We start from the raw sequence: 57,671 nt of genomic DNA on the forward strand, positions 1-57,671 counted from the left end.
AAGGCAAGCATGTGGTGACTGCCAACAAGGCACTGATCGCTGTGCATGGTAACGAGATCTTTGACGCCGCCGAAAAAGCCGGCGTTGTGGTTGCCTACGAAGCCGGCGTGGCTGGTGGCATTCCGGTAATCAAGGCCGTTCGGGAGGGCCTGGCGGCCAATCGCATCGACACCATTGCCGGTATCATTAACGGCACCGGCAACTACATTCTGACGGAGATGCGGGCCGGTCGTGAATTCGGTGAAGTCCTGAAAGAGGCTCAGGCCCTGGGGTATGCCGAAGCGGATCCGACCTTTGACGTCGAAGGTATTGACGCGGCCCACAAGCTCACCATTCTGGCGTCTTCTGGCTTCGGTGTTCCGCTGCAGTTTGAAAAGGCCTACACCGAAGGTATCTCTACCCTGACGCCGAGCGACATTGCTCACGCCGAACTGCTCGGATACCGGATCAAGCATCTGGGTATTGCCCGTCGCCGTGACGAAGGTATTGAATTGCGGGTTCACCCGACCCTGGTTCCGAAAAGCCATCTGATTGCTCAGGTAGACGGCGTGCTGAACGCGGTGATGGTGGACGGCGACGCGGTTGGCCAGACCATGTATTACGGTCCGGGTGCCGGTGATGAAGCGACCGGCTCTGCGGTTATTGCCGATATTGTCGATGTGGCGCGCGCCGTCGCCAGCAAAAGCCAGCAGCGGGTTCCGTATCTGGGCTTCCGTCCTGAGGCGATGGAAAATTTGCCGGTACTGTCGATGGAAGACGTTCAGTCAGCGTATTACTTACGCATCCAGGCCTTTGATCATCCGGGTGTTCTGGCCAAAGTTGCGTCGATTCTGAGCGAGCATGGCATCAACATCGAATCGATTATGCAGAAAGAGTCCGAGTTCAAGGATGGTCGCATTCCGGTCATCATCCTGACCCACACGGTTCAGGAGCGCCAGATGAATCTGGCCATCGACGAAATGGAAGCCCTGGCCGATGTTGACGGCAAGGTTGTTCGCATCCGCGCAGAAAATTTTAACTGACAGGTACGCACGTGAGATACATCAGTACACGGGGCGAAGCTCCCGCCTTGGGCTTTGAAGAGGTCCTTCTGACCGGTCTGGCGACCGATGGTGGTCTGTATGTGCCCGAGTCGTTGCCGCATTTCAGTCTGGAAGAAATCCGTAGCTGGCGCGGTCTGCCATACGCCGAGCTGGCTTACAACGTTATGTATCCGTTTGTGGAGGATGCCATCCCGGCCGATGCATTCCGCAAGATGCTGGATGAGACCTACAGCGTGTTCACCCATAAGGCAGTCGCACCGCTGGTACAGATCGACAGCAACGAGTGGGTGATGGAGTTATTTCGTGGTCCGACGCTGGCGTTTAAGGATTTCGCTCTGCAACTGTTGGGTCGCCTGCTCGACTATGTGTTGGAAAAGCGTAACCAGCATGTGGTGATCATGGGGGCGACCTCCGGCGACACCGGCTCGGCCGCCATTGAAGGCTGCCGCCGCTGCAAACACGTGGATATTTTTATACTGCATCCGTATCAGCGGGTGTCGGAAGTCCAGCGTCGCCAGATGACCACGGTACAGGGTGACAACATTCACAACATCGCGGTCAAGGGCAACTTCGACGACTGTCAGCGTATGGTGAAGGAAAGTTTCGGTGATCAGTCGTTCCTGGGCGGTAAGACCCAGTTGGCGGCGGTGAACTCCATCAACTGGGCGCGGATCATGGCCCAGATTGTGTATTACTTTCAGGCGTCACTGTCGCTGGGCGGCCCGGATCGCAGCATGGCTTTTTCGGTGCCCACCGGTAATTTCGGTGATATTTTTGCTGGTTACCTGGCCAAGAAAATGGGCCTGCCCATTTCACAACTGGTGATTGCCACCAACCGTAACGACATCCTTCATCGCTTCATGAGCGGTAACAAATATGAACAGCATCAGCTTGAGCATACTCTGTCGCCAAGCATGGACATCATGGTGTCCAGTAACTTCGAGCGTCTGTTGTTCGACTTGCACGGTCGTGATGGTGCAGCGGTGAAAACGCTACTGGAGAACGCCTCCAAGGGTCCGGTCAGTATCGAGGATTATCGCTGGAAACATGCGCGCAAAGTGTTCGACAGTGATGCGGTTGACGACAAAAGCACCTGCGACACCATTCGCGACATCTTTGAGCAGAACGAGTATCTGCTCGACCCGCACACCGCCATTGGCGTGCAAGCGGCCCGCAACTGTCGTCGGGATTTAGCCGTGCCAATGATCACTCTAGGTACTGCACATCCGGCCAAGTTTCCTGACGCTATCGCCGAATCCGGTCTGTCTTTGAAGCCGCAATTGCCGGCGCACATGGCGGATCTGTTCGAGCGGGAGGAACGGTACACGGTTCTGGATAACAATCTTGGCGAAGTCCACGACTTTATCGCCAAACACTGGAAAAACGCCTGACCCGGCATGACTCCAAAAAAGATCCTGCGTCGCTCCCAGCCGGCTGAAACGCCGGACTGGGGGTACAGTCTCCCAGCCATCCTCCGTCGGCTCTATGCGGCTCGGGGTGTTGAGTCTGAAGATCAGCTCCAGTACACCCTCAAGCACCTGGCCTCTCCAATGCAGTTGCAGGGGATTGAGCGCGCCGTCGAACTGCTGGCCGATGCAGTGGTTCATAAGCAACGGGTGATGGTGCTGGGTGACTTTGATGCCGACGGGGCCACCAGCACCGCGGTAGCGATGCTCGGGCTGTCTATGTTGGGCGTTCCGGCAGTGGATTTTCGGGTGCCCAGCCGTTTCTCAGACGGTTATGGTCTGACTCCGGGCATTATCCATCGACTGCAGGACGACGGTGATTTACCTGATCTACTGGTGACTGTCGACAACGGCATCTCTGCCATCGAAGGCGTACGCGCCGCCCGGGCGCTGGGCATCAAGGTGGTGGTCACTGACCACCACCTTGCCGGTGAGGAATTGCCGGATGCTGATGCCATCGTCAACCCTAACCAGCCTGGCTGTCCGTTCCTGAGCAAGAACGCGGCCGGCGTGGGTGTGATGTTCTATGTGCTGACGGCGCTGCGCAAGCACCTGCGCGACAACAATCTGTTGCCAAACCCAGAGCCCAATCTGGGCAGCTTGCTGGACCTGGTCGCTCTGGGTACGGTGGCCGATGTGGTGCCGCTGGACCACAATAACCGGATTTTTGTTGAGCAGGGTATTCGCCGCATCCGCAAAGGCGAAGCCCGTCCAGGCATACTGGCGTTACTGGAAGTGGCCGGTCGCGATTACACCCAAATCAGTTCCACCGATCTCGGTTTTGTCGTCGGCCCGCGCCTGAACGCCGCTGGCCGCCTGGACGACATGAGCATCGGCATCGCCTGTCTGCTGGCCGACAGTCATGACGAGGCCATGCGTCTGGCCCGGGAGCTCGATAACTTTAATCGTGAACGCCGTACCATTGAAAAAGACATGAAGCACCAGGCCCAGGAACTGCTGGCGTCCATGTCACTAGACATCGAGGGCCTGCCCTGGGGGCTGGCGTTGTTTGATCAGGACTGGCATCAGGGTGTGATTGGCATTCTAGCGGCCCGTATCCGCGAACAGACCCATCGCCCAACCATTGCCTTCGCGCCAGACGACGACGGTGAGCACCTAAAAGGCTCTGCCCGCTCCATACCCGGTCTGCATATTCGCGATGCGTTGGCGGTGGTCGACGCCAAAAACCCGGGCCTGATGAAAAAGTACGGCGGCCACGCCATGGCGGCGGGCATGACCATCGCCCGTGCCGATCTGGAAGCCTTCAGTCAGGCGTTTGACCAGGCTGTGCGGGCTACTTTGACCGCGCAGGATCTTGAAGCGGCGATCGTGACCGACGGCCCGCTGACGCTAAACGAACTCAGCCTGGATACCGCCTACCTACTGAGGCGCGGAGGTCCTTGGGGACAGCATTTTCCAGAGCCGGTTTTTGATGGCGAATTCCGGGTGGTTAGCCAGCGGGTGGTGGGTGAGAACCATCTGAAGCTGGTGCTGCAGCCGATGGAAGGTGGGGGCATTATTGACGGCATTGCTTTTAATACCGGGCCGGAAGTGCCGGACTACACGCAGTCTGGTGCGCGGGTGGTTTATAAGCCAGATGCGAATACCTTTCGGGGACGGACCAATCTGCAGTTGTTGGTGGATTATCTGGAGCCTCTCAGCTGATTTAGCCAGCAAATTCCGGTAGAATTCTGCCTCTGTTTTTATCGCATCCTTTTCCAAAAGCGAGACAAGATTTCATGGAAGTTAATCCCATTGTGGTGAAGATCAAAGAGCTTCGTGAGCGCACTGAAGCGCTGAGGGGGTATCTTTGACTACGATCAGCGTAGTGAGCGCCTGGTCGAAGTAGAACGTGAGCTCGAGATGCCGAAAGTATGGGAAGATCCCGAGCGCGCTCAGGCACTGGGTAAGGAGCGTTCGGATCTTGAGCTGATTGTCCGGACCATCGATAACCTGACCAGTGGTCTGGGCGATGCCGAAAGCCTGCTCGATATGGCCGTCGAAGAAGACGACGAAGGCACCGTCGAGGAAATCGTGGCCGATATTGAAAGCCTCGATAAAGAGCTCGAGAAACTCGAGTTCCGCCGCATGTTCTCGGGTGAGATGGACCCCAATAACGCCTATCTGGATATCCAGGCCGGCTCCGGCGGGACCGAAGCTCAGGACTGGGCCAACATGCTGTTGCGTATGTACCTGCGCTGGGCTGAGCGCCGTGGTTTCAAAGCCGAAATCGTTGAGTTGCAGGAAGGCGAAGTGGCGGGCATTAAAAGCGCCACCATTCACGTCCAGGGCGACTACGCCTACGGCTGGCTGCGCACCGAAACTGGTGTTCATCGTCTGGTACGCAAATCGCCGTACGATTCCGGCAACCGTCGTCACACTTCCTTTTCCTCGGTGTTTATATCTCCGGAGGTGGACGACAGTTTTGAGATTGAAATTAACCCGGCCGATCTCCGGGTTGACGTATACCGCGCCTCCGGTGCCGGTGGTCAGCACGTCAACCGGACCGAATCTGCGGTACGGCTGACGCACAACCCGACCGGGATTGTGGTCGCCTGTCAGGCTGGCCGAAGCCAGCACCAGAACAGGGATTTTGCCATGAAACAGCTGAAGGCCAAGCTGTTTGATCGCGAAATGCAGATGCGTAATGCCGAGAAGCAGAAGCAGGAAGACGCCAAGTCTGACATCGGCTGGGGCAGCCAGATCCGGTCATACGTGCTGGATGACAGCCGAATCAAAGATCTTCGCACCAAAGTGGAGACCAGCAACACCCAGTCGGTGCTCGATGGTGACATCGACAAGTTTATTGAAGCCAGTCTGAAGATGGCGCTGTAATCAGCGCCACTCAACCCGATCCGGACAACCCCCGACTTCTTAGTGAGCCAACATGACTGAACACACCCAGAACGCCGCACAGCCCGAGGATAACAAGCTGATTGTCGAGCGCCGAGCCAAGCTGGCGGCACTGCGCGAGCAGGGCAATCCGTTCCCGAATGACTTCCGTCGCGATGCCACTGCGGCTGAGTTGCAGGAAGAATACGGTGACAACTCCAAGGAAGAGCTGGAGGCGATGGGGATCGAGGTGGCCATTGCCGGCCGCATGATGCTAGACCGCAAGGCGTTCAAGGTGGTTCAGGACATGACTGGTCGCATCCAGATCTACGCCTCCAAGGATGTCCAGAAAGACACCAGGCACTGGGATCTGGGTGACATCGTGGGCGTGCGTGGCATCCTGTGCAAATCCGGCAAGGGCGACCTGTATGTGTCCATGGACGAGTACACACTGCTCACCAAGTCATTGCGTCCGCTGCCCGAGAAACACAAAGGTCTGACCGACACTGAGGCGCGTTATCGTCATCGGTATGTCGATCTGATGGTGAACGAAGATAGCCGTCGGGTGTTCTATGCCCGCTCGAAAATTATTAGTGTCATGCGTCAGTACTTCACCGAGCGTGACTACATGGAGGTGGAAACCCCCATGCTGCAGGTGATCCCCGGTGGCGCCACTGCTCGGCCGTTCGTGACCCATCACAATGCGTTGGGTATCGATATGTACCTGCGAATTGCTCCGGAACTGTTTCTCAAGCGCCTGGTGGTAGGTGGCCTTGAACGGGTTTTCGAGATTAACCGCAACTTCCGCAACGAAGGGCTGTCCACCCGGCATAACCCAGAGTTCACCATGGTCGAGTTCTATCAGGCGTACGCCGATTACAACGACCTCATGGACTTGACCGAAGACATGCTGCGCACTATTGCACAAAAAGTACTGGGCACCACCACGGTCACCAATACCCGGGTGCTGAAAGACGGTACCGAAGAAACCATTGAGTACGATTTTGGTAAGCCGTTCGAGCGCCTGACCGTGGTGGATGCCATTTTGCGCTACAACCCGGACATCAGCCGGGAGTCGTTGGCGGATTATGACAGCGCCCGTGAGCTGGCCAAAGGCTTGGGTATTCATATCAAGAATACCTGGGGCCTGGGCAAGATACAGATCGAGATCTTTGAGGCCACTGCCGAGCATCGCCTGATGCAACCCACGTTCATTACCGAATACCCGAAAGAGATTTCTCCGCTGGCTCGCTGCAAGGACAGCGATCCGTTCGTGACAGAACGTTTCGAATTCTTCGTGGGTGGTCGCGAGATTGCCAACGGCTTCTCCGAGTTGAACGATGCGGAAGATCAGGCCGAGCGCTTTCAGGCCCAAGTAGCCGAGAAAGACGCCGGTGACGACGAAGCCATGTTTTACGATGAAGACTATGTGATGGCTCTGGAATACGGTCTGCCGCCGACCGCTGGTGAAGGCATCGGCATCGACCGTCTGGCCATGTTGCTGACCAATTCGCAATCAATCCGCGACGTTATCCTGTTCCCGGCCCTGCGCCCGGAGCACAAGGCCGAACAGAAGCCTGAGGGCGTATAAAACATGCATCCGGCCCAGTTACTGGCTCAGCAACTGAAGCCCGGGCGTGGCTGGGATGAGTGGCTGGCGGATGAGTTCCGTCAGCCTTATCTGCAGCAACTGGCGGAGTTTCTGGCGGCTGAAGAGCGGGCCGGTAAAACGCTGTTTCCGGAACGGAGGCATTGTTTCAATGCCCTGAACAGTACGCCGCTGGAGCAGGTTAAGGTGGTAATTCTGGGCCAAGACCCCTATCACGGTCCTGGCCAGGCTCACGGCCTGTGTTTTTCAGTTCGGCCTGGCGTTCCGACACCGCCTTCACTGGTTAATATCTTCAAGGAAATTCAGCAGGATCTTGGCATTGCGGCGCCGGACCATGGTTGCCTGCAGCTCTGGGCGGAGCAGGGTGTGTTGCTATTGAACGCGGTGCTGACGGTCGAGCAGAGTAATGCTGGCGCCCATCAGGGCAAGGGTTGGGAAACGTTTACGGACCGGGTGATCGAGACCGTCAATCAGTATCGTCAGGGTGTGGTGTTTCTGCTCTGGGGTAGTTACGCCCGCAAGAAGGGACGCATTATTGATCGCAAGCGCCACCTGGTTCTGGAAGGGCCGCACCCGTCCCCGCTAAGCGCCTATCGTGGCTTTTTTGGTTGTCAACATTTCTCTCAAGCCAATCAAAGGCTTGAACAGCAGGGCCAGTCACCGGTGGACTGGGCCCTGCCGTCGCAGCAAGAGCTTGTCGAGCGTTATCGGAAAGACTGATTACTGCAACAGTGCCATCGCCGCTTCCATCTGGGCGTTGAGGTCTTCTTCCTCGTTCATGTCGATAGTCGGATCAATACCCAGGCGCTCGAACGCGGGGATGCCGGTCCAGTCCATCTCGTTCCACGGGTGGTCGGTGCCGGTAATTAGCTGCAGGTTGGCAATCATGACCAGGTCGGCATAGTCTGCCGCAGGTACTTCGCGCTGGAAGTTGGCGTATTCCAGTGGCACGTTCTGTAGTTCTTTCGGGAAATCCCACTTTTTCAGAATCATGGCGCCAATGCGTGGATGCAAATGCTCAATCACGTTGTCGAGCATGATGCTGCTGATCTGGATATCCTGATCTTCGACATATCGCAAAATCGGCAACACGCCAATCAAGTGCACCAGGCCCGCCAGAGTGGCCTGGTCTGGTTTCAGCTTGGTGTAGTGCTGAGCCAATACGTGGCAGACGCCGGCCACTTCTGTGCTGGTCTGCCAGGTCGCCCGCAGACGTTTGTCCACCATGTCTGAGGTGGCCTGGAACATCTGTTCCATAGCCAGGCCCATGGCCAGATTGCTGGTGTAGGCCATGCCCAGGCGGCTGACCGCCATGTTCAGGTTTTCGATGGCCCGGCTGCCGCGAAACAGGGGGCTGTTGCACACCCGGATAATCCTGGCCGACAACGCGGTGTCGTTACTGATGACTTTGACCAGGTCCATGATCGCCGAGTCTTCCGATTCGGCAATATCTCTTACCTGAAGAGCGACTTCGGGCAGTGTCGGGAGCACCAGTTTGTCGTTTTCAATGGCCTCGGTCAGGTCCGACTTAATGGTTTCAACAATGTTTGCCATGATCAATAACGTTCCGCTTGTCTGGGTGCCCCTGTGAGGGACACTGGGTAAACCGGTATGTGGCTTAATTTATAGCAAATTTTACCTGTTTTGCCTGTCAACTTATGTATCTGCCAGTGTGGTTGGCTCTCGTTCCGGTACCGGGTAGGGCAGGACCTGCAGTTCAAGTGTCACCTTATCGTCGCCCTCAAGTGCAAACGGACCCTGCTGGGCATCGTGGCGGATGACGGCGAGCAGTTCGCCGTGCTGGTTACCAGTAGCGACGGCATTAACGACTTCGCCTACGCTTTTGTTTTCGTTCAGCAGTCTGGTACCGGTTTCCGGCGCCGTGTCGGTGCCGCTGAAGCGAAGGCGAAACAGACTTTTCTTGAGCTGTCCCAGGAAATGCATTCTGGCGACAATTTCCTGTCCCGTGTAGCAGCCCTTCTTGAAGTGAACGCCTTGCAGGTGCTGAAGGTTCAGCATCTGAGGAACATACGCTTCTGTGCTTTGGGGCGTGAGCCAGGGCACCCCTGCACGAATACTGGCCGTGTGCCAATGGTCCATCGACAACTCGGTCAGGTCATCAGGCAGTGAGGGCGTACCGTCCAGTTGCCACCATTCGTATCGGGCGGTATGCAAGACGGTGTCCTCCAGACGAATCAGCACACCGGAGTCGGTTGCCAGGGTCTGCCCAACCTGATTCAGCGACCGGGCCTCTTCGCCGGCGCCGGCAATGGCGGCAGCTTCGCCCAGCAGGCCCACAATACGCGCTGAGGCAACGATAGCCATCGTTGTGCCCCGGAACAGCATCAGATACTTGCGCAGATGATTCAGGGTGGCTTCGGCCTGGCCTGCGTCGAGATCCATAAGCAGATCCTGTTGGTCCCTGACCAGGCGTGTCAGGCAGTAGGTTCGGCCTTTCGGGTTGCAGGCAGCGGCGCGAAGTGACTGATTGGCGGTTACTTCATCCACGTGCTGGCTGAACTGGCCCTGAACGAACTTGTCGGTGCCCGGGCCGCTGATACGAACGATGACCTGGTTGGCAAGCACGACATAACCGGTGCTTTCCGGATGAGTGTTTTGTGCGTGGATGTCTGGTTGGCTATCCTGTCTGTTCATGTTGGTCTCCGTGTGAGATCGATGGAGGTCAGGACGTGCCCGATGGCTGGCCGATACGCAGCCACATGCGGAGGCGACGGAAGTCGGCCTCTGGAACGTTGGCCCTGAACGGCCCGGAATTGCCCGTTATCAGAACGACGATACCGTTGGATCTGGTGTCTTCAGGTTGTAGTCTCAAAACCAGAAAGGCAGCGCCAAGGCTGCTGGAGGTGCTGATACGGCAATGCAGTTCGCTGCCGTCTCGAAACTGGCATGTGACACCTGGGTGATCAAATCTGAGCGCGATGACGGCATTCGGACCCTGTAGCAGGCCGTGCTTCTGAAAACTGCGCCAGCCTAGCAGGCAAATGGGTGGCAGGAATGCCAGTAACAGGAGGGAACTTTCCATGGCCGCACCGGCGGCGAATGCGCCCAGCACAAGCCATGGCATGAGGGCCAGGCATCCGGTGATGCCCGAGGGTAACAGGGTCAGGTTAATCCGGCTGGACACGGTTCAGAATCAACTCAACCATGCGCTGAAGGTCCGGGTCTTCCGGCCGGCTTCTCTGCATAAACCACTCGAACATGTCGGAGTCTTCGCAGCTCAGCAGCTTCTGATAACGAGCCTGGTCCTCGCGGTCCAGGCCCCGATAGGCCTCCTCCAGGAAAGGCAGCAACAGCACGTCCAGCTCCAGCATGCCGCGGCGGCTGTGCCACCAAAGGCGGCGGAATTGGGTTTCGTCGTTTACAGCGTTGGTCTCTGGCATAGCGTGATTCGCCTTGAAAAGGTTAGTACCTCCCGGTCAGGGAGACGGAGTGCGATAGGTTGTAGGTACCAGTATGGTGTCCTGCGCATCGTGCATCAGGCCCGGGTAGTCCAGTGTGTAGTGCAGGCCTCGACTTTCTTTGCGTTGCAATGCCGAGCAGATGATCAGATCGGCTACCGACACCAGGTTGCGCAGCTCGATCAGGTCATTGGTAACCCGATAATTGCTGTAAAACTCGCCAATTTCCCGTGACAGCAGGTCCGCCCGGTGCTTGGCTCGCTGCAGTCGCTTGGTGGTACGTACAATGCCGACATAGTCCCACATGAAGTGGCGCAATTCATCCCAGTTGTGCGAAATGACGACGTCTTCATCAGAATCCCTGACCTGGCTTTCATCCCAGTCCGGCGCGGGTGGCGGTGGCGGAATGTCAGCCTCACGGCGAGCGATGTCCTGAGCAGCCGCGCGGCCATAAACCAGACATTCCAGCAGAGAGTTGCTGGCCATGCGGTTAGCGCCGTGCAGGCCGGTGAAAGCGGCTTCGCCAACGGCGTACAGCTGATTGATGTCGGTTCTGGCTCGCTCATCGCTGACGATGCCGCCACAGGTGTAATGGGCCGCAGGCACAACCGGAATCGGTTCGCGGGTGATGTCGATACCGAACTCCAGGCATTTCTCGTAAATGGTCGGGAAATGATGTTTGATGAAGTCGCTTGGTTTATGACTGATGTCGAGATACAAATGATCAGCCCCCAGGCGCTTCATTTCATGGTCAATGGCGCGGGCCACGATGTCTCGGGGGGCCAGTTCAGCGCGTTCGTCGAAGCGATCCATAAATCGGCTGCCATCGGGCAACTTGAGCAGGCCACCTTCGCCGCGCACCGCTTCGGTAATCAGAAACGACTTGGCGTGGGGGTGGTACAGGCAGGTGGGGTGGAACTGGTTGAACTCCATATTGGCCACCCGGCAGCCGGCTCGCCAGGCCATGGCAATGCCGTCGCCGGAGGCACCGTCCGGGTTGGTGGTGTAGCGATAAGCCTTGGATGCACCGCCGGTAGCAAGCACGGTAAACCGGGCCCGGAACAGCTCAACATGGTTGTCCTCGAGATTGAGGATGTAAGCACCGACACACCGGTTGCCCGGCAGCGCCAGTTTCCGGTTTGTGATGACGTCGACGGCAACCCGTCCTGATTTCAGGTCAATATTCGGACGGGCGATGGCCTGACTGGTCAGGGTCGTTGAGACTGCGTGACCGGTGGCGTCAGCCGCGTGAATGATGCGTCGATGGCTGTGACCGCCTTCGCGGGTCAGATGGTAGTGCTCGTTGTCTTCTTGCCGTGTGAAGGCCACGCCGGAGGCAATCAGCCACTCAATGCTTTCTTTGCTATGTTCCACGGTGAAACGCACCGCGTCCTCATGGCACAGCCCGCCACCGGCGCTTAGGGTATCCTGAATGTGGTTTTCAACGGAGTCGGTGTCGTCCAGCACAGCGGCGATGCCGCCCTGAGCCCAGAGTGTGGCGCCGGAGCTGATTTCCGCTTTGCTGATCACACACACTCGCAGATGTTCAGGCAAGTTCAAAGCAACTGTGAGGCCGGCAGCGCCGCTGCCGATAATCAGGACATCGTATTCGTAGGATTGTGGCATTGAGTCGGTATCGCGGGCCATAATGTGGAAGTGTATTGAACTAAACTTTTCGCCTGCTGTCTATTTGGCCTGACGGACGAGTCACCTGCTGGTTGCTGTCCCGAACGTGGGTTCATGAACGAACGCCGGAAGAGCCGAATGACACAAGCGCATCTCATCAAGGCCGCTCAGCCGGCCAAAAAGACAGGACATTCTGTTACTTCGTCCATGACTCCTGATAATGACTGGAAACCGGGTGAGCAGGCCGACAGCCAGACGGATCTGCAATTGGTGCGCAAAGTTCGCAATGGCGAGCGCGCGGCCTTTGACCTTCTGGTGGTCAAATATCAGTCCCGGGTAGCGTCAATCATCAGCCGATACGTTTACGACAGCCAGGAAGTAATGGACTTGAGTCAGGAAACCTTCATCAAGGCGTTCCGGGCGATCGATCGGTTTCGTGGTGACAGTGCCTTTTACACCTGGCTTTACCGGATTGCCGTTAACACCGCCAAGAACTTTCTTGAGGCCCGTAGTCGCCGACCTCAGGGCTCGGCGGATGTGGCCGATGCCGAAAATTTTGATGATGGCAGTCGGCTTCGCGATGTGGCCTCACCAGAGCGATTGTTGCAGCGAGATCAGCTGCAAAAAGCTTTGTCGGTAGCGATATCCGCACTACCAGAGGAACTTCGCTCCGCATTTTTGCTCAGGGAATACGACGGTTTGAGCTACGAGGATATCGCCCGGATTCTCGAGTGTCCGATCGGGACAGTTAGGTCCCGGATTTTCAGGGCTCGGGATGCGGTGGACCGCCAGTTGGGTCCCTTGCTTAATCATTCAGTGACGTAAATGAGGTTGCATCCGATGGATGAACGTCTCAGAGAAACCCTATCAGCCATGATGGACGACGAAGCCGATGAACTGTCTGTTCGTCGACTGCTGTCCCATGGCGATCAGGATGAAGTCAGAGGGCAGTGGCAACGTTGGCAGCAGGTTCGTGATCTGATGCATGAGAATCACGGCCCGGCCGATTCTGTCGATGTTGCCGTGGCGGTGCGCGAGGCCCTTGATGGACACGCCCGCCCCGAACTGCCCGGCGATAATGTTAAGGCATCGGCTGGTTCCCATTGGCGATGGCCGGTCGCCGCGATGGTGGTGATGGCTTTGGTGGTTGGTTTCGGAGCCGGTGCCGGTTGGGATTCGCAAACGGTTGAGCCATCCGCATCGATTGCGATGACGGAGCCCGTCGATGACCAGGCCTTTGCGCTGTCGGCGTCGGTCGAGGAAGTCGCATTACAGGGGCTGGATGAAGAGCAACTACAGCAAATGCGTCAGTATTTGCTCGAGCACGCTCAGCATAACAGTGTTGGCGCCGGCCGCGGCTCTGTGGGATACGCCCGGCTGGTCAGCGCCAGCGGTGGTTACTGAGCTTGGGGGTTAAGTGATGAGGTTTTCGGTGAGCAGTGCAGTCGTCAGTGTCAGGCAGGCTCTGGCGGGCCTTTTGCTGGGACTGCTGGCGCTGTCGGTTCACGCGCAACCTTCCGCTGAGGACGCTTCCCGGGGCGCCAGTGACAGTGCGACGGCGATGGCCTGGCTGGAACGCCTGGGTCCCGCGTTGAATATGACTTCGTATCGCGGTGTGTTTGTCTACGCCCGTGGCGATCGCGTGCATTCCATGCAAATTGCCCATCGTTTTCGGAATGACCAGGTAGAGGAACGTCTGGTCATGCAGGATGGCGGCAGCGGCGAATTTGTCCGAAAAGGCATGAACGTCGTTTGTGTGTTGCCGGATCGCGGCCGCATACGGCTGGACGAGGTGATACCGTCCGGTCCGTTTGCGGAGACGTTTACCAGTCAGCTGATGCCGTTCGGCGACTGGTATCATCCGCAACTGGTGGGCGAGGATCGGGTAGCCGGCTACGACGTCATAACCATTGCATTGACTGCTCGGGATAAGGACCGCTACAGCCATCGGTTGTGGCTTGAAAAAGACTCCGGTTTGTTGGTCAAGAGCCATGTGCGCGATGCTGACGGCGAAGTACTGGAGCATTTTCAGTTTGTCAGCCTCGAGATTACCGATGACATTGCCGATGAAGAGCTGGAAGTTCAGACCCAAGGACATGAAATTACCCGGATATTGCCGGCAAACAACCCCAAACAATCGACGGTCAACCGGATGAATGGCTGGACGCTCAACTGGCGGCCGGAAGGATTTGCCCCGGCCGCGTCTCCCAGCTCAGGCAAAGGCAAAGCGGTAGCTTTTTCCGATGGTCTGGCTACTTTTTCGGTGTTCGTTGAGCCTGTCGGCAGTTTGAAAATGCCGACAGGTGCCTCTCGCGTAGGCGCGACCACTATTTACCTTCGTGAGATGTCTGTAGCGGAACGGCCGTTCCTGGTGGCTGTTGTTGGTGAAATCCCCCCCCGCACAGCACGCAAGGTAGCGGATGCGGTAGAAATTGATGATGTTCTGGCGCTGGAGTTGTCAGGGCAATGATTACCGAAACCGGTAAAGTGGTGGCTTTGAAGGATGACAATGCGTGGGTGCAAACTATTCGCGCCAGTGCCTGTCAGAGCTGTTCTGCCCGGTCCGGTTGTGGTCAGCGAGCGCTGGCAAAAGTGTCCGGGGGGCGCGCCAACCAGGTGCTGGTCGCCAATACAGCGGGCGCCAAGGTTGGTGATGAAGTGCTAATTGGTATCGACGAGCAGTCTTTGCTGACTGCCTCGCTGGCCGTTTACGGCCTTCCCCTCGTACTTATGGTAGTGGCAAGTATCGCCAGTCATCGCTGGTTTGGCGGTACCGACGCTGTGGCCATCTCAGGGGCACTGGTCGGTCTGGGTCTCGGGTTTTGGTGGGCACGACGTTGGCAATCCGGCAAAGGAGACCGTTACCGGCCGCGGATGTTGAGAGTGAACTCCAGCTATTCCGTTACGTGTCTTTGAGCCCTACCGTTTGGTAAGTTGAAAAACGGTGGTCTGATCCCAAAATCACCGCTTGATGTCAAGCAAAAGCAGGGGAACTCCACATGTCGAGAATAAATGCAGCGGTCATCCGGGTTGCTCCGGCTCAGCAAACCGGGAAGTGCTGGGCTGCTCTGTTGCTGGTGTCTGTCCTGGTGTCCGTGTTCTGGAGCCAGTCCGTTCAGGCGCGCGGATTGCCAGACTTTACCGAGTTGGTCGAAGAAAACTCCAGTGCCGTCGTTAACATCAGCACCACCAGTGAGCCCACCAGCGAGGGCTCGCGCTTCCAGGGCCTGCCGTTTGATGAGCGACAGCTGGAACAATTACCGCCGTTTCTTCAGGATTTTTTCAGTGGTCCCCAGTCTCCGTTTGGTGAATCTCCCCGGCAGCTGCAGCCTCAGCGATCCATGGGTTCTGGCTTTATTGTTTCCACCGACGGCTATGTACTGACCAATAATCACGTTGTCGAAGGCGCTGATGAGGTCATCGTAAGGTTGAACGACCGTCGGGAATTTCAGGCCACCATCGTCGGCACGGACCCCCGTTCAGACATGGCCGTGCTGAAGATCGAAAATGCCGAAGACCTGCCGGTTGTGAAGGTGGGTAGTTCCCGCGATCTGAGGGTGGGGGAATGGGTTTTTGCCATTGGCTCGCCGTTCGGATTTGATTACACCGTCACCGCCGGCATTGTCAGTGCGCTGGGGCGGTCATTGCCTTCCGAGAACTATGTTCCGTTCATCCAGACCGATGTTGCAATCAACCCGGGAAACTCCGGTGGCCCTTTGTTCAACCTTGACGGCGATGTGGTGGGTATCAACTCCCAGATATACACGCGCTCCGGTGGTTTCATGGGGGTTTCCTTCGCGATTCCGATCGATGATGCGATGAATGTCTTCAAGCAGCTTCGCGATAAAGGCAGCGTGGCCAGAGGCTGGTTGGGCGTTCTGATTCAGGAAGTCAATCGGGATCTCGCGGAATCTTTCGGGCTCAAACGCCCAAGAGGCGCCTTGATTGCGGAAGTGATGCAGGGTTCACCAGCGCAACAGGGCGGACTGCAGTCTGGCGATATTGTGCTTGAGTACAACAGTGATCCGGTTAGGTTGTCGTCGGATCTGCCGCCGCTGGTCGGAAGAACGCCAGTGGGCGAGTCGGCTCGTTTAACGGTATTGCGCGGTGGCCGGGAGGTCAGCCTGGATGTAACCATCGGACGTTTGCCGGAAGACGGTGAGGCAGAGTCTGCGCCAGAGGTGGGTGACAGCGGCGCACCGCCCCAGGATTCGCTGGGACTGGCTGTAGAACCCCTGACCTCTGACATGGCCAGTGCCGCCGGAGTCCAGGGTGGGGTTCTGGTTACTCGCACCGGGCCGGGGCCGGCAGCCGAAGCAGGGATTCGGCCACAGGATATAATTACCGAAATCAATCGCGACCAAGTGCGCTCGGTGGAAGATTTCAGGAAGGCGACAGGCAAGCTGCCATCCAACCGTGCAGTATCGGTCAGAATTGTCCGCCAGGGACGTGCCATCTACCTGGTCATGAAGCCCTGAACTCAGTGACAGTGCCGAGTTTGAAGCCCCTGGTACCTGTGACGACATGCCCGGGGGCTTTTGCTATACTCGTTGAAATTTACAATAACCATGGGTCATGGAACGGACCGTAGCGATGACAACCAACAAGGAATTGCCCCTCCGTAAACTGCTTCAATTCCGCTATGCCTGGATTGCCTGGTTGGTGTTTCTGGTGGCCGCGGTGGCGACGGTGCTGCTTTGGCAGGTGTCCATTCGTCTGGTGGAAGACCGCACTGAAGCGCATTTCCGAACCCAGTCCTTGCAGCTCAAAACCGCCATCGAAGAGCGCCTGCTCAACTACGAACAGGTTCTGGCCGGTAGCTCTGGCTTGTTTTCGGTGGCCGGTGCAGTTACTCGGGATGAGTGGCGGGAATATGTTGATAAAATCGATATTGATCGCTATTACCCTGGAATCCAGGGTATAGGATTTGTGCAGCGGATCGGCGTGCGCGATATGGCCGACCATATTGCCTCGGTTCGGGGTGAAGGGGTCTACAACTATCTGGTGAAGCCGCTTGGCGCCGGCCCTTACTATTACCCGATGGTCTATCTGGAGCCGGGCACCCATCGAAACCGGCAAGCGCTGGGCTATGATGCGTTCAGTGATCCAGTCCACCGCAAAGCCATGGAGAAGGCACGTGATGATGCGGTGCCAACCGTCACCGGCAGTGTCGTTTTGGTGCAGGAGGCGCTTGCTGAGGACCAGGCTGGATTTTTGATGTATTACCCGGTCTATCAGGGAGGTGAGGTGCCGGAAATTCGTGCGGAGCGACGCATGATGCTGACCGGTTATGTGTTTAGTGCCTTCCGGATGAATAACCTGATTGATGGCATCGTGGGTTTGATTTCACCCTTTCTGGATGTCCGGATCTACGACAGTGGCGTGATCGGCCGGGATACCCTGATGTATGGCTCAAATCTGGGGTCGCTGGATAACGAATTCAGTTTCGAGATGAGCCAGACCATCTCTCATGGTGGCCGTGACTGGCTATTACAGACACGATCCACGCCTGCATTCGATTTTCTCGCGGCTGACCCGAGGCCGCCTATCGTGCTCGGCTCCGGGCTGTTGATCAGCTTGCTGCTGTGCCTGTTTGTGTTAGCCCTCATCCGCTCCAGGCTGATTGCCCAGATCAGTGCCGGGCGGTACCGGGCGATCACCGAGGGCGCGGCCAGTGTGACGCTGGTGATGGATCGCCACGGAGTCCCTTTGTATGCCAGCCCTTCAAGCCGCGACATACTTGGGTTTGATCCGGACAAGGTGGATACGCTGGAGTTTGAGAGGCTGGTTCATCAGGATGACTGGATTTCTTTAAAGCGCGGTTTTGGCGAAGCCATCCGGGCACCCGGTAAACAGATGCCGGTGGTGCGTGCGCGCATTCGCGATGCCGGGCAGCAGTGGCGGGATATGGAAGGCACGTTTACCGCGATGTTGAAGGTGCCCGGGGTCAATGGTGTGGTGTTGAGCCTCCGGGATCTTACCCAGCTCAAAGCCGCCCAGTCGGAATTGCATCGGCTGGCTTTCTACGATCCGCTGACCGGACTGGCCAATCGCCAGTTGTTCCGGGACAGGCTTAATCATGTCGTGCGCCGATGCCGCCGCAGTGGCGAGCCGGCGGCACTGATGTTTCTCGATCTGGACGGGTTCAAACGCATTAATGACACGTTGGGCCACGATGCTGGCGACGAGTTGCTGCAACAGGTAGCGAGTTGGCTGGAAGGCTGCGTGCGTGAGGAAGACTCGGTGGCCCGGCTTGGGGGGGACGAGTTTGTGGTGCTGCTGTCACAGATCAGCGGTCCCGATGCGGCCACCAAAGTGGCTGAAACTATTCTGCGCCGGCTGTGCCAGCGCATCCGCCTTAATGATCATGAGGTAGGGATTACCGTAAGTATCGGTATCACCATGATTCCTCATGATAGTGAGGATGCCGGTGCCCTGATGAAGTATGCCGATCTGGCGATGTATCGTGCCAAAGAAGTTGGCCGTAACACCTACCAGTTCTTCACGCCGGCAATGAACATCAAGGCAGCGCGTCGATTGTTGCAGCAGGAAGAGCTGGCCACAGCACTGGATGGCGACCGGTTTGTGCTGCATTACCAGCCTAAAATTGATCTGGCCAGTCAGCGGGTGATCGGTGTTGAGGCATTCCTGCGCTGGCATCATCCGGAGAAGGGACTGGTTTCGGCCCAGCAATTTATCCACCTTGCGGAAGAGACCGGTCTGATCATCCGCTTGGGCGAATGGGCGTTACGGCAGGCTTGTATTCAGGTGCAGGCGCTTGAGCGGGCTGGCTTTGAGTCGTTGAAGATGGCCGTGAACCTGTCGGTCCGTCAGCTGACGGACGCCGGTTTTCTCGACATGGTTCGCCAGGTGATTACTGAAACCGGGGTGTCGCCGGAGCGTATCGAGCTGGAAATGCCGGCTGAATTGCTGAATGAAGATCCGCGTCTGTTGCGGGAGCTGTTGGTGTCGCTGAACGATCTCGGGGTGTGCCTGATCCTGGACGATTTTGGCACCGGCTCCTGTTCGTTGGTGGCGTTGCAGCAGCTGCCGCTCGATGTGATTAAAATCGATCACCGATTTATTCGTGACATTCCCTACAACGTCAGCGCGACTGATGTGGCGTCTGCGGTAATCGCTCTGGCTAAAAAACTCCATCTGACCGTGGTGGCTGAAGGTGTCGAAACTTTGCAGCAGCTGAGCTTCCTGAAATCCGCCGGTTGCGCCCAATGTCAGGGTAATTTATTCAGCTACCCGCTGGATGAAGATGCCCTGATCGGGTTCCTGATCCGTCAGTACGAGAAGCCGCTTATTTCCTGATCATGGCAATGGCGGCCGGTAACCGGTAAAATCACGCCGTTCCCGGATTCGGTAGCGGCCATTCCGGGCTCAATCCTACGTCTTTTATGAGTAATCATTGTCTGTGACTGAACTGAGCCGAATCCGTAACTTTTCCATCATCGCCCACATCGACCACGGTAAATCCACTCTGGCGGATCGTTTTATCCAGATCTGCGGTGGCCTGACAGAGCGTGAAATGGCCGAGCAAGTACTCGATTCCATGGATCTGGAGCGGGAACGGGGCATAACCATCAAAGCTCAGAGCGTAACGCTCAACTACACGGCGAAAGATGGTGAAACCTACAAACTGAATTTTATCGACACGCCCGGCCACGTCGATTTTTCCTACGAAGTGTCACGCTCCCTGTATGCCTGCGAAGGTGCGCTGCTGGTGGTGGATGCGGGTCAGGGTGTTGAAGCCCAGTCGGTAGCCAACTGCTACACCGCTCTGGAGCAGGGCCTGGAAGTGGTGCCGGTGCTGAATAAAATGGACCTGCCTCAGGCCGAGCCAGAGCGGGTTGCGGCTGAAATCGAAGACATTATCGGAATCGAGGCCCAGGATGCCGTGCGCTGCAGTGCCAAGAGCGGTCTGGGGGTGGAGGACGTGCTAGAGGATCTCATCAAGAAGATTCCGCCCCCCAAGGGCGATCGCAGCGCGCCGCTGCAGGCGCTGATCATTGACTCCTGGTTTGATAACTACCTGGGTGTGGTGTCTCTGGTGCGGGTTACCGAAGGGGTGCTTCGCAAGGGTGACAAGATCGTCATCAAGTCCACCATGAAAGCCTGGAACGCCGACAAGGTTGGCATCTTCAATCCCAAACCAACCGACACTAATATTCTGGAAGCCGGTGATGTCGGGTTTGTCGTGGCCGGTATCAAAGACATCCACGGCGCGCCGGTGGGTGACACCATTGTGCACCAGAAATACGCCGACGAAACACCGATGCTGCCGGGCTTCAAGAAAGTGCAGCCCCAGGTGTATGCCGGCCTGTTCCCGGTCAGTGCAGACGATTACGACGATTTCCGCGATGCCCTGGAAAAGCTGACCCTGAACGACGCATCTCTGTTCTTCGAGCCGGAAAACTCGGATGCGCTCGGGTTCGGATTCCGCTGTGGTTTCCTGGGCATGCTACACATGGAGATCATTCAGGAGCGGCTGGAGCGGGAATACGACATCGATCTGATTACCACCGCGCCCACGGTCATCTATGAAGTGCTCACGAAACAGCATGAGACGCTGTCGGTGGACAACCCGTCGCGGCTTCCGGATATTGGTTCCATCGAAGAGATGCGTGAGCCCATTGTCGAGGCCAATATCCTGGTGCCGCAGGAGCATCTGGGTAACGTGATCGCTCTGTGTGAGGAAAAGCGAGGCGTTCAGAAGAATATGCACTTTATGTCGTCGCAGGTTCAGCTCACTTACGAGTTGCCGATGGCGGAGGTGGTCATGGATTTCTTCGACAAGATCAAGTCTGCCAGTCGAGGCTTTGCGTCTCTGGATTATCACTTTGTCCGGTTCCAGCCCGCGAATCTGGTGCGGCTGGATGTGTTGATTAACGCAGAGCGGGTCGATGCACTGGCGCTGATCGTGCACAAGGATCTGGCCCATCGTAAGGGTCGTCAGTTAATCGAAAAGATGAAAGAGCTGATCCCCAGGCAAATGTTTGATATCGCCATCCAGGCTGCCATCGGTACCCAGGTGGTATCGCGGGTAACAGTCAAAGCGCTGCGTAAGAACGTCACGGCAAAGTGTTACGGCGGTGACGTCAGCCGGAAGAAGAAACTGCTTCAGAAGCAGAAGGAAGGTAAAAAACGTATGAAGCAGCTAGGCAATGTCGAGGTGCCTCAGGAAGCGTTTCTTGCTGTATTGAAAGTAGATAACTAAAACTAAGGCTCCCGGATGGACATCGATTTTCCGCTGGTACTGGTGGTTCTGACCTTCGCGACCGGAATAATCTGGCTGGCGGACATACTGTTTTTCAGGAAAAAACGGGAACTGAACGCAGGCCCTGAACGTACCGCTGTGGCTGAGGATGACGCGGAGAGCAACGAGCCCTGGCTGGTAGACCTTAGCCGCTCGTTCTTTCCGGTGCTGGCGATCGTGTTGGTGCTGCGCTCATTTTTGATCGAGCCGTTTCAGATCCCGTCTGGCTCAATGTTGCCGACCCTGGAGGTCGGGGACTTTATTCTGGTAAACAAGTACGCCTATGGACTGCGGCTGCCGGTGGCGGGCACCAAGATTCTGAGTGTCGGTGATCCCGAGCGGGGCGATGTTATGGTGTTTCGCTATCCGGAAGATGGCAAGACAAACTACATCAAGCGGGTCATCGGTCTGCCGGGTGACCGGGTTCGCTATCGCAACAAGCAGCTGTTTATCAATGATCAGCCGGTCGCCCGTGAGTTTGTTGCCCGTTTGCCCCCGATGGAGCGTTGGCGTGAGGACGTCGGTGGTGTAGAACATGATGTCTACCTGACGATGGGGCGCGTCGGCGGTTCCGGAGAGGGCGAATGGGTGGTGCCAGACGGGCATTACTTTACGATGGGTGACAATCGTGACAACAGCAACGATAGTCGATTCTGGGGCACGGTGCCTGACGACCTAGTGGTCGGCAAGGCGTTTGCCATTTGGATGCACTGGCAATCGCTGACAAGTCTGCCATCTTTTGATCGAGTGGGCAGTATTGATTAATCCCGCCGTGCCGGAGTAAACGAATGAAGCAAATGAAACATCCCATAGGCTTGCAGCCGCAGAGTGGCAGTGGCCTGACCATGTTGATCGTGGCGTTGTTTTTTGGCAGCCTGCTGGCTTTGGGCCTGAAGATTGGCCCAGCTTATCTGGACGATTTCACAATCCAGGAGGCCCTCGAAGGCCTTGACGGTACCGACGGTTTATCCCGGATGGGGCCGGCTGAAGTGCGTAACCTGATCAATCGACGGTTGAGCGTTAATAATCTCAGCGGGTTTGATGCCAAGCAGATCAGTATTGAGAAAAATGGCGAGTTCGTGGTCATCAAGGTGGACTACGAAGTTCGTAACAATCTATTTGGAAATGTGGACACTATTGTCCACTTCCAGCACGAGTATGAGTTAAAGGGACAGTGAGTTCACAACCAGACCTGGATCAGCTTCAACGCCGTATCGGTTATACCTTCAGGGAGCCCGAGCGTTTGTTGCTGGCTCTTACCCACAGAAGTTACGGTAACCAGAACAACGAGCGCCTGGAATTTCTTGGCGATTCGATTGTCAATATGGTGATTGCGGAACACCTGTACCTGCATTTCGAGAAGGCCCGGGAAGGTCATTTGAGTCGCCTCAGGGCGCGCATGGTCAAGGGTGTTACCCTGGCAGAGATTGGCCGGGAGTTCGAGCTTGGGCAATATCTCCGGCTGGGTTCTGGCGAGTTGAAAAGCGGTGGCTTCCGGCGGGAGTCGATTCTGGCCGATGGGATAGAATCGATTATCGGCGCCATCTATCTGGACAGCGACTTTCATACTTGCCGCGCTCAGGTGCTGCGCTGGTTTGAGCACCGGCTGGCCAGTCTCGACCTCCAGGACACTCAGAAAGACCCGAAAACCCGACTGCAGGAATATCTGCAGTCGCGGCAGTTTCCGCTGCCACATTATGAAGTGATGTCGGTGGATGGCGAGGCTCATAACCAGACTTTCCACGTGTCATGCGCCTTGCCATCACTGGATCGAAAAACCAACGGTACCGGTAGCAGCCGTCGCATTGCTGAACAGCAGGCTGCCCGCAGTGCCCTTAAACAATTGGGCGTGGAGAACGACTGATGAATGATATTACCCGCCCTGACGACCCGAATAGCCGTTGCGGTTTTGTGGCCATTGTCGGCCGGCCGAACGTGGGCAAATCCACGTTGCTGAATCACATCCTGGGTCAGAAGCTGAGCATTACATCCCGTAAACCGCAGACCACCCGACACCAGGTACTCGGGATCAAGACGGAGGGTCCGGTTCAGGCCATCTACGTCGACACTCCGGGGATGCACGAAGATGAACCCCGGGCGATCAATCGTTACATGAACAAGGCAGCCTCATCCGCACTGATTGGTGTCGACGTGGTGGTGTTCGTGGTGGACCAGCTGGCCTGGACTACAGCCGATGATCTGGTGCTTGAAAAACTCAAGCGCCTGGAATGCCCGGTAATTCTGGCGGTCAACAAGGTCGACAAGATCGAGAATCGGGACCGGCTGTTACCGCATCTTGAGGCCTTGGCCCGAAAACGTGATTTTTCCGACATTATTCCGTTGTCCGCATTGAAGGAAACCAATCTGGAGCCCTTGCAAGCAGCCGTTGGCCGATATCTGCCACAGAGCATCCATTTCTATCCGGATGACCAGATTACCGATCGCAGCGAGCGATTCATGGCCTCGGAAATGGTGCGCGAAAAGATCACTCGCCAGTTGGGTGCGGAGCTGCCCTATTCGGTGGCGGTTGAGATCGAAGAATTCAAGCATGAGGGCAAGACTCTGCATATTTCCGCGCTGATTCTGGTGGAGCGGGAAGGTCAGAAGAAGATCATCATTGGAGACAAGGGTGAGCGTATGCGCCGTATTGGCCAGGAAGCCCGGATGGATATGGAGCGTATGTTCGGCACCAAAGTCATGTTGCGGCTGTGGGTGAAGGTCAAGCGTGGCTGGGCTGACAGTGACCGCGCTCTGAAAAGTCTGGGTATGAGCGATTTCTGAGGCAGCCATGAAGGGCGCGGTGCAGCAAGAGCCCGCTTATGTGATCCACCGTCGCCCCTGGCGGGAAACTGCCTTGCTGGTGGACCTGTTCACCCTCAATCATGGCCGCATGAGCCTGGTCGCCCGGGGCGCTAACAGTGCCAAAAGTCCCCTAAAGGCCCAGTTGCAGCCCTTTCAACCCCTGTTGGTGGACTGGGTTGGTAAAAGCGACCTGAAAACCCTGATGCAGCTGGAAGTGCGCTCGGCTCCGTTACTCAGCAAAACCAGAGCGCTATACAGCGGCCTGTACCTTAACGAGTTACTACAGCGGATTCTTCCTACCGCAGACCCTTACCAAACCTTGTTTGCCGACTACATAGAAAGCCTTCAGGCTCTCACGGCGCTGGCTTCAGACGGCGACGTAGAGCCGGTGTTGCGGCGCTTTGAAATCGGTTTTTCAGCGGCGCTGGGCTATGACTTTGCCTGGGACCAGGCGACAGACACCGGATTGTCGGTGCAGGCCGGTGCCCGCTATGGTTACGATCCCGCGCAGGGCATTGTTTCGATACTGGCGCCAGGTATCCGGGTTGGGCAACTTCAGGGTGAGGCTCTGCTGGCCCTGGCAGCCGGTGATCTCACCAGCGAGGCACCCCGCAAAACCGCCAAGCGGGTGATGCGGGTTTTGGTAGATTTTTTACTGCAGGGCAAACCGCTGCACAGTCGCAATCTGTTCAGTCATTCCGTTTCATCATCAGGGAGAACCCCATGAACCCCAGAGTGTTGCTTGGTGTGAATATTGACCACGTTGCCACCTTGCGTCAGGCCCGCGGTACCCGTTACCCGGATCCGGTCCAGGCGGCCCTGGTTGCCGAGGAGGCCGGTGCAGATGGCATTACCATTCATCCCCGGGAGGACCGTCGGCACATTCAGGATCGTGATGTTCTGCTGCTGAAGGAAGTCTTGCAAACCAAGATGAATCTGGAAATGGCGGTGACGGACGCGATGCTGGCGTTTGCCGAACAGGTTCGTCCTGAGTGCGTGTGCCTGGTGCCGGAAAAGCGTGAGGAGCTGACCACCGAAGGCGGTCTTGACGTAGACGGTCAGGAAGAGCGTGTGGCGAAAGCCTGCGAGCGATTGGCGAAGATCGGCGCGGAAGTGTCGTTGTTCATTGATCCCGACCCGGTCCAGATTGATGCTGCAGTGCGTTGTGGTGCGCCCGTGATCGAGCTGCATACCGGCGAATATGCCGAGGCTCGGAATCCGGAATCCGTTGAAGCATCCTTCAAGGTTCTGGCCGATGCGGTAGCCTATGCCCGCAAGAAGGGTCTGATTGTGAACGCGGGGCACGGTTTGCATTATCACAACACTGAGCGGGTGGCAGCCATCCCCGGTATAAACGAGCTCAACATCGGCCACGCCATTATTGCCCGCGCCATGTTCAGTGGTCTGAAAGACGCCGTCTTGGATATGCGCGCGATCCTCGACCGCGCCAGGGGTTGATCGGGTCTCAAGTCGTTTCCGGCTGGCGCTGCTGTGTTCTGAACAGTTGCTGCCAGTCGGTCTGCTCGCACCAAGCCTGCAGCCGGTCCATGGCAGCCAGTAGCTGATCTTTCTGCAGTTCCATGTCCGGTGCCTGGCATTTCAGGGCGGTCTCAAGCCGGTTGGCTGCCGTGCGCAGTTCCGGCACACCGCAGTACCGGGTTGCTCCGTGCAGTTTGTGCACACACTCAAGCAGGGCGTCTGCCTCGTTGTTTTCCCAGAGCGCTTCTACCCGCTCTGAATCCGCATGCAGTTGTTCCAGTAGCATGCTGAACAGCTCCTCGGCCAGATCGGCTTTGCCTGCCGCCAGCTGAATACTTTCCTCGACACTGACACAATCCTGTTGCATGCGACGGTTTGAGGGCCGCAGTGTGCGCCGGGTGTCCCTGACTTCAGAAACCTTAAAGCTGTCCTTGGAGCTCCGACAATTATAGCTGGTGTATTCCCGGATCAGGTCGATCAACTGGGTGCTGCTGATCGGCTTTGCCATATAGCCGTCAAAACCTTGCTGGGCCAGTCGTTCCTGCTCGTCGGCCAGGGCATGGGCGGTCAGGGCGATGATCGGTGTATGGTGAGACCCGGAGTCCAGGCCGCGTATGCGTGAGGTGGTTTCTACGCCATCCATACCCGGCATTTGCAGGTCCATGAACACCAGGTCGAAGGGTTTTTGGCGTACTTTGGTCAGTGCCTCAAAGCCGCTGGAAGCGCCTTCTGCTTCCAACCGGAAATCCTGCAACAGAGTCATGACCAGTTTCAGATTGGCGTCATTGTCGTCTACTGCCAGAATCCGCGGCACGTTGACCGGGCCGCTGTTGCTCAACGGTAGCGTCGCTTCCTGAAAGTCTCCGCTATTGGCGTGGATGCCGTGAATCAGCAGCAGCAGCTCGTCGTAAAGGGCGTCCCGACACACCGGTTTGGTCAGGTGACCGCTCGACAGCCCGGATAGGGTGGTGTCGTGGGTTTCCAGGGTAGGTGTCAGTAGCAGTGTCCGGCAATCCCGTTCCACTTCCAGTGACCGTACCATGTTGCAGTATTGGCTGGAGTTGAGCAGGTGCCGGGTAATGCCGATGAGTGCCGTCGCGTAACCTTCCTGCTTGCGCTGGGCTTCCTCTACCTGCTCCACCAGCGCGGCGGGTGACTCTACGCGTTGCACAACCATGCCCCAGTCCCGAAGCAAATGCTCTACCGCCAGACCGGTGGTTTTTTGCTGCTCCAGATAGATGATGCGCTCACCGCGAAGTGCGTCTTTCTGGGCATTGCTGTCGGCACCGCCAGAGAGCTCCGGGGTCAGGGTGAACCAGAAGGTGGAGCCTTTGCCCAGCTCGCTCTCCAGCCCGATTTTTCCGCCCATCTCTTCAACCAGGCGCTTGGAGATGGCAAGGCCGAGACCGGTACCGCCATATTGCCGGGCGGTGGAGGCATCGGCCTGGCTGAAGGCGTTGAACAGGGATTGCTGCTGGGCCCGGGACAAGCCGACTCCGGAGTCGGTGATGCTCAGGCGCAGGGTTACCCGGTTGCTTTCGGTATCTTCAGCCTCGAGGCTTGCCCTGAGAACCACCTCACCGGTCTGGGTGAACTTGATGGCGTTGTTGACCAGGTTGGTGATCACCTGTTTGACCCGCAACGGGTCTCCCATAATGTTATCTGGCACGTCGTTGTAGACCAGTTGCACCAGGTCCAGATTTTTTGCGTGGGCTGCCGGCGCCAGCATGACCATCACTTCTTCAACAATATCGCGCAGCTGGAAGGGTATCCGGTCGAGGATCAGCTTGCCGGCCTCAATCTTGGAGAAATCCAGAATGTCATTGATGATGGTCAGCAGGATTTCCGATGACTTGCGGATGGTGTTCAGGTGGTCGCGCTGCTGTCGGGGCAGGGGGCTTTTCAACAGCAGTTCGGTGAACCCGATGATGCCGTTCAGTGGCGTCCGGATTTCATGGGACATATTGGCCAGAAACTCGGATTTGATCCGGCTGGCTTCCAGCGCCTCTTTGCGTGCAAAATCGAGTTCAATATTCTGAATCTCGATGGTTTCCAGAGTTTCTCTAAGATCTTCGGTCGCCTGGTCAATGTTCTGCTGCATTTCGGCTTGGGCCTGGCTGAGCTCCGAAGCCATATCATTCAGACCAGATTCCAATTGTTCAAACTCCGGACCGGCGCCGGTGTAAACACGGGTGTCGAGCTTGCCCTCTTTCAGCTTTGCTACCGCCTCGTTGAGCTGGAACACCGGATCGGTAAAGGCGCGGCTCAGGCGCAGGGCGACCGCCATGCTCAGCAGCACTCCGCCGACCACCAGCAGCAGCGAGATCAGCAGGGCTTTGTAGGTTTCTTTTTCTGTTCGAATGTGGGACATCTCGACGGCAGCCCAGCCCAGCGGCTCCTGGCGCCCGGCTGCAGACTGACGGACATCCGGGTCGAGCATGGTTTCAATCATCAGGTCTTGCAGGTGCACCGGCGTTACGAAGCGGGTACTGCTGCCGCGGGTAACCCGGACCGCCTGATCGGCTTTCAGCGACGATTCGGCAATAGCATCGGCACCGCCGGGCCCGGTATGCAACAGCCGCCGGCCATCGGACGAGAAGAACGTAATCGAACGAACGTCCTGCTCCTCCAGCAAGGCGTTGGACAAGGTGCCAAGCAGGCTGCGATTGGCGGTGAACAGGCCATATTCGGAACCCGCAGCCAGTTGGCGGGAGAGTGACTCGCCGCGATCCTGCAGCAGGTTTTCGATATTGGTGACCCAGCTGTAGGTAAAGAACAGTCCGAGTAACAAGGTGGTCACCAAGGTGGGGACCAGAGTTACCACCAAGACTTTTTTGCGAATGCCCCAGCGCCGCATAGTGAGTTCCTGTCAATCTATTGAGCCCGGTCTGCCGAATGTTGCCAGAGCCAGGTACTTCCTTGTGAGCATAGATGATCCGGAGCCCAATAACCGAGGTAAAGGTTCCGGAAACGATGGGTTATAGCTGCGGGTCATGGATATAGCGACAAGCTGTATTGGGACAAAGCGGCTATAACGCGTATGATTCTGAACCGAAAGTGTATCACAGGGTTTCGCTATGACTTTCCCCACGATTGAAGATTATGTAGGGCATACTCCTCTGGTTCGTTTGCAGCGGCTGCCGGGGCAAACTTCCAATATCATTCTGGCCAAGCTGGAGGGCAATAATCCGGCCGGATCGGTCAAGGACCGGCCTGCGGTCAGTATGATACAAGAGGCGGAACGCCGGGGTGAAATCAAGCCAGGTGATACCCTGATTGAAGCAACCTCCGGCAATACCGGCATAGCTCTGGCCATGGCGGCAGCCATTAAAGGCTACCGGATGGTGCTGATCATGCCCGCCAACATGAGTGAGGAACGCCGGGCCTCGATGCGCGCCTATGGTGCCGAGATCATCACCGTTAGCCGGGAAGACGGCATGGAGGGGGCCAGAGATCTGGCTGCCCGCATGCAGGCCGAAGGCAAGGGTAAGGTGCTGGATCAGTTCAGTAATCCGGACAATCCCCTGGCGCATTATCGCACCACCGGCCCGGAAATCTGGTCGCAGACCGAAGGCAAGGTCACCCACTTTGTCAGCTCGATGGGGACCACCGGCACCATCATGGGCGTCTCCCGTTATCTGAAAGAGCGTAATCCGGACATTCAGATCATCGGCTTGCAGCCCGAAGACGGCGCATCCATTCCTGGCATCCGGCGTTGGCCTGAAGCCTACCTGCCCAGGATCTATGAGGCCGCGAGGGTAGATGAGGTGCTGGATATCGGCCAGCAAGAGGCCGAAAACACCATGCGCGCTCTAGCCTCAGAAGAAGGCATTTTCTGTGGTGTCTCCTCCGGGGGCTCCATCGCGGCCGCCCTCAAATTGTCCCGAAAGGTTGAAAATGCGGTTATCGTGGCCATTATTTGTGATCGCGGAGACCGATACCTGTCTACCGGTGTGTTTCCCGGCGCCTGAGCCGGTCACTCCCTGCCGGCAACCCAAGAGAGAACAGTCTATATGAGTAAGCGTCGCCGCAAGGTTCTGCCTAAAGAACCAGTGCGCTGTGAAGTCGAGACCCTTGGCCACGATGGCCGGGGCATTGCCCGTGCCGACGGTAAAGTCCAGTTTGTGGATGGCGCTTTGCCGGGCGAAACGGTAATGGCGAAGATGGTGGATACCCGCAGCAAGTTTGATGAACTGCGCACGATTGAAGTGCTGGAGGCAGCACCGGACCGTCAGCAACCGCCCTGTGAATTTGGCGACCTGTGCGGCGGCTGCAGCCTGCAACACATGACGGCCGATGCCCAGATCCGGTTCAAGGAAAATACCCTGCGGGAGCATTTTGCCCATTTCGGGGGCATCGAGCCGGAGCAGTGGATTGAGCCCATGCGTTCACCGGACACCCTGGGCTACCGCCGCAAGGCTCGTCTGGGCGTGCGGTTTGTCAGAGCGCGGGAGTCGGTACTGGTGGGCTTCCGCGAAAAGCGCAACAGTTTTTTGACTGATATTGACCGCTGTGTGGTGCTGGATCCGCGCATTGGTGAGCGCATACAGCCCTTGCGCGAGCTGCTGCACAGCATGGCAGCTTATGATCGCATCGCGCAGGTTGAAGTGGCCTGTGGCGATGATATTGCGGCCATGGTGTTCCGTAACATGGACGACCTGATACCGGATGATCGGGAAAAGCTGATTCAGTTCGGTCGGGCCCATGACTTGCATATCTATTTGCAGCCCAAAGGGCCGGACACGGTGCACCGGATCTGGCCAGGAGCGGCCAGCCGCGACGACGAGCGGCTGAGTTACCGGATGGATGAGTTCGATCTGACCATGAGATTTCATCCCATGGACTTTACTCAGGTGAACGCGGGCATTAATCGCGACATGGTGCACCGGGCCGTGGAATGGCTGGATATTCAGCCCGGTGAGCGGGTGCTGGATCTGTTTTGCGGCCTTGGCAACTTCACTTTGCCGATGGCTCGCAAAGGCGGTCAGGTGGTGGGCGTGGAGGGTGACGATGCCATGGTTGTCCGTGGACAGGAGAACGCACGCCTGAACGGTCTGGACAACGTCGAGTTCCACGGCGCCGATCTGCACGGTGATTTTACCGGGCAGAGCTGGGCCAAAGAAGGCTTCGACAAGATTCTGATTGATCCGCCACGGTCAGGCGCTGAGGACATCTGCAAATACCTCACCGCCTTCGGGGCTAGCCGAATTGTCTATGTTTCCTGCAATCCGGCGACCCTGGCGAGGGACGCTGGTGTCTTGGTCCGGAACGGCTATCGCTTGGTACAGGCGGGTGTTATGGACATGTTTCCACACACCACCCACGTTGAATCCATTGCTCTGTTTGAGCGTGACAAGCACTGACTGAGCGGCGGCCAGTCAGTCTCGGGGAGGCCAGGATGGCCACTCCAATAACCGGAAAATCAGCGGGTATCTCTCTGCTATGGTAAAAGTTCGGGAAGATTATTCGATCACCGACGATGGTGAGGTGGACATCGAGCGTTTTGTCCGTCAAATCTCGGAACAGACGCATCTTGATAACCCGGATCAGCTCCGAAAGGCCTGTCAGAAGGCCGCACACATTGCTTTGCAGGCGTTTCGGGAAGATCGCTTGTGGGCGCCAGGGTCCAGCAGCTTTCTCACTGGCCTGGAGATGGGTCAGGTGTTGGCCGAGCTGCATTTGGATCAGGCCAGTCTGGTTGCTGCCGTATTGTACCGTGCGGTGCGGGAAGAGCGGGTGTCGCTTGAAGAGATCCGCAAGGAGTTTGGCGACGAGGTTGCCGGGCTGATCAACGGCGTACAGCAGATGGCGGCGATTTCGTCAGTCCACCACCCGCTCAAGGGCAACGTGTTGGGCCAGAGTGAAGGCCAGCTCGACAACGTTCGCAAGATGTTGGTCACCATGATTGATGACGTCCGGGTGGCGTTAATCAAGCTGTCCGAGCGTACCTGCGCTATCCGGGCGGTAAAAGACGCGCCGGAACAGAAACGTATGCGGGTGGCCCGAGAGGTTTTCGACATCTACGCGCCTCTGGCCCACCGGCTGGGTATCGGTCACATCAAGTGGGAGCTGGAGGATCTGTCGTTCCGTTATTTGCACAGCACGGCGTACAAGAAGATTGCCAGGCTACTGGATGAGAAACGGATGGATCGGGAAGGCTACATCCGGCGTGTTATCTATACTCTGCAAATGGAGCTGCAGGCGTCGGGTATCAAGGGTGACCTTAGCGGCCGGGCCAAACACATCTACAGCATCTGGCGTAAAATGCGACGCAAAGGCATCGACTTCTCGCAGGTTTACGACGTGCGGGCAGTGCGGGTCCTGGTGCCGGAAGTCCGCGATTGCTACGCAGCGCTGGGCATTGTGCATACCCTGTGGCGTCACATCCCCAACGAATTCGATGATTACATCGCCAACCCCAAAGAAAATGGCTACCAGTCGCTGCATACCGCGGTGATCGGGCCGGAAGGCAAGGTGATGGAAGTTCAGATTCGCACCCACGCCATGCACGAGGAAGCCGAACTGGGCGTTTGCGCGCACTGGCTGTACAAGGGTACTGACAAGAACAACAAGTCCACCGGCTACGATGCCAAGATCAACTGGCTTCGACAGGTACTCGAATGGCAGGAAGAGCTGGGCGACCTGTCCGGACTGGCCGACCACCTAAAATCCGATGTGGCGTCGGATCGTGTGTATGTCTTTACGCCGGAAGGTCACGTGGTTGACTTGCCTCAGGGGGCAACGCCGGTCGACTTTGCCTATCGGGTGCACACGGAAATTGGCCACGCCTGCCGCGGGGCTAGAGTGAACAGTCGCATCGTGCCGCTGACCTATCCATTGAAAACCGGCGACCAGATTTTTGTTCTGACCTCCAATAATCCGGCGCCAAGCCGTGATTGGCTGAACCCCAGTCTGGGCTATATTCAGACCTCCCGGGCTCGGGCAAAGGTGACTCACTGGTTCAAACAGCAGAATCGCGACCGCAACATCATCGACGGACAAGCCATTCTGGAAGACGATTTCCGCCGGCTGTCGTTGTATGAAGTAGATCTGACGGATCTGGCAAAAAAAGTGAACTACCCATCGCCCGATGACATGTTCGCCGCCATTGGCGCCGGTGATCTGCGGCCCACGCACGTCGCCCACGTAGCACAGCAGATGCTGGAGCCAAAGTCCGAGCAGCTCGATCTCAAGCTGACAGCGGCCCGCAAAAAGGGCTATGACACAGAATCTGACATCCAGATTCACGGCGTCGGTAAACTCAAAACCCAGGTTGCCAAGTGTTGCAAACCCTTGCCGGGTGATGCGATTGGCGGTTACATCACTGTGGGGCGGGGCGTAACAGTGCACCGTCAGGACTGTCTGACCTTCCTCAGTCTGCGAGAATTTGAGCCAAACCGGATCATTGAGGTTAACTGGGGTGGCGATCCGGTATCGGTCTATCCGGTGGATATCGAGATCGAGGCTTACGACCGTTCCGGCTTGCTACGGGATATCACCCAGGTTTTGTCGTCGTCCCGCAGTGATGTGCTGTCGCTCAATACTCTGAGCAATAAAGACGAAAACACCGCGACCATGAGGGTGACGGTGGAAATCTCCAGTCTGGAACAGTTGGCCCGGCTGCTGGCGCAGATCCGAAATCTGCCAAATGTTATTGATGTGAGGCGCAAGCGCGGATGAGTTACACCATTGATGATCTGAAAACTTTGATGGCCCGGCTCAGGGAGCCGGAGACTGGCTGCCCATGGGACACCCAACAGACGTTCAGCAGTATTGTGCCGCACACTCTCGAGGAAGCCTACGAAGTAGCCGATGCCATTGACCAGGCCGATTACCCGCATCTGAAAGATGAGCTGGGTGATTTGCTGTTCCAGGTGATTTTCTACGCTCAGATAGGCTGGGAACAGGGTCATTTTGAGTTTGATGGTATTGTCGATCATCTGGTGCGAAAACTGATTCGCCGCCATCCGCATGTGTTCCCGGAGGGTACGCTGGTTAGCCGGATCGATCCGGATAACCGGCCCGATGAGACCTGGATCAAGGAAAGCTGGGAGCGCATCAAGGCGGAAGAGCGCGCGCAAAAGCCAGCGCAGGAAGAGTTCGTCAGCCGCTTGGATGGCATTGCCCGAACGCTGCCGGCGATGGTTCGGGCCGAGAAACTGCAGCGGCGAGCGTCACGGCACGGCTTTGACTGGCCTGAGATCGGTCCGGTGTTCGACAAGCTTCATGAAGAAATTGATGAGCTCAAGGAAGCCTGGCAGGCTGCCGAAGCTGGCACTGGTGATCGGGATTGTGTCGAGGACGAGCTGGGCGATCTGATGTTTGTGTGTGTGAATCTGGCACGATTCATGAAAGTGAACCCGGAGCAGGCTCTAAAACGAACCAATCACAAATTCGACGCACGCTTCCGGGCGATCGAACGTGTTCTTGAAAGTGAGGGTCGAAACCTGGATGAGGAAACCCTGGCGGCGTTGGACGCCATTTGGCAGAAGGTCAAAGGGGTAGAAAAGCAGTAGCGGTCGGGAGCCTGAAGTTGCTCCGATAAGTACAATCCGTTACCAATTCCCGGTCACCGAATGGTCATTCTTCGTCTAAACTTTGAATTGTTGGCGCACTAAATCGGTGCGTTGCGCTGTCAAATAAGATGCAGGGGTGAAGGCACCATGAAAATCAAAGATCTGGTCAAGCATTGGGACAAGCACGGTCGCGGTCGGCTTACTCGTGACGGTGCTTATCTTTCGTTGTCTGACCAGCACCATGAGCTGCTGCAGCAAGTAGCGGCCATGTACCCGATGAAATCCAGCCAGGATCTGATGCGAGATCTGATTTCTGCGGCTCTGGACGAGTTGGAAACCAGCTTCCCGTATGTGCAGGGTGAGAAAGTGGTGGCTTACGATGAGGATGGTTTCGAAGTGTTTGAAGATCGGGGTCTGACTCCGCGCTTTGTCGAGCTGAGCCAGAAGCATATTAAGCGGATCAAGGCCCGCCAGCTTGAATCGGTGGCCTGAGGTTCAGGTACAGAACTGAGAAACCCCGAATCGAAGTGCTCCAGGCGCTTCGATTCGGGTTTTTGGTTGTTATGTTTTGCTTGCCAGTCGTTCCTTCAGCGGCCCTTTACTGACCAGATCGTCCAGGGCGGCCGCGATCATGTCGTTCAGGATGTCACTTTCGCTGCGGTCCGGATAAAGCTCTGCCAGTGCGGCTACTCGCGCGGCGTCTTCCAGAGGCAGGCGCAGATTGTATTCGTGAGTCCGCTCCATCGCCTTTTTTTCTTCTTCCCAATGTTGGGGCAAATCGGTCACTTTCATGCTGGCTCCTTGTGGCGAGGGTTATCAATCGCCAATAGACTTTCTGAACTGATCCTTAGTATCGTAAGTTTACTTCGTCTCCGTCAATTCAGAAGGAACTCAATGTGTCTGAACTGCATCCCGATCTGCGAGAAAACGTGCGTTTACTCGGAGAACTTCTGGGCCAGAGCATCCAGCGTTTCCCGGGCCAGGACTGTTACGAGCGGATTGAAGAAATCCGGGCCGCGGCCAAAGCGGATCGCCGCCAGGAAAGTGGCTCCGGTCAGCGCCTGGTCAACCTGCTTGGCGAACTGAGCGATACCGAGTTGCTGCCGGTGACCCGGGCGTTTAATCAGTTTCTGAACCTGGCCAATCTGGCCGAGCAGTATCACGGCATCCGCCGCAAGCAGGGGCATCCCTCCGATCTGATGGTGGAATCCTTTGGCGACGTATTTGATCGCCTCAAGGCCGGTGGCGTTGAGGCCGAGGAGCTGCACCGCCGGGTGGCAGAGCTCCGGGTTGAATTTGTGCTGACGGCGCATCCGACCGAAGTGGCCCGTCGCACCTTGATCCTGAAATACGATGAGATGTCGGACTGCCTGGCCCAGCTCGACCATGACGACCTGATGCCGGCGGAGCGTGACGAAATCGTTGACCGCCTGTCTCAGTTAATCACCGAGGCCTGGCACACCGATGAAATTCGCCATGAACGACCAACCGCCGTTGACGAGGCCAAGTGGGGGTTTGCGGTTATCGAGAACAGTCTGTGGCAGGCGTTGCCGAAATTCTTGCGCAGCCTTGATCAGTCACTGTCGGACGCCACGGGCAAGGGGTTACCACTGGGCGCTTCACCGGTTCGAATTGCATCCTGGATGGGCGGCGACCGCGATGGCAACCCTAACGTTACCCACGAAGTCACCCGTCAGGTGTTTCTGCTGGGTCGGTGGATGGCAGCGGATCTTTACCTGCGTGACATTCAGTCGCTGCGAGCGGAACTGTCCATGTGGCAGGCCAGCGATGAACTGAAGGCGCAAACTGGCGACTCCCGGGAGCCCTATCGGCAGGTGCTGGCCAAGCTCCGGGACCGGCTGATCCGGACCCGTGACTGGGCCGAGGCGGGCGTGAAGGGCCAGTCGGCGGATGACACCGACATTCTGTTTGAAAACGAAGACCTGACCGGGCCGCTGGAGCTGTGTTACCGCTCCCTGGTTGATTCTGGCCTTGAACACATTGCCAACGGCCCGCTGCTGGACACCCTGCGCCGAGCGCACACGTTCGGGTTGCCGCTGGTTCGTCTGGATATCCGGCAGGAGGCGGCGCGCCACGCCGAGGCTGTTGCCGAAATGGTGGAGTATCTGGAGCTGGGAGACTACCTGTCCTGGTCCGAGCAGGAGCGGCAGGCCTTTCTGTTGAAAGAGCTCGGTGGGCGCCGGCCCCTGGTGCCGCGCAACTGGGCACCGTCCGAGTCGGTCCGGGAAGTGCTGGCCACCTGTGAAGTGGTCGCCGGGCAAACGCCGGAGGCGCTTGGCTCCTACGTGATTTCCATGGCCAGCAAGCCGTCCGACGTGCTCAGTGTGATCCTGCTGCTGCGCGAAGCCGGCATGCAATTCCCGATGCGGGTGGTGCCGTTGTTCGAAACCCTGAGCGACCTTCAGGGCGCGCCCGACAGCATGGCAGCTCTATATGAGATTGAGTGGTACCGGGACTACTGTCAGGGTCGTCAGGAGGTGATGATCGGCTATTCTGATTCGTCCAAGGATGCCGGCCAATTGATGGCTGCCTGGGCCCAGTATCAGGCTCAGGAAAAGCTCACTCAGGTAGCCAGCCGGTACGGCGTTCATCTAACGCTGTTTCACGGTCGTGGTGGCACCGTTGGTCGTGGCGGCGGGCCCGCAAACCGGGCAATCCTGTCGCAGCCACCGGGCTCGGTAAATGGCAGCTTCCGGATTACCGAACAGGGCGAGATGATCCGCTTCAAGTTCGGCTTGCCCAGGTTGGCGGTGCAAAGTCTCACGCTTTATACCACTGCCGTCATCGAGGCAACCCTGGCACCACCACCTGAACCGGAAGACAGCTGGCGAGAGGTCATGGATTGGCTGACTGAAAGGTCGCTTAAATCCTATCGCGAGGTGGTGCGCGAGAATCCGGATTTTGTGCCGTACTTCCGCCAGGTCACGCCGGAAACCGCCTTGGGCAAGCTGGCCCTCGGCAGCCGGCCGGCCAGGCGCAAGCCGACCGGGGGCGTGGAGAGCTTGCGTGCCATACCCTGGATTTTCGCCTGGACCCAGATGCGCCTGATGTTGCCCAGTTGGCTGGGCAGCGACGTCGCGCTGGAGGAGGCGGCTCGCCATGATCGGTTGCCGGAACTGCGGGAGATGATGCGGGGATGGCCGTTCTTCCGCACCTACGTGGATATGTTGGAAATGGTGCTGGCCAAAGCCGATCTGCGCATTGCCAGCTATTATGAGCAAACCCTGGTGGAAGATGACACGCTTAAAACGTTGGGAGCTGATCTTCGTGAACGGTTGAGAGGCTGTATCCATCGTTTGCTGGAACTGAAAGGCCAGCAGACATTGTTGGAAGATGAGCCGGTGTTCGCCCATTCAATGCGGGTACGCAATCCATACACTGACCCCTTACATTACCTGCAGGCCGAGCTGCTGAAGCGAGATCGAGAAAGCGAGGGCAAGGGCGAGGTGCCTGAGATGGTCGAGCGGGCTTTGAAAGTGACTATGGCGGGCATCTCTGCCGGTATGCGAAACACGGGCTAAAGTGCATAATAGCGCCGGGTTCGGAACACCCCGGGAACCGGATACAGGAGTTTTCCCCTTTGGCACTGTCAGACAAACTGGCGAACTTTCTCACCCTCAAGGGCATCCATTACCAGCAGATCGAGATTGAGCCTGTGGCCAATCTCGATGCGGCAGTGCTTGCCTCTGGTCAATCCCAGCGCAATTTTATGCAGCCTACGTTGCTTATCGACATCAACGGCGTGGTCATGGCAGTGCACCGTTTTGACAGCACCCTGGATCTGGACGCCGTGCATCAGTTTACCGGCCGACGACTGCAGCCGTTGACGGCGCGTCAGACCGCTCGTCTGTTTGGCGACTGTGACCCGGGATTCGTGCCGCCGGTGGGAGGTGCCTGGGATTTGTCGGTATTGGTGGATGAGGATGTGGTCAAGGCTGAGCAGGTGTTGTTTTCAGCCGGAACAAACCATTGCCTGATCGGCATGAATGGTCGTGCATTCCGGTTGGCCCTGGCCGGCGCCCGTGAGGCTCACTTGGTGATCCGGGGCCAAAGCAATGGTTCGCGGGGGGCACTGACCCTCGATGAAGTAGCAGACAAGTTGCAAAAGCTATACCGGCTGCCGCCCATGCCAGCGCTGGCACTGCGAATTCTGAAGCTGACCACCAACAGCGAAGCCACCGCCAGAGAACTCGCAGAACTGATCGAATTTGATCCGAGCATGACCGCGCAAATCATGCGTTACGCTCGCTCGGCCCTGTTCAATTACCCAGGCCAGATCAATTCGGTACAGGAGGCGGTCACCCGGGTGCTGGGGTTTGATCGGGTCGCTCACATTGCCATGGGTATTGCCTCGGTGCGAGCCTTCGATGTGCCCAGGAGCGGCATGCTGGGTATGGATAATTTCTGGCGGCACTCGCTGTACTGTGCCTTTCTGTGTCAGAACCTGGCGGCACGCTTGGGTCGTGATAAAGGCCTGGCTTATCTCTGTGGGCTGCTACACAACTTTGGCCTTCTGTTGGTCGGGCATCTGTTTCCTTTGGAATTTCAGGAGCTGAACGCGCTGCGTGAGATCAATCCGGAAGCGAGCATGCACTCGCTGGAGCAGGAAGTGTTCGGTCACGGTGATCGTCAGGATATTCTGGCGGTTGGCCATGGCGCTATCGGCGGCATCCTGCATCGCCTGTGGCAATTGCCAGAGCCCGTGATCAAAGCGGCGGGCATGCACCAGACTCCCGGTTACCACGGTGAGCACGAAGACTACGTGTTGATGGTCCAGCTGGCCAATGCGATGCTCAAGAAGCAGGGTATCGGTGATGAGTTCAATCCGGATGATATTCAGGCTCTGACCGAGGCACTGGGTCTGGAACCCGCGACGCTGGATCTGGTTCAGCAGGAAATCCAGCAAGTCGCGTCTGATCTGGACGTGCTGGCGTCCTCCCTTGCATCCTGACCAGATCCCCGGCAGGCTCTTCGGTGCTGGATAATGCCTATTTTCCAGTAAATCAGCCCATGATACGGAGGTCGACTTTCTCTGCCGGGGCGGACTTCGTATAATGCTGCCTCAATTTTGGGCAGGCATGGTCGCAAGCTGTCGAGAGGTTGTCGCAAAGGTACGGATTTTTGCCGCAACTTTTCAAATGACAATATAAAACAATCGGAGCACAACGATATGAAAATCATTATGTTAGGCGCGCCAGGCGCGGGTAAGGGTACCCAGGCACAGTTCATTACCGAGCGTTTTGATATGCCCCAGATTTCTACGGGCGACATGTTGCGCGCGGCGGTCAAGGCGGAGTCAGAGCTGGGCAAGCAGGTCAAGGAAGTTATGGCATCCGGTGGTTTGGTGTCTGACGACATCATCATAGCCCTGATCGAAGAACGTATTCAGCAGCCGGATTGCAAGAACGGCTACCTTCTGGACGGTTTCCCGCGCACCATTCCTCAGGCCGAAGCGCTGAAGAACCAAGGCATCGCCATTGATTATGTCGTTGAAATTGCCGTCGATGATGAGGAAATTGTCAGCCGCCTGTCTGGTCGTCGTGTTCACGAAGGCAGTGGTCGTATTTACCACGTCAAATACGATCCGCCCAAGACTGAAGGCAAGGACGACGAAACCGGCGAGTCGCTGGTACAGCGTGAAGACGACAAGGAAGAGACTGTGCGCAAGCGTCTGAGAATCTACCACGAGCAAACCGCACCACTGGTTGATTTCTACCAGGACTGGGCGGCTAAAGCGCCTGGCGATGCGCCGAAATACGTGCGTGTGGAAGGTGTTGGTACGCTGGACAGCATTCGCAACCAGATTCTGTCCCAGCTCAAGTAATAACAACCGGAGTAGCCCCGGAGGCTTGATTCTGTGAAGCTTTTAGCACTGGACACGTCTTCTGAGGGTTGCTCTGCTGCTCTCTGGCTGGATGGCCGGATTACCGAGCGGTTTGAACTGGCTCCCAGGGGCCATACCCGCCTGTTAATGCCCATGATCCGCGAACTGCTTGCGGAGCAGGGGCTTGCGCCAACGGATCTTGATGCCCTGGCATTTGCCCGGGGCCCTGGCTCGTTTACCGGTTTACGGATTGCCACCGGTGTGGTTCAGGGTCTGGCCTGGGGCTTGAGCCTGCCGGTGGTGCCGGTGTCGTCTTTGGCCGCGGTGGCCTTTGGCGCCATCGAACAGCATCAGTTGGCCGAAGGTGACCTTATCGCGGTGGCGTTTGACGCGCGCATGGGAGAAGTCTACTGGGCCACTTTTCAGTGTAGCGAGGGCTTGCCTTCGTTAATCGGGGAGGAGCGTGTATGCCCACCCAGCGCGGTTAGCCTCCCGAAATCCGGGCCCTCGGCTGATTGGCTTGGCGTGGGGCAGGGTTGGGCCTTTGTCGGTGACATGCCTGAAGACGTGGTCAGCCGAGTCTGGCGCACCGATGACTCCCTGGTGCCCCGTGCTGCTCAAGTTGCCCGGCTTGCGGAGCAAGGTTACCGTCACGGTGCTGCGGTGTCGGCGGAGATGGCCCAGCCCGTCTATATTCGGGACGAAGTTGCCTGGAAAAAGCTTCCCGGGCGAGAGTAGCGACGTGTATTTCTTAATCAATTTCATCGCCGCCTGGCTTTTCAATCGGGCTGCGATCTTCCATAATGCTTTGACACATTCGAATCATTTCTGTGGTTGTGCATTATGATCGGTGGCATCAATCCGGCAAACTCTTCCCTGATCCAGACGGGTAATAACAGTCCGGCCCGTGAGCGTGCCGATGTTGCGCGATCGCCGGCAGCATCACCGCAGGCTCCGGCGGCCGATGCCGTTCGCCAGGGTCTGAATGCCCCTCGACAAGATCGTGATACCGCCTCTGGTAACCTGCCAGGCAGCTATGACGTGGCCGAACGACGGGTTGAGGCGCGCCGGGCTGCCGAGGATGTTCGCCTTGAGCGATTCCGGGCTGACGAGATGCCCCTGCCAGCGTCCCGGGCATTGTCTACTTTTGCTGGTGTCGCTGCTGCCGGGCAGGAATTCGAAGGCGGCGCCGTGATCTCCGGCATCGACATCCTGGTCTGATGCCAGACTCTTCGTTAACAGACAGTCACTCTCTGGATAGCTTTTCCCTCGCAACCATTGTGGCTTTGGCCTGCAGCCCTCTCGGGGATCAGCAGGCGGCAAGGCAATTGGCCGACGAGCTTGAATTGTCCTGGCTGGGCACCGTCAAACCTCAACAGATTCGGGATTACCCGGTTTTGTTGTACATGGATGATGAAGGCCTGGCACTTCAGCTGACCGGTAAAGGTGCACCCGGCCCGGTCAGGGCGGAATTTGTCACCGGTAAAATGGGCTATCGCAGAGAGCATGGCGGCGGCACGGGTCAGTTGGTTGCCCGCGCAGTTGGTCTGCAGAAGACAAAGGTCAGCTTGCATGTGCTTGATGCCACCGCCGGCCTTGGCCAGGATGCCTTTGTCCTCGCTGGCCTGGGCTGCCAGGTTAGCTTGTTCGAGCGTAACCCGGTGATCCATGCTCTGCTGGCCGACGGCCTGGCGCGAGCGTCGTTGAATATTGAGTGCGCGGAGGTGATCGCGCGCATGCACCTGGAAACCGGCAGTTCCATTGACTGGCTGCAGAGGGCCGAGCAGCCCGCAGCCGACGTTATCTATCTGGACCCTATGTTCCCGCACCGGGACAAGGCCGCGTTGGTCAAAAAAGAAATGCAGGTATTCCGCCAGGTGGTGGGCGACGATGACGACTCTGAGCAGCTGTTAGCGGCCGCACTTCGGTGCGCGCGATACCGGGTCGTGGTCAAGCGGCCCCGGAAAGCGCCGGCGGTGGCTGGCCCGGAACCCACAACGCGGGTTGAAGGCAAGAGCAGTCGTTACGACATCTATTCGATCAAAGCATTACCGACCTGAGCAGAGAAAGTCCGTGCCGGCGCCGGTAAGGCTCAGGCATCCAGCATGGTGACTTGCTGAATTGCCTGACGTTTCTCCACGCTTAACACCAGTCTTGCATCCTCCGCCACTTCATCCAGGCCATCGCCATAGCAAAGCCGTCCGTCCTCATCGGTAGTGAGTACGCCGGTTTTCTGCATGTTGGCGATGAAGTTCCGGAACAGAGTCTTATCAAAGAACTCCGGCGCATTCAGTCCGAACAGGATCGACATGCGTTCCGCCAGCAAAGTGCTTTGCTCTTCGAGCTCCGCCGCCGTGAGCTTTCCGGAGCCGTATTTACGCAGGATGCCCAGGGAAATGTGGTATCGCTCCAGGGTCTGGATAATGAAGCGTGACAGGATACGTGCCCGCAGCATCGCTTCGGTACCTTCTTCCGGCCGGCCCAGGCGGTCCTCATCCAGCTGAATCAACAAGCCTTGATCAATCAGCACATCAATCCATTGGTTGATCACCGATTCCACCTCATCCTTGGTGAACCGGATAAACAGTTCTGACTGCAGATAGGGATAGGCAACGCTGGTCAGGAACAAGATTTTGTCACGACGCAGGCTGGACTTGTTTTCGAACAGACTGACAACCAATGCCGGCAGCGCGAACAGGTGCTGGATGTTGTTGCGGTAATAGGTCATCAGGATGGCGTTTGCGCCTTCCAGAGCAATGATATCGCCCAGTTTCTGAGGCTGGCGGGTAATCAGCCCCATGTTTTCGCAATAAGCCACCCAGTCCCGGCCAGAACCCTCTGGCAAGGTAACGGTATCGGCGTAAGGAAGCGCTCTAAGCAGGTCAGCGTATTTGTCCAGCAAGCGGATCAGCTGGCCTTCGTCCATGGCCATGCGTTCAGTCCCCAGCAAAACCGTTGCCGTCATGCCGATGGGATTTACGGCCACCGAAGCATTGATATTGTTCGCCACCCGCTGGGCCAGTTCATCGACCGCATCCGTCAGCCAGGGCGGACGAAATTCGGCGTCGTATGCTTCCTTGCGCCAGCTGTCGTGAACATCGTCCAGAACATTCGCCAGGGGAATAGGATCACCGAAATTCAACGCCACCCGGCCAAAAGAGCTGGTCAGCTTGCGGGCGGTTTTGGCCAGCCCGAAAATGCTCTCTTTTTCTTTTTTCTTGCCCCGCAACTCGCCCAGATAGGAACGGCCCTCCATCACTTTTTCATAACCGATGTACACGGGTATAAACACGATTGGTTTGCGGTGATCCCGCAGGAAGCTGCGCACGGTCATCGCCAGCATGCCGGGCCGGGGCGGCAGCATGCGCCCGGTGCGGGAGCGGCCGCCTTCGACGAAGTACTCCATTGAATAGCCGCGGGTGAACATCACATGCATGTATTCGTTGAAGACCGTGGCGTAGAGCGGGTTGTCCCGAAAGCTGCGGCGCATGAAAAAGGCACCGCCCCGGCGCAGAATCGGGCCGATAACGGGCATGTTGAGGTTGATGCCGGCGGCAATGTGTGGCGGCATCAGGCCGTTCTTGTACAGTACGTAAGACAGCAGCAGGTAATCGATGTGGGACCGATGGCAGGGCACATAGACCACGGCGTTATCCTGGGCGACCTCTTTGGCGACCTGGATGTTATTGACTGCAATGCCTTTGTAGATGCGATTCCATAGCCAGGCCAACACCAGTTCCAGAAACCGGATAGTGACAATCGACATACTGGCAGCGATTTCATCGGCGTATTTGTAGGCTTTGGCGCGAACTTTCTCCGGAGGAATGTCATCCCTGGCTGCGGTTTCGCGAATGCTTTCCTTGACGGCCTGGGTGCGTACCAGGCCCTCCACCAGCGTGCGCCGATGCGACAGGTCCGGCCCTAATACGGCCTGACGAACCCGCCGGAAGTGTGTGCGCAGGATGCGGGCGAGTTTGCGCTTGGCCTTTTCTTCGTTGTCCCGATATTCATCCACCACCTGTTTCAGTGACAGCGGCTGGTTGAACTGCACGTAGGTGTTGCGGCCGTGTACCAGAATAATCAGAAATTTCTGTAGCCGGCCGGCGACTGACCAAGTGTCTGACAGCAGCAGTTTGACCAGTGACTTTTCTTTGTCCGGAGACCGGCCCCAGAACAGAGAGACCGGGACGATCTGGACATCCTGATCCGGGTGCTCCAACCCGAAGTGAACAAGACCGGTGAACTCTTTGGTAGGCACGGGCTTCTGTCGGCCACCGCGGGCCAAACCGCCAATGCGCTTGTAAAGAAAGAAGAAAGAGTGCGCCGGGCCATTTTTGACCGGTAGAATTTCGGTTGCGCCGGGCAGGCGTGCATGAATCACTTCCTGTTCTAACACCAGGCGGCTCGACAGGGAACTGTATTGCAGCACATAGCACACCGGTTTGTCCGGATCGAGCTCGAGGGCTTCCAGAGTATTGCCACTGACATCGGTCCTGATCCATAAAAACAGAATCTTGCGGAAAAGAGACAGGATCAGGCTACGAACGCCCTGATAAAGCCGCATAAGATGATACTCCGGTACTGGAAACAGGCGCCAAGTTTAACGGGTTGAGGCGGGTGCGGAAAGCGGTATACCGATTCTTGCTGGTGAATGTGATGTGTTACATTGCGGTTCAGACAAAACATTGGCTGAGAAGGCAAAAGTATGGTGAACAACAGGGCTCAATGGGTGCCAGGCTGGTCTGAAGATGCGCCAGTGGCCGGGGATCTGCTGCTGGCTTTTTCCGGAACCAATATCCTCAAACCCGGCGATGGCTGGTTTCTGCGTTGGGGTGGTCCGGAGATGGGTGACAGCCGGCCGGAAGCCCTGGCCCTGGGTACCTGGAATGGCCAGCCGTTGTTTGTCACCACGCTGCCGGATTCAGGCCTGCCCGGGCTGCAGACCCTCACCCTGAGAGACGCCTTGATAGCGTTGCCAGAGGCGCCGGTGGATCTGCTCAGCACCGGCTTTCAGGTCTGGCAGTGGTGGCAGGATCACCGCTACTGTGGCCGGTGTGGTGAGCGCACACAGCCCCATCCACGAGAGCGCGCTCGCTGGTGTGACCGCTGCCATATTCCCTGGTACCCCAGAATTGCTCCCTGCGTCATCGTCATTATCCGGCGGGACAACCGTTTTCTGTTGGCTCGGTCTTCGAGGGTTACCCGCAACTTCTACAGCCTGATTGCCGGCTTTGTGGAGCCCGGCGAAAGCCTGGAGCAGGCGGTGGCCCGAGAGGTGAAGGAGGAAACCGGGCTGGACGTTGGCAATGTCCGCTATCAGAGTTCCCAGCCCTGGCCTTTTCCCCATCAGCTCATGATGGGGTTTGTGGCTGACTATCAGGGCGGTGAGCTTTGCCTGCAGGAAGATGAGCTGGCGGATGCGGGCTGGTTCAGCGCTGAGGATCATCCGCCGATACCGCCCGAAACCACCATTGCGGGGCGTCTGATCGGTGCGATCAAAGATGACATTGCTCGTGCCCGGGACGATGCCTGACATGAGCACGCCACGTATCCTGGTGTTTGATTCCGGTGTGGGCGGGCTGAGCGTGGCCGCCTGTATTCATCGGGCCCTGCCCGGCGCCGAGTTGGTGTATCTGGCGGATAACGCCGGGTTTCCCTACGGTGGGCAGTCTGAACAGGTGGTCATTGCCCGCAGCTGTGCGCTGATTGGTGAGTGTCTTGCGCAGTTCTCTTGTGACGTCATTGTGGTGGCCTGCAACACCGCCAGTACCGTCGTGTTGCCGCACCTGAGGGCGATGACGGTGGTGCCGGTGGTGGGGGTGGTGCCGGCGGTCAAGCCGGCGGCGGCCTGCTCGGTTAACCGGCGCATCGGACTGTTGGCCACCCCGGCCACCATTCAGCGCCCCTACCTGGATGACCTGATTGCCGAGTTTGCCTCAGATTGCGAGATTGTTCGTGTCGGTCATCCCGGCCTGGTGTCCTGGGCGGAACAACTGGTGCAGGGCGGAGAACCGCCGCAGGTTGAGCTGGATGAGGCGATGGCGCCCTTGCGCGCGAACGCTGTGGATACCGTTGTGCTGGGTTGCACCCACTACCCCCTGCTCTTACCCTGGCTTCGGAAAAGTCTGCCGGAAGTGAACACGTGGGTGGAATCGGGTGAGGCGATTGCGCGGCGGGTGGGTTTTTTGCTGGAACAGTCCGGCCGACTGACAGAGGCGGAGACCACTCGTGCAGACGGCGCGCCGGTGGTGATTCAGGCCTGTTTTACCGGCGCGGCACCGGGTGATATCGCGTATTTCATGATGGAGATGGGCATTGCGGTGGCTCGGATCAGCGGCCAGTGGCCTGGCGCTACAGCAGCCGGGTCAGTTTGAACATGGCCAGAAACTCCAGCACCGGGATGGCCCGCTTGTGGCAGCAGTAGGTCTTGAAGTTGTCACCCCGGAAGCGTGACTTGGTGAACTCCAGCCCTTTGAAGTTGTAAAGGAAGTTACCCTTCTCATAGATGCCGTGCATGAGTCGTTTCAGCAAACGGCTTTCCTGATGTTCGGTGGCGCTGTCCAGCGACAGCGGGATCAGCCCCAGGTCCAGGTACGGCACACCTTCCGCTTTGAAGGTTTCCATGGCGTGGGCCATTAAGGTATAGAAGATGCCCTGGCGGAAATCGGCGTTGGCACGCGAAATGTTCGGCACGTAACTGATGATCTCGTTGTTGCGATAGACCGGATCAAAGTAAATAAAGCCTACCGCCTTGCCATGCTGATAGGCGTAGAAGTGCCGTTCATTTTCCCGGTAGTCCATCTCCATGGGGCGGATCAGAAACCGGATCTCGTTGCTTTTGCATTTTCGAGTGCGAATCCAGGCCTCGGAAATTTCGCGAGTGTGATCGTCACTGAACCGCTCCATCACCTTGATGCCGCTTTTTTCCGCCTGATTCAGGGCGGTGCGCAGTATTTGCTTCTTTTTGCCGGTCAGAGACCATTTGCGCAGATCAATCCGGGATTCGCTGCCAAACTGGGTACCATAAAGCCCGAACCGCAGGTGCAGGAACTCAACCACCGTTTTAGACACCTGGATGTAACAGGCGTTCGGGTATCGCTGATGAAAGCGCTCAAGCATCAGCGGGAAGTTTTCCTTGGCACTCACCGGATCTGACAGTACAAAGGTGCCGCCCCATTTGCGCATATAGGCGATGTAACCAATGCCTGGTACGTCAAAATATTGCATGCCCGGTTGCAGTGTTGAGAACGACTGGGTGTGCGCGCCGTACTGCTTGAGGTAGCTGATCCGTTCGGTGAAGGTAAATTGGCCATCGGCCAGCTCCCCCAGACTGTCCAGTGCAAGAATCTGATCTGACATGATAAGGCTCCCGGTAACCTGTTGTTATTTTATGGTTTCGAGGTTCAGGTGCGCTTTTGGCCAAGAATCGACCAGTAGCAATCCATGTTCAGCAGTTTGAAATGCTTTTTCTCAGTTACCTGCAGGCCCAGGCGCTGCATGTGTTCGGGATAGTTGTAGATCTTGTGGAAGGCGTTGTTGGCAAAAAGCCAGAAGATAAACACGGCCATGTACCAATAGAGTTTCTTGAACAAGCGGGACAAGATGTTGCCGGTCGGATAGCAGAAATCACCCACCACCACTTTTGCGTCGGCTTTGCCGAGGCGAATCAGATGCTCCAGCACTTTGACCATCATGTCTTCATCAAACACGTTCAGGAAAAAGTTGGCGACGACCATGTCGTAGTGCTCGAACTCATCCACCTCCATTATGTCGCTGTGAATCCGGCGGATGGTCAGGTGCGGGGCCTCCTTTTGCTGGGCATCCCCGAACTTTCGGAGCATGGTCTCGGACAGGTCGACCACGGTGACCTCTGCCCCCAGTTCCGCTGCCCGGATGGCATCCCGACCATGGCCGACACCGGCAAACAGGATGCGGTCACCCGGTTTCACGGTTTCGATATCCAGCATGGCGGTTTTGCAGCGGTGTATGTTCTTGCCGCTGTAGAGGTTGCTCAGAAAATCATATACGGGGCCGATGTACTTGTACTTGTCGCGCATGGTGGCGGCTGCCTTCTTCTTGTTCTCTGGTTGACCGTCACCGTTATTGTGATTGTTGCCCTGACAACTAGTCAGACATTCCGGTGATCGGTTACTGATAACCTGAGCTTAGAGAAGGGTCGGAGTGAAATATGTGCAGTACTGCGCAAATATGGATACACAAAGTAACGCATCGAAACACTTTGCAAACCGGGTCAATTTTTATTATAGGAATGTAGAACAATCATGTTTGATTCAGGCTGTGGAGGCGAAGGCCAGGCCGTCTCTGCGTAACAGTCGGCTGATATCGGCCGCAGGCCGGGCCGGACCGTAGAAGAACCCCTGCACCTGATGGCAACCGAGGCTTTTGAGGTAGCTAAGCTGGTCGTCGGTTTCAACGCCTTCTGCCACAATTTCCAGTTTCAGGCCGTGGGCCATGGCCACAATGGCGTTGACAATGCAGGCACCGTCTTCGCCGCTGCGGATGGCTTTGACGAAGGATTGATCCACTTTCAATGTGTGGATGGGCAGTCTGTGCAGATAATTCAAAGATGAATACCCTGTGCCAAAATCGTCAATGGCGATGCGGACACCGGTGTCTGCCAGCTCTTTCAGTTTGCGACTGATCTGTTCCAGATCGCTCATGATCACGTTTTCAGTGATTTCGATTTCCAGGTTTCGGGCCGGGAACCTGTGCGCACGCACCCGCTCCAGCAAGGTTTCCACGAATCGAGGGTGCTCCACCTGGCTTGGTGACAGGTTCACCGCCAGCCGCAGGGTAGGGTGCCCGCTGTTGATCCAACGGCCCACGTCGCGGCAGGCCTGATCCAGGACCCGTTCGCTGAGCTTGCCGATGAGCCGGGTTTCCTCGGCCAGCGGGAGAAAATCCGCCGGGTACAGCAGACCGCGTTCCGGATGTTGCCAGCGGACCAGGGCTTCCAGGCCCACCACCTGGTTAGTGCGGGAACAGACTTGGGGTTGATAGTGTACTCGGAGCTCGTCCCGTTCCAGGGCAAGCCGAAGGTCCCGTTCCAGGCTTAGGCGGTGGGCGGTATCGATGCTCATGCTGTCGGTAAAGAAACGGTAGCCGTCTTTGCCCCGGGCTTTGACGTGGTACATGGCGATGTCAGCATTCTGGATCAGCTGATCCATGGTGTTGCCGGCATCCGGGAATACGGCAATGCCGATGCTGACGCCAACAAACACTTCATGGTTACCCAGTTGGAACGGATCTTTCAGCGCCTGAATCAGTTTTTTGGCGATGCCGCGGGCGTCCTCCGGGCTGTGGATGGAGGGCAGCAGCAGGGTGAATTCATCACCGCCAAAGCGCGATAGAGTATCGCCCCGGCGGAGGCATTTTTCCAGGCGGTGAGTCACTGCCTGCAATAAGCGGTCACCCATAGCGTGGCCAAGGGTGTCGTTAACCACTTTGAATCGGTCCAGATCCAGAAACATCACGGCCAGCTTCTGCTCGCTGCGACGGGCCTGGGTGATGGCCAGCTCCAACCGATCTTTAAATAACGCTCGATTGGGTAAGCGGGTAAGCAGGTCATGGTAGGCCTGGAAGTTGATAAAGGCTTCGGCTTCCTTGCGCTCGGTGACATCACGGGCAATGCCATAATAGCGGGCCGGTTGGCGAGTGCTGCCGCCCAGGGTGACACCGGTTTGGGGCCAGCTTTGCGGATCGACCGGAAAAGCGGTGATCTCGAAGTGCCGGGTGGCCTTGCTATTGCCTCGGGTTTTCAGGCGCACTTCCAGCGTGCGGGGGTTATCTGCCGAAATGTCTGGGCCGCGCAGGGCGTAGGTGCCCCGCGCGACATCGCGATCATCCAGAATGACTCGAAAATGCTCGCCGCAGAGTTCAGCGGGTTGATAGCCGAGTAGGCTCTCCACCTTGTTATTGATGAAACAGATGTGCCCGGTTTTATCGAGCATGAAGACGATGTCGGGTGAGCTGTTAACGATGTAACGGTGCAAGGCCTCGGATTTTTCCAGCCGGGTCTGAATCAGTTCATGGGCTTTGATCAGGGACTGTTTTCCGAGCACACTTTCAACGGTGGCGAGCAGTTCTTCGGGGTCAAACGGTTTTCGGATATAGTCCAGTGCGCCTCGGCGCAGGGCGCGGCTGACGGTACTGAAGGAGCTTTCACCGCTGACCACGATCACACCGCAATCGGGTTGTAGTCTGGCGATTTTCTCCATGACCGCAAAACCGTCGGTGTCGGGCATATTAAGGTCCAGCAGCGCCAGATCGAAGGATTGATCAGTCAGCTGATCACAGGCTTCACGGCCGCTGCCCGCTTCAGTGACATCAAAGTTCCGGCGCCTCAGCAACGCAGCCAGTGAGGTCAGCAGGCGCGGCTCGTCGTCTGCCACCAGAATCCGGGCCGGATAAAACCCGGATGAGGGTGGTCTGCTTTGTTCAGGTGCCATTGGTCTGATTCCGTAGTTTCGTCAGTCGGTATCGTTTTTCATCTGGCTGGCCGCGGGTAGCAAAATCCGGAAGCTGGTGCCTTCCTGCCCCGTGTGGCAAGCGATGATGCCCTCCATGTCATCAATCAGTTGTTTCACAATGCTCAGGCCTAATCCGCTGTGGCCTTGTCCTTTTGAGCTGGCAACCGGCGCAAACAAGTTGCGCCGGACGGCTTCCGGAATGCCCGGGCCGTTGTCGGCTATCTGCAATTCGATCCAGTTGCGCTGGTTCTGGTAAACGGGTGCGGCGGTGCGCAGGGTGATATCGCCTTGCTCGTGCCCAAGGCTTTCGACGGCATTCCGGATCAGGTTGATCACGATCTGGCGCACCGCTGACAGGCTGCCTTTGACCCGGGCCTGCTCCGTGCACAGCTGCACATTGAGTGTCCGGTCTGGACGACTGAACAGGCTGTCCCGAAGAATGCGCACGAGGCTTTCCAGTTCGGCGTTGAGGTCGGTTGCGGTGGTATCGGGGCCGGGTGTGTCGCTATTGCTGATTTGCAGCAGCAAATAACCGGCGCGGTCCAGCTCTTCCTGAATGATGTCCAGATCACCTTGTACATCGCTATCTTCAAGCCGGCTACGCAGCTGGAAAATGTATTGTTTGACGATGGTCAGCGGGTTGCTGATTTCATGCACCTGGCGCCGCAGCCGATCATTGACGATCTGGGCATCGACATCTGCCGCGTCAGGCCATTGATCCTCGATCAGCAAGGCGAGCTGGCCGGCGAACAGTTGGGTCAGCGTCTTGGTGCTCTCGACAATCTCTGCATACAGGCCAAGGGCAAAAACGGCGACTGGGCTACCGTGAACAACAATTGGCATCGCCAAAAACGACGGCGTCCTCAGGATCGACAGCAGTTGTTGGTCCAGCACACTTGGGGTTCGGTCACTCAGATGCAGAGGGGTGCCGGTGTAAAAGGCTTCGGTCAGAACGCTGCCGCCAGATACCGGCGCCAGTCGCAGGTCGGGCAGGTTGATGCAGGTGCCGGACAACAGTCTCAGCTCATCGTCATCCGGCCCAAAGCATAACGTGGGCAAGCCGGTCAGTACCGTAAGGCTGCCCGCCGTGCTGGCAATCAGGTCGTTCGTGTTGACCGCGTCCGCCGTTCTCAGCTCAAGGGATTTGCTGGTCATGACCTGATGGATCAAAGACTGCCTCAGTTGTCGCGACCCTGCGCTGTTGTCGTAAGTGGTGTCCAGGGGGAGGCCGAAAGACGCAGCCATACTGGCAACCTCTTCGTTGATCTTGCTGCATATTTCTTGTGTCAGGTCGTCTTGCAACCCGAAAATGGTGCCTGCAGCAGCAATGCCCGCTGAATCTGACAAAGCCAGCCGGGTCGCCAGACTGATCAGTTTGACCAGATGCCCGGCATCCCGGAGTTGTGTCGGTGCGGCCTGCTGATAGCGCATGGCATCTGCGGCCATGGCCCCGAGGCCCCAGCTGGTCACCAGCTCGGCTGCGATGTCATTTTGGTGATTGAGGATCTCCTGCCTTTTGCCCGGCGGTGTTTTGATGGCAATCAGTTCGGCAATGTTATGGACCATGCCGAGCAGGAAGGCTTCTTCCGGATCCGGGTAGCGGGTCAGGGTGGCGAGGGTTTTGGCGGTCAGGGCGGTGATCAGGGAATGCCGCCAGAAGTCGCGCAGCTGCTGCCATTCGTCGCTGTCCAGTTCGAATAGAAGCTGGCGTAGTGCGGAAGTTAACAGCAGGGTCTGGAAACGGCGCGTGCCCAAGCGCATAAGTGCCTGTTCAGTCGAGCGAATCGGCGGGCTGCTTCGGTACAGGGCAGAATTGGATAGCGCCAACAGTCGGGTAATCAGGGCAGTGTCGGTTGCGACGATCTGGCTGATGGCGCGATAGTTTTCGCCAGCATGGCACGCCTCCAGCGCTCGCAGGGTAACTTCCGGCAGGCTGGGTAAGTGTAAATCCGTTGCAATGTCCGTCGCATTATTCATCGCTCGCCTTGTGTCCTTCACACCCCGTTCGTAGCGGTCGGGTATAAGGCTCCCTGATTTGTAGTTAATTTTTATGACAGGGAGTTCATTCTTCTTCTAAGCCGGTGAGCTTAGACAATAAAACCTCACTATTAAATACTCATTGCTGTTTTTTTAAGCAAGGTATCCCGCAGTCTGTGATATGAGTAACCTTTTTACAGGTTAAAATGTCGCTTATAGTGACAAGTCCTGAGTTTAGTCTGTTTTCAAAGTATCGCTACAGGGAACGCAAATGTTGCGCCAACCAAGGACCATCGCAATCACCGGCGGTAAAGGTGGGGTAGGAAAAACCACCGTTGCGCTGAATCTTGCACTTGTGCTGGCCAAGAGTGGCTATCAGGTGTTGTTGCTGGATGCAGACACAGATCTGGCCAATGTCAGCCTGCTGGTGGGGTTGTATCCGGAGCGCACGCTGGCCGATGTGGTTGCCAGCCGATGCACGATGGACGAGGCAATCCTGCATAGTTATTCAGGGCTGCATATTGTGCCGGGGGCCTCTGGCGTGCAGGAATGCATGGAGATGTCGAACGGCGACAGCCTGGTGCTTTTGCGAGGCTTGCATGAGCTGGAGCACCGTTACGATTATGTGATCGTGGACACCGCCGCTGGTCTGCAGGCGGTTGGCTTGCACATGATAGCGGCTGCGGAACTGGCCTGCCTGGTGGTCTCTCCTGATCCTGCCTCACTCACCGACGCGTTTTCGCTGCTGAAAGTGATGAAGCGTCGAGGCTATCGCCGGACACCATCGGTGATCGTCAATATGGCTCAGGGCGCGAGCCAGGCCAGATCGGTGTATCAGCGCCTCAACGGCGCCTGTCAGCGACACCTGCAATGGTCACTGCATTACCTGGGGGCGCTCTGGCGAGACGAGACGCTCCGGCAGTCCGTTCTCAACCAGAGCCCGGTCACGTTGTTGCCAGCGTCGGATCCGTCATGCCGGCAATTCCATTCGCTGGCAGAGATGCTCAATGTGCATCTGGCCGGGCTGCCGCGCCGGAAAGCCGGTATTGCGGCCTATTGGCATCAGGTTGCGCGCCGGCAAGCCGACAAAGTAGGTGTACCCCCATCGCCGGCCGTTGAAAGCGGCTCGCCTATACAACAATGCCTGGATCTGGTTGGACGGCTGGGTGCCATACTGGAGGCCTCGCCAGATAATGGCATGCTTCGATATGAAGCGTTCACGCGCCTGTTTGCCCTTTTGGGGCGCAAGCCTGATGCCGACACTGTTGAGATAGTGCAAACCGGCCTGGCCTCAATGGCCTGGGAAAATCTGGTGGTGGACGACCGCGAAAAACTGGCCCGTCATCTTGGCCAGCTGGCCCGCGAACTGGCTTCGCCTGAGGCTGTTGAAGCCTCCGCTACCCGCTTTCGGTCGGTCAACGAGCCGCTTTATGATCGGGTCAGTTTCGGTGAGCAGGATCAACTGGTTCGCGCGCTGCGGGAAAAACCGGCGGATGTGTCGCTGAATGATTTGCTGCGCTCTCTGGCCGGTAATGACCGCGACAGGTCCTGGTAAGACCTCGTGCGACATGCCTCCCTAAGAGTCATTTTATTGTAAGGTTTTGTGTCGTAATTTTGCAATCTGTCACCGCCCTGTCACCTTTTCTGTGCAAAAATTAAGCGTAATTTTAATTCGTGGCCTGCATTATGCAGTCGAATCTGACAAGTGGTATGCAATACGGATGCTCAGATAACGGGGCAAAGGAACGGGTCCCGCCCACGACATTTTTGCCGGCTCTGTTTGCCGGCGACAGAGAAAACAGAGATGGAGTTCTACCATGGCAATGCAGCAGGTGAAGCAACATGAATCTTCCTCGAAAGTGCTCGGTCAGCTTCGGGGCAAGCGGGTACTGATTACCGGTACCACCGGCTTTCTGGGTAAGGTTGTTCTGGAAAAGTTGATCAGAACCGTGCCTGATATCGGAGGCATCTATCTGCTGATCAGGGGTAATAAGCGACACCCGGACGCTCGCGGCCGCTTTCTCAACGAAATCGCAACCTCCTCCGTTTTTGATCGGCTGAGAGAAACCGACCCGGAAGGATTTGAAACCTTTATCGAGCACCGGGTTCATTGCATTACCGGTGAAGTCACCGAGCCCCGTTTTGGCATGACCGAAGACGCCTGCGCCAGGTTGGCGAGTGAGCTGGACGCGGTGATTAACTCGGCTGCCAGTGTCAACTTCCGGGAAGAGCTGGATAAAGCTCTGACCATCAATACCCTGTGTCTTGAAAATATCGCGGGGCTGGCCGGTCTGAACTCTCGGCTGGCGGTGCTTCAGGTGTCCACCTGTTACGTCAATGGTATGAATTCTGGCCAGGTTTCCGAGTCTGTGATCAAGCCGGCCGGGCAGGCGATTCCCCGTTCCAGTAAAGGTTATTACGAGATCGAAGAGCTGGTGCGTTTGCTGCAGGATAAGATTGCTGATGTCCGTGCCCGATATTCTGGCAAGACTCTGGAAAAGAAACTGATTGATCTGGGAATTCAGGAAGCCAACCGCTACGGTTGGAGTGACACCTATACCTTTACCAAATGGTTAGGTGAGCAGTTGTTAATGAAGGCGCTGAATGGCCGTAGCCTGACCATCGTGCGACCCTCCATCATTGAAAGTGCGCTGGAAGAGCCGGCACCTGGCTGGATTGAGGGAGTCAAAGTGGCCGATGCCATTATCCTGGCGTACGCCCGGGAAAAAGTGTCCCTGTTCCCGGGCAAGCGGTCCGGCATCATTGATGTGATCCCGGTCGATCTGGTGGCCAATGCGATCATTCTTTCCTTGGCGGAGGCGCTCGGGGAGCCTGGGCGCAGACGAATCTATCAGTGCTGCAGTGGCGGCTCGAATCCGGTGTCTCTGGGGCAGTTCATTGATCACTTGATGGCCGAAGCCAAAGCTAATTATGCAGCCTATGATCACCTGTTTTACCGGCAGCCCAGCAAACCGTTTGTGGCAGTGAATCGGGCGCTGTTTGATCTTGTGGTCAGTGGTGTCCGCCTGCCGTTGAGTGTCACTGACAAGGTGCTGAAGCTGCTGGGCCACTCCCGGGATCTGAAGGTATTGAAAAACCTGGATACTACGCAATCGCTGGCAACTATTTTCGGCTTTTATACCGCCCCGGATTACATCTTCTGCAACGATGAGTTGCAGGCGCTGTCTGCTCGCATGGGAACGGTCGATAAAGTGCTGTTCCCGGTGGACGCGCGCCAGATCGACTGGGAGGTGTATCTCCGTAAAATCCACCTGGCAGGTCTGAACCGTTACGCGCTCAAAGAGCGTAAGGTTTTCAGCCTGAGGGCCTCCAGGTCGCGTCAAAAAGCAGCCTGAACCAGTGCTTTGGGCCGGCCCGATCACTCCCTGGGCCGGCTTTTATCCCTCCCTGCTTTGCCATTCCATAAAGAGCAACTATTCTTGCTAAAGTCGCTGTCAAAGCCGCTTTACCCTGCCTTGATCACGGCATTTCAGTGCAGGCTGGCCTGAAAATGGCGGTAGATTAGTACGTTAGTCTAATTCATTGTGCGGTGGCACACATGTTGAACTACAGACATCTGTCTTATGGGCTGACCAGGCCCGACCACCCTGAATTTACAAAAACCGACAATGACAACAGACTCTATTAAAGGGGGAGCACAATGACTGATACACAGGTATATCCGGTGAGTCCTGACGTGGCTGACCACGCTCTGGTTTCGCGTGAGCAATACGAAGAAATGTATCGCCAATCGGTGGAAGATCCCGATACCTTCTGGTGCGAACACGGTAAGCGCCTCGAATGGATCAAGCCATTCAGCAAGGTAAAAAACTCGACCTACGATTACAACAATCTGTCCATCAAATGGTTTGAAGACGGCGTTCTGAACGCCTCGGCCAACTGCCTGGACCGTCACCTTGAAACCCGTGGCGACCAGACCGCGATCATCTTTGAAGGTGACGATCCTTCTGTTTCCCATAACGTCACCTACCGCGAGCTGTACGAGCAGACCTGTAAGTTTGCCAACGTGCTCAAAGCCCAAGGCGTGAAGAAAGGCGATGTTGTAACCATCTACATGCCGATGATCGTCGAAACCGCCGTGGCCATGCTGGCGTGCGCCCGCATCGGCGCGATCCACTCGGTGGTTTTTGGTGGCTTCTCCCCGGAAGCGCTGGCCGCCCGGGTAGTGAATGGCAAGTCCCGCTATATCATTACCGCCGATGAAGGTTTGCGTGGTGGCCGTGCGATTCCGCTCAAGAAGAACGTGGATAGCGCGCTCAAGCACGAAGACGATGCCAACGTCGACAAGGTGATTGTGGTCTCGCATACCGGCAATAAACAAGTGCCCTGGACCGAAGGTCGCGACGTCAGCTACACCGAGCTGATGAAAGACGCCTCTGCCGAGTGCGCGCCAGAGCCGATGAATGCGGAAGACCCGCTGTTCATGCTGTACACCTCCGGCTCTACCGGCGCTCCGAAGGGCGTTTTGCACACCACGGGCGGGTACATGGTGTATGCTTCCATGACTCATCAGTACGTGTTCGACTACCACGATGGTGATGTCTACTGGTGCACCGCGGACTTTGGTTGGGTAACCGGTCACAGCTATATCCTGTACGGCCCGCTGGCCAACGGCGCCATCACCCTGCTGTTCGAAGGTGTGCCGAACTACCCGGACAGCTCCCGCATGGGTCAGGTGGTTGACAAGCACAGGGTCAACATCCTTTACACCGCGCCAACGGCTATCCGTGCCCTGATGGCTCAGGGTGAGTCCTGCATGGACGGCACCAACCGCAAGAGCCTGAGAATTCTGGGCTCCGTAGGCGAGCCGATCAACCCGGAAGCCTGGGAGTGGTACCATCGTGTTATCGGTAACAGTAAATGCCCGATCGTGGACACCTGGTGGCAGACTGAGACCGGTGGCATCCTGATTTCGCCGTTGCCTGGCGCCGTCGATCTCAAACCGGGGTCCGCCACTCTGCCGTTCTTCGGGGTGCAGCCGGCGCTGGTCGACAACGAAGGCAACCTGCTGGAGGGCAAGGCCGAGGGTAACCTGGTCATCCTGGACAGCTGGCCCGGCCAAATGCGCACCATTTATGGTGATCATGAGCGCTTTATCCAGACCTACTTCAGCACCTACAAGGGCATGTACTTTACCGGTGACGGCGCTCGTCGTGACGAAGATGGCTATTACTGGATTACCGGTCGTGTCGACGATGTTCTGAACGTCTCCGGCCACCGTCTGGGTACGGCTGAGGTGGAAAGCGCGCTGGTGTCCCACGACAAGGTGGCGGAAGCGGCC

At 57.1% G+C, this 57,671-nt stretch carries 47 protein-coding genes (2 of these 47 only partly in view); 35 read left to right on the forward strand and 12 right to left on the reverse strand.

Going from position 1 to position 57,671, the window contains the following annotated elements:
- The 6 genes from C7H08_RS13245 to ung all read left to right on the forward strand — a co-directional run.
- Positions 1-1,022, forward strand: partial view of a homoserine dehydrogenase gene (locus C7H08_RS13245; protein ID WP_106672718.1) — the 3' portion only. The gene continues 280 nt to the left of window position 1, outside the view; only the last 1,022 of its 1,302 coding nucleotides appear in the window; its start codon lies beyond the left edge, outside the window; the stop codon is at positions 1,020-1,022.
- Positions 1,023-1,033: 11 nt separating this feature from the next.
- Positions 1,034-2,434 carry a threonine synthase gene (gene thrC / locus C7H08_RS13250; RefSeq protein ID WP_106672719.1) on the forward strand — a complete coding sequence of 467 codons (1,401 nt, stop codon included), beginning with the start codon at positions 1,034-1,036 and terminating at the stop codon, positions 2,432-2,434.
- A 6-nt stretch (positions 2,435-2,440) separates the two neighbouring features.
- Positions 2,441-4,174, forward strand: a complete 1,734-nt coding sequence (gene recJ, locus C7H08_RS13255) for a single-stranded-DNA-specific exonuclease RecJ (protein WP_106672720.1) — start codon at positions 2,441-2,443, stop codon at positions 4,172-4,174.
- 74 nt (positions 4,175-4,248) lie between these two features.
- A protein-coding gene (gene prfB / locus C7H08_RS13260; RefSeq protein WP_106672721.1) for a peptide chain release factor 2 occupies positions 4,249-5,344 on the forward strand; the annotation gives its coding sequence in 2 pieces (ribosomal slippage) (positions 4,249-4,320 and positions 4,322-5,344; 1,095 coding nt in all).
- A 52-nt stretch (positions 5,345-5,396) separates the two neighbouring features.
- On the forward strand, positions 5,397-6,932 hold the full coding sequence (lysS, locus tag C7H08_RS13265; RefSeq protein WP_106672722.1) for a lysine--tRNA ligase: 1,536 nt from the start codon (positions 5,397-5,399) through the stop codon (positions 6,930-6,932).
- 3 nt (positions 6,933-6,935) lie between these two features.
- Entirely contained in the window at positions 6,936-7,670 is a 735-nt protein-coding gene (ung, locus tag C7H08_RS13270; protein ID WP_106672723.1) for a uracil-DNA glycosylase, read from the forward strand.
- On the opposite strand, the gene C7H08_RS13275 is transcribed toward ung, so the two are convergent.
- From C7H08_RS13275 to nadB, 5 genes are all read right to left on the reverse strand, one after another.
- Positions 7,671-8,504, reverse strand: a complete 834-nt coding sequence (locus C7H08_RS13275; RefSeq protein ID WP_106672724.1) for an HDOD domain-containing protein — start codon at positions 8,502-8,504, stop codon at positions 7,671-7,673.
- 102 nt (positions 8,505-8,606) lie between these two features.
- Complete coding sequence (ygfZ, locus tag C7H08_RS13280) at positions 8,607-9,605, reverse strand: CAF17-like 4Fe-4S cluster assembly/insertion protein YgfZ (RefSeq protein WP_106672725.1); 999 nt, start codon at positions 9,603-9,605, stop codon at positions 8,607-8,609.
- 28 nt (positions 9,606-9,633) lie between these two features.
- The gene (locus tag C7H08_RS13285) at positions 9,634-10,035 is read right to left on the reverse strand and encodes a hypothetical protein (RefSeq protein WP_133169833.1); all 402 of its coding nucleotides are present in this window, start codon (positions 10,033-10,035) and stop codon (positions 9,634-9,636) included.
- 43 nt (positions 10,036-10,078) lie between these two features.
- Positions 10,079-10,351 (reverse strand): FAD assembly factor SdhE, encoded by a 273-nt coding sequence (locus C7H08_RS13290; RefSeq protein ID WP_106672727.1) that lies wholly within the window; start codon positions 10,349-10,351, stop codon positions 10,079-10,081.
- 36 nt (positions 10,352-10,387) lie between these two features.
- Positions 10,388-11,995 (reverse strand): L-aspartate oxidase, encoded by a 1,608-nt coding sequence (nadB, locus tag C7H08_RS13295; RefSeq protein WP_188445303.1) that lies wholly within the window; start codon positions 11,993-11,995, stop codon positions 10,388-10,390.
- 138 nt (positions 11,996-12,133) lie between these two features.
- Between nadB and rpoE the strand changes: the two genes are divergently transcribed.
- The 13 genes from rpoE (at position 12,134) to pdxJ (ending at position 25,520) form a co-directional block, all read left to right on the forward strand.
- A complete protein-coding gene (gene rpoE / locus C7H08_RS13300; RefSeq protein ID WP_279303197.1) occupies positions 12,134-12,820 on the forward strand; it encodes an RNA polymerase sigma factor RpoE in 687 nt (228 codons plus the stop codon).
- 15 nt (positions 12,821-12,835) lie between these two features.
- Entirely contained in the window at positions 12,836-13,399 is a 564-nt protein-coding gene (locus C7H08_RS13305) for a sigma-E factor negative regulatory protein (protein ID WP_106672729.1), read from the forward strand.
- A gap of 16 nt (positions 13,400-13,415) precedes the next feature.
- Positions 13,416-14,465: a MucB/RseB C-terminal domain-containing protein gene (locus C7H08_RS13310; RefSeq protein WP_106672730.1), complete on the forward strand. Its 1,050-nt coding sequence runs from the start codon at positions 13,416-13,418 to the stop codon at positions 14,463-14,465.
- Positions 14,462-14,911: a SoxR reducing system RseC family protein gene (locus tag C7H08_RS13315; RefSeq protein ID WP_106672731.1), complete on the forward strand. Its 450-nt coding sequence runs from the start codon at positions 14,462-14,464 to the stop codon at positions 14,909-14,911. Before C7H08_RS13310 ends, C7H08_RS13315 begins: the two co-directional genes overlap by 4 nt.
- Before the next feature lie 83 nt (positions 14,912-14,994).
- Entirely contained in the window at positions 14,995-16,473 is a 1,479-nt protein-coding gene (locus C7H08_RS13320; protein ID WP_106672732.1) for a DegQ family serine endoprotease, read from the forward strand.
- A gap of 115 nt (positions 16,474-16,588) precedes the next feature.
- Positions 16,589-19,315 (forward strand): bifunctional diguanylate cyclase/phosphodiesterase, encoded by a 2,727-nt coding sequence (locus C7H08_RS13325; protein ID WP_106672733.1) that lies wholly within the window; start codon positions 16,589-16,591, stop codon positions 19,313-19,315.
- A 103-nt stretch (positions 19,316-19,418) separates the two neighbouring features.
- Positions 19,419-21,221 (forward strand): translation elongation factor 4, encoded by a 1,803-nt coding sequence (lepA, locus tag C7H08_RS13330; protein ID WP_106672843.1) that lies wholly within the window; start codon positions 19,419-19,421, stop codon positions 21,219-21,221.
- 15 nt (positions 21,222-21,236) lie between these two features.
- The gene (gene lepB, locus C7H08_RS13335) at positions 21,237-22,025 is read left to right on the forward strand and encodes a signal peptidase I (protein WP_106672734.1); all 789 of its coding nucleotides are present in this window, start codon (positions 21,237-21,239) and stop codon (positions 22,023-22,025) included.
- Positions 22,026-22,048: 23 nt separating this feature from the next.
- Positions 22,049-22,438 (forward strand): DUF4845 domain-containing protein, encoded by a 390-nt coding sequence (locus C7H08_RS13340; protein WP_227663406.1) that lies wholly within the window; start codon positions 22,049-22,051, stop codon positions 22,436-22,438.
- A complete protein-coding gene (gene rnc / locus C7H08_RS13345) occupies positions 22,435-23,124 on the forward strand; it encodes a ribonuclease III (protein WP_106672735.1) in 690 nt (229 codons plus the stop codon). Before C7H08_RS13340 ends, rnc begins: the two co-directional genes overlap by 4 nt.
- Positions 23,124-24,041 carry a GTPase Era gene (gene era / locus C7H08_RS13350; protein ID WP_106672736.1) on the forward strand — a complete coding sequence of 306 codons (918 nt, stop codon included), beginning with the start codon at positions 23,124-23,126 and terminating at the stop codon, positions 24,039-24,041. Before rnc ends, era begins: the two co-directional genes overlap by 1 nt.
- A 7-nt stretch (positions 24,042-24,048) precedes the next feature.
- Positions 24,049-24,789 carry a DNA repair protein RecO gene (gene recO / locus C7H08_RS13355; protein WP_106672737.1) on the forward strand — a complete coding sequence of 247 codons (741 nt, stop codon included), beginning with the start codon at positions 24,049-24,051 and terminating at the stop codon, positions 24,787-24,789.
- Positions 24,786-25,520: a pyridoxine 5'-phosphate synthase gene (gene pdxJ, locus C7H08_RS13360; RefSeq protein WP_106672738.1), complete on the forward strand. Its 735-nt coding sequence runs from the start codon at positions 24,786-24,788 to the stop codon at positions 25,518-25,520. The genes recO and pdxJ overlap by 4 nt, the downstream gene beginning before the upstream one ends.
- 7 nt (positions 25,521-25,527) lie before the next feature.
- Here the strand turns inward: pdxJ and C7H08_RS13365 are convergent, their stop codons facing one another.
- Positions 25,528-28,398, reverse strand: a complete 2,871-nt coding sequence (locus tag C7H08_RS13365; RefSeq protein ID WP_106672739.1) for an ATP-binding protein — start codon at positions 28,396-28,398, stop codon at positions 25,528-25,530.
- A 220-nt stretch (positions 28,399-28,618) separates the two neighbouring features.
- Between C7H08_RS13365 and cysM the strand changes: the two genes are divergently transcribed.
- The 5 genes from cysM to C7H08_RS13390 all read left to right on the forward strand — a co-directional run bounded on the left by cysM (position 28,619) and on the right by C7H08_RS13390 (position 34,549).
- On the forward strand, positions 28,619-29,512 hold the full coding sequence (gene cysM, locus C7H08_RS13370) for a cysteine synthase CysM (protein WP_106672740.1): 894 nt from the start codon (positions 28,619-28,621) through the stop codon (positions 29,510-29,512).
- Between the two features lie 42 nt (positions 29,513-29,554).
- Positions 29,555-30,904: a 23S rRNA (uracil(1939)-C(5))-methyltransferase RlmD gene (gene rlmD, locus C7H08_RS13375; protein ID WP_106672741.1), complete on the forward strand. Its 1,350-nt coding sequence runs from the start codon at positions 29,555-29,557 to the stop codon at positions 30,902-30,904.
- A gap of 79 nt (positions 30,905-30,983) precedes the next feature.
- The gene (gene relA / locus C7H08_RS13380) at positions 30,984-33,221 is read left to right on the forward strand and encodes a GTP diphosphokinase (RefSeq protein ID WP_106672742.1); all 2,238 of its coding nucleotides are present in this window, start codon (positions 30,984-30,986) and stop codon (positions 33,219-33,221) included.
- Positions 33,218-34,057 (forward strand): nucleoside triphosphate pyrophosphohydrolase, encoded by an 840-nt coding sequence (gene mazG, locus C7H08_RS13385; RefSeq protein ID WP_106672743.1) that lies wholly within the window; start codon positions 33,218-33,220, stop codon positions 34,055-34,057. Before relA ends, mazG begins: the two co-directional genes overlap by 4 nt.
- Before the next feature lie 147 nt (positions 34,058-34,204).
- Positions 34,205-34,549, forward strand: a complete 345-nt coding sequence (locus C7H08_RS13390) for a pilin assembly protein (RefSeq protein WP_106672744.1) — start codon at positions 34,205-34,207, stop codon at positions 34,547-34,549.
- 69 nt (positions 34,550-34,618) lie between these two features.
- On the opposite strand, the gene C7H08_RS13395 is transcribed toward C7H08_RS13390, so the two are convergent.
- Positions 34,619-34,849 carry a hypothetical protein gene (locus C7H08_RS13395; RefSeq protein ID WP_106672745.1) on the reverse strand — a complete coding sequence of 77 codons (231 nt, stop codon included), beginning with the start codon at positions 34,847-34,849 and terminating at the stop codon, positions 34,619-34,621.
- Between the two features lie 104 nt (positions 34,850-34,953).
- Here C7H08_RS13395 and ppc point away from each other — a divergent pair, with 104 nt between their 5' ends.
- From ppc to C7H08_RS13425, 6 genes are all read left to right on the forward strand, one after another.
- The gene (ppc, locus tag C7H08_RS13400; RefSeq protein WP_106672746.1) at positions 34,954-37,599 is read left to right on the forward strand and encodes a phosphoenolpyruvate carboxylase; all 2,646 of its coding nucleotides are present in this window, start codon (positions 34,954-34,956) and stop codon (positions 37,597-37,599) included.
- A gap of 59 nt (positions 37,600-37,658) precedes the next feature.
- The gene (locus C7H08_RS13405; protein WP_106672747.1) at positions 37,659-39,029 is read left to right on the forward strand and encodes an HDOD domain-containing protein; all 1,371 of its coding nucleotides are present in this window, start codon (positions 37,659-37,661) and stop codon (positions 39,027-39,029) included.
- 219 nt (positions 39,030-39,248) lie between these two features.
- A complete protein-coding gene (gene adk / locus C7H08_RS13410) occupies positions 39,249-39,902 on the forward strand; it encodes an adenylate kinase (RefSeq protein ID WP_106672748.1) in 654 nt (217 codons plus the stop codon).
- A 33-nt stretch (positions 39,903-39,935) separates the two neighbouring features.
- Positions 39,936-40,640, forward strand: coding sequence for a tRNA (adenosine(37)-N6)-threonylcarbamoyltransferase complex dimerization subunit type 1 TsaB (tsaB, locus tag C7H08_RS13415; protein ID WP_106672749.1), 705 nt, complete (start codon positions 39,936-39,938; stop codon positions 40,638-40,640).
- A 105-nt stretch (positions 40,641-40,745) separates the two neighbouring features.
- Complete coding sequence (locus C7H08_RS13420; protein ID WP_106672750.1) at positions 40,746-41,123, forward strand: UDP pyrophosphate phosphatase; 378 nt, start codon at positions 40,746-40,748, stop codon at positions 41,121-41,123.
- Positions 41,123-41,962, forward strand: coding sequence for a class I SAM-dependent methyltransferase (locus C7H08_RS13425; RefSeq protein WP_106672751.1), 840 nt, complete (start codon positions 41,123-41,125; stop codon positions 41,960-41,962). The genes C7H08_RS13420 and C7H08_RS13425 overlap by 1 nt, the downstream gene beginning before the upstream one ends.
- Before the next feature lie 32 nt (positions 41,963-41,994).
- On the opposite strand, the gene plsB is transcribed toward C7H08_RS13425, so the two are convergent.
- Positions 41,995-44,466 (reverse strand): glycerol-3-phosphate 1-O-acyltransferase PlsB, encoded by a 2,472-nt coding sequence (plsB, locus tag C7H08_RS13430; protein WP_106672752.1) that lies wholly within the window; start codon positions 44,464-44,466, stop codon positions 41,995-41,997.
- A gap of 141 nt (positions 44,467-44,607) precedes the next feature.
- Between plsB and nudC the strand changes: the two genes are divergently transcribed.
- Both nudC and murI read left to right on the forward strand, forming a co-directional pair.
- Complete coding sequence (gene nudC / locus C7H08_RS13435) at positions 44,608-45,435, forward strand: NAD(+) diphosphatase (protein WP_106672753.1); 828 nt, start codon at positions 44,608-44,610, stop codon at positions 45,433-45,435.
- Positions 45,428-46,276 carry a glutamate racemase gene (murI, locus tag C7H08_RS13440; RefSeq protein ID WP_106672754.1) on the forward strand — a complete coding sequence of 283 codons (849 nt, stop codon included), beginning with the start codon at positions 45,428-45,430 and terminating at the stop codon, positions 46,274-46,276. The genes nudC and murI overlap by 8 nt, the downstream gene beginning before the upstream one ends.
- Here murI and C7H08_RS13445 read toward each other — a convergent pair.
- The 4 genes from C7H08_RS13445 to C7H08_RS13460 all read right to left on the reverse strand — a co-directional run bounded on the left by C7H08_RS13445 (position 46,254) and on the right by C7H08_RS13460 (position 52,369).
- Positions 46,254-47,261, reverse strand: coding sequence for a DUF2156 domain-containing protein (locus C7H08_RS13445; RefSeq protein WP_106672755.1), 1,008 nt, complete (start codon positions 47,259-47,261; stop codon positions 46,254-46,256). The genes murI and C7H08_RS13445 overlap by 23 nt on opposite strands.
- Before the next feature lie 44 nt (positions 47,262-47,305).
- Positions 47,306-47,959 carry a class I SAM-dependent methyltransferase gene (locus C7H08_RS13450; protein ID WP_106672756.1) on the reverse strand — a complete coding sequence of 218 codons (654 nt, stop codon included), beginning with the start codon at positions 47,957-47,959 and terminating at the stop codon, positions 47,306-47,308.
- Positions 47,960-48,193: 234 nt separating this feature from the next.
- Positions 48,194-50,371, reverse strand: a complete 2,178-nt coding sequence (locus tag C7H08_RS13455) for a putative bifunctional diguanylate cyclase/phosphodiesterase (protein WP_106672757.1) — start codon at positions 50,369-50,371, stop codon at positions 48,194-48,196.
- 21 nt (positions 50,372-50,392) lie between these two features.
- Positions 50,393-52,369 carry an HDOD domain-containing protein gene (locus tag C7H08_RS13460; RefSeq protein ID WP_106672758.1) on the reverse strand — a complete coding sequence of 659 codons (1,977 nt, stop codon included), beginning with the start codon at positions 52,367-52,369 and terminating at the stop codon, positions 50,393-50,395.
- A 271-nt stretch (positions 52,370-52,640) separates the two neighbouring features.
- Here C7H08_RS13460 and C7H08_RS13465 point away from each other — a divergent pair, with 271 nt between their 5' ends.
- The 3 genes from C7H08_RS13465 to acs all read left to right on the forward strand — a co-directional run.
- Positions 52,641-53,924 (forward strand): MinD/ParA family ATP-binding protein, encoded by a 1,284-nt coding sequence (locus C7H08_RS13465; RefSeq protein ID WP_106672759.1) that lies wholly within the window; start codon positions 52,641-52,643, stop codon positions 53,922-53,924.
- A 262-nt stretch (positions 53,925-54,186) separates the two neighbouring features.
- Entirely contained in the window at positions 54,187-55,725 is a 1,539-nt protein-coding gene (locus tag C7H08_RS13470) for a fatty acyl-CoA reductase (RefSeq protein ID WP_106672760.1), read from the forward strand.
- 305 nt (positions 55,726-56,030) lie between these two features.
- A protein-coding gene (gene acs, locus C7H08_RS13475; RefSeq protein ID WP_106672761.1) for an acetate--CoA ligase crosses the window boundary here: on the forward strand, positions 56,031-57,671 show its 5' portion. It continues 309 nt past the right edge of the window; 1,641 of the gene's 1,950 nt are visible here — the first part of the coding sequence; it begins with the start codon at positions 56,031-56,033; its stop codon lies beyond the right edge, outside the window.

The organism is Marinobacter halophilus, from assembly GCF_003007685.1.
Classification (GTDB): Bacteria; Pseudomonadota; Gammaproteobacteria; order Pseudomonadales; family Oleiphilaceae; genus Marinobacter; species Marinobacter halophilus.

Bases quoted from the DNA above. Each gene is read 5' to 3' on its own strand.
- recJ (WP_106672720.1), top strand. From the start codon at position 2,441: ATGACTCCAAAAAAGATCCTGCGTCGCTCCCAGCCGGCTGAAACGCCG.
- lysS (WP_106672722.1), top strand. From the start codon at position 5,397: ATGACTGAACACACCCAGAACGCCGCACAGCCCGAGGATAACAAGCTG.
- ung (WP_106672723.1), top strand. From the start codon at position 6,936: ATGCATCCGGCCCAGTTACTGGCTCAGCAACTGAAGCCCGGGCGTGGC.
- C7H08_RS13275 (WP_106672724.1), bottom strand. From the start codon at position 8,504: ATGGCAAACATTGTTGAAACCATTAAGTCGGACCTGACCGAGGCCATT.
- ygfZ (WP_106672725.1), bottom strand. From the start codon at position 9,605: ATGAACAGACAGGATAGCCAACCAGACATCCACGCACAAAACACTCAT.
- C7H08_RS13285 (WP_133169833.1), bottom strand. From the start codon at position 10,035: ATGCCATGGCTTGTGCTGGGCGCATTCGCCGCCGGTGCGGCCATGGAA.
- C7H08_RS13290 (WP_106672727.1), bottom strand. From the start codon at position 10,351: ATGCCAGAGACCAACGCTGTAAACGACGAAACCCAATTCCGCCGCCTT.
- nadB (WP_188445303.1), bottom strand. From the start codon at position 11,995: ATGCCACAATCCTACGAATACGATGTCCTGATTATCGGCAGCGGCGCT.
- rpoE (WP_279303197.1), top strand. From the start codon at position 12,134: ATGACACAAGCGCATCTCATCAAGGCCGCTCAGCCGGCCAAAAAGACA.
- C7H08_RS13305 (WP_106672729.1), top strand. From the start codon at position 12,836: ATGGATGAACGTCTCAGAGAAACCCTATCAGCCATGATGGACGACGAA.
- C7H08_RS13310 (WP_106672730.1), top strand. From the start codon at position 13,416: ATGAGGTTTTCGGTGAGCAGTGCAGTCGTCAGTGTCAGGCAGGCTCTG.
- C7H08_RS13315 (WP_106672731.1), top strand. From the start codon at position 14,462: ATGATTACCGAAACCGGTAAAGTGGTGGCTTTGAAGGATGACAATGCG.
- C7H08_RS13320 (WP_106672732.1), top strand. From the start codon at position 14,995: ATGTCGAGAATAAATGCAGCGGTCATCCGGGTTGCTCCGGCTCAGCAA.
- C7H08_RS13325 (WP_106672733.1), top strand. From the start codon at position 16,589: ATGACAACCAACAAGGAATTGCCCCTCCGTAAACTGCTTCAATTCCGC.
- lepB (WP_106672734.1), top strand. From the start codon at position 21,237: ATGGACATCGATTTTCCGCTGGTACTGGTGGTTCTGACCTTCGCGACC.
- C7H08_RS13340 (WP_227663406.1), top strand. From the start codon at position 22,049: ATGAAGCAAATGAAACATCCCATAGGCTTGCAGCCGCAGAGTGGCAGT.
- era (WP_106672736.1), top strand. From the start codon at position 23,124: ATGAATGATATTACCCGCCCTGACGACCCGAATAGCCGTTGCGGTTTT.
- recO (WP_106672737.1), top strand. From the start codon at position 24,049: ATGAAGGGCGCGGTGCAGCAAGAGCCCGCTTATGTGATCCACCGTCGC.
- pdxJ (WP_106672738.1), top strand. From the start codon at position 24,786: ATGAACCCCAGAGTGTTGCTTGGTGTGAATATTGACCACGTTGCCACC.
- C7H08_RS13365 (WP_106672739.1), bottom strand. From the start codon at position 28,398: ATGCGGCGCTGGGGCATTCGCAAAAAAGTCTTGGTGGTAACTCTGGTC.
- cysM (WP_106672740.1), top strand. From the start codon at position 28,619: ATGACTTTCCCCACGATTGAAGATTATGTAGGGCATACTCCTCTGGTT.
- rlmD (WP_106672741.1), top strand. From the start codon at position 29,555: ATGAGTAAGCGTCGCCGCAAGGTTCTGCCTAAAGAACCAGTGCGCTGT.
- relA (WP_106672742.1), top strand. From the start codon at position 30,984: ATGGTAAAAGTTCGGGAAGATTATTCGATCACCGACGATGGTGAGGTG.
- mazG (WP_106672743.1), top strand. From the start codon at position 33,218: ATGAGTTACACCATTGATGATCTGAAAACTTTGATGGCCCGGCTCAGG.
- C7H08_RS13390 (WP_106672744.1), top strand. From the start codon at position 34,205: ATGAAAATCAAAGATCTGGTCAAGCATTGGGACAAGCACGGTCGCGGT.
- C7H08_RS13395 (WP_106672745.1), bottom strand. From the start codon at position 34,849: ATGAAAGTGACCGATTTGCCCCAACATTGGGAAGAAGAAAAAAAGGCG.
- adk (WP_106672748.1), top strand. From the start codon at position 39,249: ATGAAAATCATTATGTTAGGCGCGCCAGGCGCGGGTAAGGGTACCCAG.
- C7H08_RS13420 (WP_106672750.1), top strand. From the start codon at position 40,746: ATGATCGGTGGCATCAATCCGGCAAACTCTTCCCTGATCCAGACGGGT.
- C7H08_RS13425 (WP_106672751.1), top strand. From the start codon at position 41,123: ATGCCAGACTCTTCGTTAACAGACAGTCACTCTCTGGATAGCTTTTCC.
- plsB (WP_106672752.1), bottom strand. From the start codon at position 44,466: ATGCGGCTTTATCAGGGCGTTCGTAGCCTGATCCTGTCTCTTTTCCGC.
- nudC (WP_106672753.1), top strand. From the start codon at position 44,608: ATGGTGAACAACAGGGCTCAATGGGTGCCAGGCTGGTCTGAAGATGCG.
- murI (WP_106672754.1), top strand. From the start codon at position 45,428: ATGCCTGACATGAGCACGCCACGTATCCTGGTGTTTGATTCCGGTGTG.
- C7H08_RS13445 (WP_106672755.1), bottom strand. From the start codon at position 47,261: ATGTCAGATCAGATTCTTGCACTGGACAGTCTGGGGGAGCTGGCCGAT.
- C7H08_RS13450 (WP_106672756.1), bottom strand. From the start codon at position 47,959: ATGCGCGACAAGTACAAGTACATCGGCCCCGTATATGATTTTCTGAGC.
- C7H08_RS13455 (WP_106672757.1), bottom strand. From the start codon at position 50,371: ATGGCACCTGAACAAAGCAGACCACCCTCATCCGGGTTTTATCCGGCC.
- C7H08_RS13460 (WP_106672758.1), bottom strand. From the start codon at position 52,369: ATGAATAATGCGACGGACATTGCAACGGATTTACACTTACCCAGCCTG.
- C7H08_RS13465 (WP_106672759.1), top strand. From the start codon at position 52,641: ATGTTGCGCCAACCAAGGACCATCGCAATCACCGGCGGTAAAGGTGGG.
- C7H08_RS13470 (WP_106672760.1), top strand. From the start codon at position 54,187: ATGGCAATGCAGCAGGTGAAGCAACATGAATCTTCCTCGAAAGTGCTC.